This is a genomic window from Streptomyces sp. NPDC055013, assembly GCF_053608645.1.
The window spans coordinates 228,717-270,486 of the sequence record NZ_JBSGVW010000010.1; the positions used below are offsets into that span (position 1 = coordinate 228,717).

42 protein-coding genes and 1 pseudogene (1 of these 43 running past the window's edge) are annotated in these 41,770 nt (G+C 70.9%); 19 read left to right on the top strand and 24 right to left on the bottom strand.

Features of this window, described 5'->3' with window-relative positions; all coding sequences use genetic code 11:
* On the bottom strand, window positions 1-802 hold the 5' end (the start) of the coding sequence (glgX, locus tag ACWGDB_RS15975; RefSeq protein ID WP_453822990.1) for a glycogen debranching protein GlgX. Its footprint begins 1,346 nt before the window's first position; 802 of the gene's 2,148 nt are visible here — the first part of the coding sequence; its start codon is at window positions 800-802; its stop codon lies beyond the left edge, outside the window.
* Between the two features lie 180 nt (window positions 803-982).
* Here glgX and ACWGDB_RS15980 point away from each other — a divergent pair, with 180 nt between their 5' ends.
* The 4 genes from ACWGDB_RS15980 to ACWGDB_RS15995 all read left to right on the top strand — a co-directional run bounded on the left by ACWGDB_RS15980 (window position 983) and on the right by ACWGDB_RS15995 (window position 5,419).
* Entirely contained in the window at window positions 983-1,804 is an 822-nt protein-coding gene (locus ACWGDB_RS15980) for a Tat pathway signal sequence domain protein (protein ID WP_453822991.1), read from the top strand.
* 85 nt (window positions 1,805-1,889) lie between these two features.
* Window positions 1,890-3,206, top strand: coding sequence for a copper amine oxidase (locus tag ACWGDB_RS15985; RefSeq protein ID WP_453822992.1), 1,317 nt, complete (start codon window positions 1,890-1,892; stop codon window positions 3,204-3,206).
* Window positions 3,207-3,309: 103 nt separating this feature from the next.
* Window positions 3,310-4,551: an SAV2148 family HEPN domain-containing protein gene (locus ACWGDB_RS15990; RefSeq protein ID WP_383604935.1), complete on the top strand. Its 1,242-nt coding sequence runs from the start codon at window positions 3,310-3,312 to the stop codon at window positions 4,549-4,551.
* Between the two features lie 130 nt (window positions 4,552-4,681).
* Window positions 4,682-5,419, top strand: a complete 738-nt coding sequence (locus tag ACWGDB_RS15995; protein ID WP_453822993.1) for an exonuclease domain-containing protein — start codon at window positions 4,682-4,684, stop codon at window positions 5,417-5,419.
* 132 nt (window positions 5,420-5,551) lie between these two features.
* On the opposite strand, the gene ACWGDB_RS16000 is transcribed toward ACWGDB_RS15995, so the two are convergent.
* Together ACWGDB_RS16000 and ACWGDB_RS16005 are read right to left on the bottom strand one after the other, a co-directional pair.
* The gene (locus ACWGDB_RS16000) at window positions 5,552-6,061 is read right to left on the bottom strand and encodes a YbaK/EbsC family protein (RefSeq protein WP_453822994.1); all 510 of its coding nucleotides are present in this window, start codon (window positions 6,059-6,061) and stop codon (window positions 5,552-5,554) included.
* The gene (locus tag ACWGDB_RS16005; RefSeq protein ID WP_453822995.1) at window positions 6,025-7,002 is read right to left on the bottom strand and encodes a DMT family transporter; all 978 of its coding nucleotides are present in this window, start codon (window positions 7,000-7,002) and stop codon (window positions 6,025-6,027) included. Before ACWGDB_RS16005 ends, ACWGDB_RS16000 begins: the two co-directional genes overlap by 37 nt.
* A gap of 94 nt (window positions 7,003-7,096) precedes the next feature.
* Here ACWGDB_RS16005 and ACWGDB_RS16010 point away from each other — a divergent pair, with 94 nt between their 5' ends.
* A complete protein-coding gene (locus ACWGDB_RS16010) occupies window positions 7,097-8,011 on the top strand; it encodes a LysR family transcriptional regulator (RefSeq protein ID WP_453822996.1) in 915 nt (304 codons plus the stop codon).
* A 42-nt stretch (window positions 8,012-8,053) separates the two neighbouring features.
* Here the strand turns inward: ACWGDB_RS16010 and ACWGDB_RS16015 are convergent, their stop codons facing one another.
* Window positions 8,054-8,917, bottom strand: coding sequence for a phosphotransferase (locus ACWGDB_RS16015; protein WP_453822997.1), 864 nt, complete (start codon window positions 8,915-8,917; stop codon window positions 8,054-8,056).
* Between the two features lie 182 nt (window positions 8,918-9,099).
* Between ACWGDB_RS16015 and ACWGDB_RS16020 the strand changes: the two genes are divergently transcribed.
* From ACWGDB_RS16020 to ACWGDB_RS16050, 7 genes and pseudogenes are all read left to right on the top strand, one after another.
* On the top strand, window positions 9,100-10,038 hold the full coding sequence (locus ACWGDB_RS16020; RefSeq protein ID WP_453822998.1) for a carbohydrate ABC transporter permease: 939 nt from the start codon (window positions 9,100-9,102) through the stop codon (window positions 10,036-10,038).
* Window positions 10,035-10,868 (top strand): carbohydrate ABC transporter permease, encoded by an 834-nt coding sequence (locus tag ACWGDB_RS16025; protein ID WP_453822999.1) that lies wholly within the window; start codon window positions 10,035-10,037, stop codon window positions 10,866-10,868. Before ACWGDB_RS16020 ends, ACWGDB_RS16025 begins: the two co-directional genes overlap by 4 nt.
* Window positions 10,868-12,157, top strand: a complete 1,290-nt coding sequence (locus ACWGDB_RS16030; protein ID WP_453823000.1) for an ABC transporter substrate-binding protein — start codon at window positions 10,868-10,870, stop codon at window positions 12,155-12,157. Before ACWGDB_RS16025 ends, ACWGDB_RS16030 begins: the two co-directional genes overlap by 1 nt.
* Before the next feature lie 257 nt (window positions 12,158-12,414).
* Window positions 12,415-13,194, top strand: coding sequence for an ErmE/ErmH/ErmO/ErmR family 23S rRNA (adenine(2058)-N(6))-methyltransferase (gene erm / locus ACWGDB_RS16035; RefSeq protein ID WP_453823001.1), 780 nt, complete (start codon window positions 12,415-12,417; stop codon window positions 13,192-13,194).
* A pseudogene (gene mgt, locus ACWGDB_RS16040) lies at window positions 13,191-14,457 on the top strand (macrolide-inactivating glycosyltransferase). Before erm ends, mgt begins: the two are co-directional and overlap by 4 nt.
* 100 nt (window positions 14,458-14,557) lie before the next feature.
* Window positions 14,558-15,211, top strand: coding sequence for a GAP family protein (locus tag ACWGDB_RS16045; protein ID WP_453823002.1), 654 nt, complete (start codon window positions 14,558-14,560; stop codon window positions 15,209-15,211).
* A 133-nt stretch (window positions 15,212-15,344) separates the two neighbouring features.
* Window positions 15,345-15,839, top strand: coding sequence for a hemerythrin domain-containing protein (locus ACWGDB_RS16050; RefSeq protein WP_453823035.1), 495 nt, complete (start codon window positions 15,345-15,347; stop codon window positions 15,837-15,839).
* A 95-nt stretch (window positions 15,840-15,934) separates the two neighbouring features.
* Here ACWGDB_RS16050 and ACWGDB_RS16055 read toward each other — a convergent pair whose 3' ends face one another.
* Window positions 15,935-18,202, bottom strand: coding sequence for an MMPL family transporter (locus tag ACWGDB_RS16055; RefSeq protein ID WP_453823003.1), 2,268 nt, complete (start codon window positions 18,200-18,202; stop codon window positions 15,935-15,937).
* 324 nt (window positions 18,203-18,526) lie between these two features.
* Between ACWGDB_RS16055 and ACWGDB_RS16060 the strand changes: the two genes are divergently transcribed.
* Genes ACWGDB_RS16060 through ACWGDB_RS16070 form a run of 3 tightly spaced genes read left to right on the top strand, consistent with a single transcriptional unit; the run spans window position 18,527 to window position 20,482 of the window.
* Window positions 18,527-19,072, top strand: a complete 546-nt coding sequence (locus ACWGDB_RS16060) for a DUF1697 domain-containing protein (RefSeq protein ID WP_453823004.1) — start codon at window positions 18,527-18,529, stop codon at window positions 19,070-19,072.
* Window positions 19,065-19,436 carry a nuclear transport factor 2 family protein gene (locus tag ACWGDB_RS16065; protein WP_453823005.1) on the top strand — a complete coding sequence of 124 codons (372 nt, stop codon included), beginning with the start codon at window positions 19,065-19,067 and terminating at the stop codon, window positions 19,434-19,436. The genes ACWGDB_RS16060 and ACWGDB_RS16065 overlap by 8 nt, the downstream gene beginning before the upstream one ends.
* Before the next feature lie 2 nt (window positions 19,437-19,438).
* A complete protein-coding gene (locus ACWGDB_RS16070) occupies window positions 19,439-20,482 on the top strand; it encodes a ketopantoate reductase family protein (protein ID WP_453823006.1) in 1,044 nt (347 codons plus the stop codon).
* A gap of 7 nt (window positions 20,483-20,489) precedes the next feature.
* Here the strand turns inward: ACWGDB_RS16070 and ACWGDB_RS16075 are convergent, their stop codons facing one another.
* The 15 genes from ACWGDB_RS16075 to ACWGDB_RS16145 form a co-directional block, all read right to left on the bottom strand.
* Window positions 20,490-21,230 (bottom strand): sirohydrochlorin chelatase, encoded by a 741-nt coding sequence (locus ACWGDB_RS16075; RefSeq protein ID WP_453823007.1) that lies wholly within the window; start codon window positions 21,228-21,230, stop codon window positions 20,490-20,492.
* Between the two features lie 5 nt (window positions 21,231-21,235).
* Complete coding sequence (locus tag ACWGDB_RS16080) at window positions 21,236-22,126, bottom strand: ABC transporter permease (protein WP_453823008.1); 891 nt, start codon at window positions 22,124-22,126, stop codon at window positions 21,236-21,238.
* Complete coding sequence (locus tag ACWGDB_RS16085) at window positions 22,113-22,901, bottom strand: ABC transporter ATP-binding protein (RefSeq protein WP_453823009.1); 789 nt, start codon at window positions 22,899-22,901, stop codon at window positions 22,113-22,115. Before ACWGDB_RS16085 ends, ACWGDB_RS16080 begins: the two co-directional genes overlap by 14 nt.
* A gap of 36 nt (window positions 22,902-22,937) precedes the next feature.
* On the bottom strand, window positions 22,938-24,038 hold the full coding sequence (locus ACWGDB_RS16090; RefSeq protein ID WP_453823010.1) for an aliphatic sulfonate ABC transporter substrate-binding protein: 1,101 nt from the start codon (window positions 24,036-24,038) through the stop codon (window positions 22,938-22,940).
* Window positions 24,039-24,246: 208 nt separating this feature from the next.
* The gene (locus ACWGDB_RS16095) at window positions 24,247-25,581 is read right to left on the bottom strand and encodes a sulfate adenylyltransferase subunit 1 (RefSeq protein ID WP_453823011.1); all 1,335 of its coding nucleotides are present in this window, start codon (window positions 25,579-25,581) and stop codon (window positions 24,247-24,249) included.
* 2 nt (window positions 25,582-25,583) lie between these two features.
* A complete protein-coding gene (cysD, locus tag ACWGDB_RS16100) occupies window positions 25,584-26,531 on the bottom strand; it encodes a sulfate adenylyltransferase subunit CysD (RefSeq protein WP_383603968.1) in 948 nt (315 codons plus the stop codon).
* Window positions 26,528-27,064, bottom strand: coding sequence for an adenylyl-sulfate kinase (gene cysC / locus ACWGDB_RS16105; protein ID WP_453823012.1), 537 nt, complete (start codon window positions 27,062-27,064; stop codon window positions 26,528-26,530). The genes cysD and cysC overlap by 4 nt, the downstream gene beginning before the upstream one ends.
* Window positions 27,065-27,109: 45 nt before the next feature.
* Window positions 27,110-27,820 carry a phosphoadenylyl-sulfate reductase gene (locus ACWGDB_RS16110; protein ID WP_427839327.1) on the bottom strand — a complete coding sequence of 237 codons (711 nt, stop codon included), beginning with the start codon at window positions 27,818-27,820 and terminating at the stop codon, window positions 27,110-27,112.
* Window positions 27,817-27,996 (bottom strand): hypothetical protein, encoded by a 180-nt coding sequence (locus tag ACWGDB_RS16115; RefSeq protein ID WP_314205404.1) that lies wholly within the window; start codon window positions 27,994-27,996, stop codon window positions 27,817-27,819. Before ACWGDB_RS16115 ends, ACWGDB_RS16110 begins: the two co-directional genes overlap by 4 nt.
* Window positions 27,993-29,690 (bottom strand): nitrite/sulfite reductase, encoded by a 1,698-nt coding sequence (locus ACWGDB_RS16120; protein WP_383603959.1) that lies wholly within the window; start codon window positions 29,688-29,690, stop codon window positions 27,993-27,995. The genes ACWGDB_RS16115 and ACWGDB_RS16120 overlap by 4 nt, the downstream gene beginning before the upstream one ends.
* A gap of 128 nt (window positions 29,691-29,818) precedes the next feature.
* Window positions 29,819-29,902: a putative leader peptide gene (locus ACWGDB_RS16125; RefSeq protein WP_349817346.1), complete on the bottom strand. Its 84-nt coding sequence runs from the start codon at window positions 29,900-29,902 to the stop codon at window positions 29,819-29,821.
* 126 nt (window positions 29,903-30,028) lie between these two features.
* Entirely contained in the window at window positions 30,029-30,601 is a 573-nt protein-coding gene (locus ACWGDB_RS16130; protein ID WP_453823013.1) for a GNAT family N-acetyltransferase, read from the bottom strand.
* A 70-nt stretch (window positions 30,602-30,671) separates the two neighbouring features.
* Window positions 30,672-31,961 carry a hypothetical protein gene (locus ACWGDB_RS16135; protein ID WP_453823014.1) on the bottom strand — a complete coding sequence of 430 codons (1,290 nt, stop codon included), beginning with the start codon at window positions 31,959-31,961 and terminating at the stop codon, window positions 30,672-30,674.
* A 144-nt stretch (window positions 31,962-32,105) separates the two neighbouring features.
* Entirely contained in the window at window positions 32,106-33,395 is a 1,290-nt protein-coding gene (locus ACWGDB_RS16140) for a GAF domain-containing protein (protein ID WP_453823036.1), read from the bottom strand.
* A 361-nt stretch (window positions 33,396-33,756) separates the two neighbouring features.
* Window positions 33,757-35,391, bottom strand: a complete 1,635-nt coding sequence (locus tag ACWGDB_RS16145) for an acyl-CoA dehydrogenase family protein (protein ID WP_453823015.1) — start codon at window positions 35,389-35,391, stop codon at window positions 33,757-33,759.
* Between the two features lie 136 nt (window positions 35,392-35,527).
* Here ACWGDB_RS16145 and ACWGDB_RS16150 point away from each other — a divergent pair, with 136 nt between their 5' ends.
* A complete protein-coding gene (locus tag ACWGDB_RS16150) occupies window positions 35,528-36,670 on the top strand; it encodes a YihY/virulence factor BrkB family protein (RefSeq protein WP_383603951.1) in 1,143 nt (380 codons plus the stop codon).
* 17 nt (window positions 36,671-36,687) lie between these two features.
* Here ACWGDB_RS16150 and ACWGDB_RS16155 read toward each other — a convergent pair whose 3' ends face one another.
* Window positions 36,688-37,539, bottom strand: coding sequence for an NmrA family NAD(P)-binding protein (locus ACWGDB_RS16155; RefSeq protein ID WP_453823016.1), 852 nt, complete (start codon window positions 37,537-37,539; stop codon window positions 36,688-36,690).
* Between the two features lie 80 nt (window positions 37,540-37,619).
* On the opposite strand from ACWGDB_RS16155, the gene ACWGDB_RS16160 reads away from it, so the two are divergent.
* Window positions 37,620-38,561, top strand: a complete 942-nt coding sequence (locus ACWGDB_RS16160; RefSeq protein WP_453823017.1) for an AraC family transcriptional regulator — start codon at window positions 37,620-37,622, stop codon at window positions 38,559-38,561.
* 69 nt (window positions 38,562-38,630) lie between these two features.
* Entirely contained in the window at window positions 38,631-39,323 is a 693-nt protein-coding gene (locus ACWGDB_RS16165) for a helix-turn-helix domain-containing protein (protein WP_453823018.1), read from the top strand.
* Here ACWGDB_RS16165 and ACWGDB_RS16170 read toward each other — a convergent pair.
* The 3 genes from ACWGDB_RS16170 to ACWGDB_RS16180 form a co-directional block, all read right to left on the bottom strand.
* Window positions 39,300-39,707: a VOC family protein gene (locus ACWGDB_RS16170; RefSeq protein ID WP_453823019.1), complete on the bottom strand. Its 408-nt coding sequence runs from the start codon at window positions 39,705-39,707 to the stop codon at window positions 39,300-39,302. The genes ACWGDB_RS16165 and ACWGDB_RS16170 overlap by 24 nt on opposite strands.
* Before the next feature lie 52 nt (window positions 39,708-39,759).
* Window positions 39,760-40,392 (bottom strand): VOC family protein, encoded by a 633-nt coding sequence (locus tag ACWGDB_RS16175; RefSeq protein ID WP_453823020.1) that lies wholly within the window; start codon window positions 40,390-40,392, stop codon window positions 39,760-39,762.
* A 65-nt stretch (window positions 40,393-40,457) separates the two neighbouring features.
* Complete coding sequence (locus ACWGDB_RS16180; protein ID WP_453823021.1) at window positions 40,458-40,718, bottom strand: DUF5954 family protein; 261 nt, start codon at window positions 40,716-40,718, stop codon at window positions 40,458-40,460.
* 336 nt (window positions 40,719-41,054) lie between these two features.
* Here ACWGDB_RS16180 and ACWGDB_RS16185 point away from each other — a divergent pair, with 336 nt between their 5' ends.
* On the top strand, window positions 41,055-41,726 hold the full coding sequence (locus tag ACWGDB_RS16185) for a ThuA domain-containing protein (RefSeq protein ID WP_453823022.1): 672 nt from the start codon (window positions 41,055-41,057) through the stop codon (window positions 41,724-41,726).
* The last annotated feature ends 44 nt before the right edge of the window (window positions 41,727-41,770 follow it).

Genomic DNA, 41,770 nt, shown 5'->3' on the forward strand with positions numbered 1-41,770 from the left:
CCACGTCGAGGATGACCTCTATGCCGGCCTCGTGCAGCGCCCGCACCGCCGACTTGAACTCCAGGACCTGCTGGCCGCGGTCGCCCCAGGAGGCGTACGCGTTGTGCGGGGCGAAGAAGCCGATCGTGTTGTAGCCCCAGTAGTTGTTCAGGCCCATGTCGACCAGCCGGTGGTCGTTCACGAACTGGTGGACCGGCATCAGCTCCAGCGCCGTCACGCCCAGCTCGGTGAGGTGCTCGATGACGGCCGGGTGCGCGAGGGCGGCGTAGGTGCCGCGCAGTTCCTCGGGCAGCCCGGGGTGGCGCATGGTCAGGCCCTTCACATGGGCCTCGTAGATCACCGTGTGGTGGTACTCGGTGCGGGGCCGCCGGTCGTCGCCCCAGTCGAAGTACGGGTTCACCACGACCGACGACATCGTGTGCGGCGCCGAGTCCAGGTCGTTGCGCTTGTCGGGTTTGTCGAAGTGGTAGCCGTACACCTCCTCGCCCCAGCCGATCGAGCCGCTGACCGCCTTGGCGTACGGGTCGAGCAGCAGTTTCGCGGAGTTGCAGCGCAGACCGCGCTCGGGCGCGTAGGGCCCGTGCACCCGGAAGCCGTACCGCTGCCCCGGCATGACGCCCGGCACGTACGCGTGCCGTACGAAGGCGTCGCTCTCCCGCAGTTCCACCGCCGTCTCCGAGCCGTCGTCGTGCAGCAGACACAGCTCTACTCGGTCCGCGGCCTCGGTGAAGACCGCGAAGTTGGTGCCGGCGCCGTCGTAGGTGGCACCGAGTGGATATGCCTCTCCAGGCCAGACCTGCATGGACACGACTCTTTCAGCTCGGGCACGCCGTCGTGGGCGCCTTGACGTCGAGTCTCCCCAAAAGTGATGGAACCACCTATGACTTATGTCCCTCTTAGCGGTCGACCAGGCATACGCGTTATGCCGAACCAGTGGGGCCAACACGTACTCCCGGGGACGTACGGGGAGTAGGGGGAAGATGTGCGCAAGATAGTGCACCGCCATCTGGGCAAGGTGGTGGCGGGTGCGGCCATCGCGGTCGCGGGAACGGCCGTGATGGTCGGGATCACCCTGCCGGGGACGGCGGGGGCCGACGAAACGGGAGGAAGCAACAGCGGCCAGTCCGCCCAGCAGGCCGCCCAGGAGCAGGGCCAGGGCGCCGGCACGGTGCCGCCGGGCGTCGTCGAGGGGGCCGCGAGCGAGGGTGACAAGGGCACGGGCAACGACCCGCTGACCGACGACGAGATGGACCGGGCCGCGAAGCTCGCGGTCAACCCGCAGCTGCGCAGCGCCGGTGAGAACGTCGAGGGTGACCGCGGGCCGCAGCGGCTCGGCGTCGACCTCGCCGAGCCGGACGCCGACGAGCTGGACGACGCGAACGCGCCGCGCCGCGCCGAGGTCTCGTTCTACGACTACAAGGCCGACGCGCTCGTCACCAAGACCGTCAACCTCGACACCGGGAAGGTCGAGCAGACCACCACCGAGCACGGTGTCCAGCCGCCGCTGAGCCGTGCCGAGTACGCCGAGGCGGCCAAGATCCTGATCGCCGACCCGCTGGGCGCGGGCATGAAGGCGGACTACAAGGACGCCACCGGCAAGGAGCTCAGCTCCCCGGACCAACTGCTGCTCAACGGCGCCGTGTACCGGGCCGCTCCGGGCGCCCAGCCCGCCGTACTCGACCAGTGCGGCGAACACCGGTGCGTGCGGCTGTTCCCGAAGGTGAAGAACGGGCCCTGGATCGACGCCCGCTCCTTCGTGATCGACCTGAGCGCCCGCAAGGTCGCCAAGCTCGACATCGGCTGAACCACTCTCCGTTCAGCTTTCCAACTCGCGCGCCACAGGCGTGCATCTCACGTACTTGCACCTCCTGTAAGGGAGTCATTTCTTCATGCGTGTGAACAGAATGAGCCGTGCCCGCAAGGGCGCGGCCCTGGGCCTGTCCGTGGCCGCACTGGCCGCCGGCGCGACGACCGGCGCCGGACCCGCCTCCGCCCAGCCGAAGAACGCCCCGGCGCCCGCGGCCGACTGCAGTGCCGCCTACCGCATCGAGCAGAAGCTCACCGGCGGCACGACCTGGCGGATGTGCTGGCGCTACGACGGCAAGGCCGGGCTCGTCCTGGAGAAGATCTCCTACCAGCCCAAGGGCGAGGCCAATCCGATCAAGGTCCTCAACGACGCAAGGCTCGGGCAGATCCATGTCCCGTACGACGACGGCAGCGTCGAGTACGACGACCTGACGGGCTTCGGCTTCGCCCAGGGCCTGATGAACCTCGCGCCCAGCGAGTGCCCGGGCGGCACCATCAAGTCCGTCAAGGTCCCGGAGGCCTGGGACCCGGAGCACCCGAACGTCAACGGTCTGTGCACGACGACCCGCGCGCGTGGCCACGCCTACCGCATGCAGGGCGACACCGCCAACAAGGTCTACCAGGCGCAGAGCAAGGACCTGCTCGTCTACACGGTCAACCAGGTCGGCTGGTACGAGTACATGACCGAGTGGCGCTTCCAGGACGACGGCACGGTCACCATGAACGTCGGTGCCACCGGCAGCCTGTCGTACGACGACTACGACGCCGGAGACGGCCGCGGCTGGCCGATCGGCAAGGGCGACAGGGCCAAGGCCACCAGCCACAGCCACAACGTCTTCTGGCGGCTCGACTTCGGCCTGGACGGCTCCTCCAAGGGCAAGATCGAGCAGTACGATTCGGCCGTGACCGCGCCCGCCGCCGGTGACCGCGCCCCGAAGACCAAGACCACCCGCACCAAGGTCACCAAGGAACTCGCGGGCGACGCCAAGAACTACCGCTGGTGGCGCATGGTCAGCGCGACCGGCAAGAACAAGGACGGCCACGCGCGGTCGTACGAGATCGTCCCCGGTGCCAGCACCAAGTACCCGGGCCGCAGCTTCACCAAGCACGACATGTACTTCACCGAGTACAACAAGTGCGAGAAGTTCGCCACGAACAACCCGGGTTGCGGCAACACCCATCCCAAGTCCGTCGACAAGTGGGTCAGCGGTCAGAACCTCTCCCACCCGATCGTCTGGATGAATGTGGGCTTCCACCACATCGCCCGTGACGAGGACCAGCAGCCAATGCCGGTCCACTGGCAGGGGTTCTCCATCGTCCCGCGGGACGTGACGGCTATGAATCCGCTCACTCCGAGCGAGCTCGCCTGGCAGAACGGGCACTGGCAGCCTCGTAGTTGAGAAACGACCCTGTCCATCCGGCTGCACCGCCGACCGCTCCCGGAGTACCCTTCCTTGATCGTTGGGACGGGGAGTGCTCGGGGGAGCGGAAGGCGGTGCGCGGGTGGGCTCGGGAGGGCTGGAGTTGCCCCCTGGTGACGAGGGTCACGAGGGGAACTCCACAGACGTCCCGCCCGGCACGGTGTCGCTGGCCAGGCCGATGGAGACCAACTCCATCGGCCCGGAGCTGGACTGGGACACCGAGGCCTGGCGTGAGGTACGGACGCGCGCCCAGCGTGCCGGCCGGGCATACATCTGGCTGAACCTCGTCGAACAGCGGTTGCGCGCGGTCGTGGCCGCTGTGCTGCGCCCCATCTACGAACCCGTCCACGGACACGACGACTGGGTGGTGGCGGCGGCCGGACCCGCCGGGCAGGAGTGGGTCCAGCGCGCCGTCGCCGTACGCGAAGTCAGCCGTCGCAAGGGCTACTTGCTGGACCCGGCCGACGACAACGTCCTCAGCTTCCTCACCCTGCCGCAGCTGCGCGAGCTGATGGTGCAGCACTGGCCGTGCTTCGAGCCCTACATCGACGACCGCAGGGACGTCGAACTCGCCCTGGACGAACTCGAAGTGACCCGGAACGTCGTGTCGCGCAACCGGGCCCTGTCCGAGGCGGTCCTCAACCAGGCCGAACGGGCCTCCGCGCGGCTGCTGGAGATCCTCGGTTCGAGCGGTGACGTCCCGTCCGCGCGCCGGCTGCCGATCGACGCGGTCGAGGACCTGGTCGGCGACCGGTACGCCGACGTGGTCGCCGTGCACTCCGACCGGGTGCGGCTGCTTCGCCAGTTCCCGGCCGAGGACATCTTCGGCGGCGCGCGCAGGCTCGACGCCATCGGCATCGGCCTCAACCTTCTCGTGCAGAACTTCTCCGGACGGCGCCTGGTGCGGCTCGCCGAGTCCGGCTGCCGGGTGCGACTGCTCTTCCTGAACCCGGCCTCCAGCGCGGTCAAGCGGCGGGAACGCGAACTCGGCATCAAGCGCGGCGAGCTGAGCCGGGCGGTCGAGATGAACATCCTGCACATGCGCCGGGTGCGCTCCCGGCTGCGCGACCCGGGTGCCTTCGAGATCCAGGTCTTCGACGAGACGCCCCGCTTCACGGCCTACCTCGTGGACGGCGACGGCTCCGACGGCATCGCGGTCGTACAGACCTATCTGCGGCGGATGCGCGGTCTCGAGGCGCCGGTTCTGGTGCTGCGCAACGGCAGCAGAGTGGTCAAGTCGGACGAGATCGACGAAGGCGGGCTCTTCCCCACGTACCGCGAGGAGTTCGAGCTCATGTGGGCTGATTCGCGGCCAGTGTCCTGAACTGTCCCAGTGCGGACCAGTCGCGAAGGCCGTCCCGCCGCGGAAGCGGAATGCGGTCCCCTGATTGTCAGTGGCGCATGGGAGGGTGGAGACCACTGGGGGAAAGCACCACCAAGAAGGGGGACCGCCCATGGGCTGGCACCGTGAGCTGCTGATCGGCTTCGACCTGGAGACGACCGGGACAGATCCGCGCGAGGCGCGCATCGTCACCGCTGCCGTGATCGAGGTCAGGGACGGGCAGCCCCTGGGGCACAAGGAGTGGCTGGCCGATCCGGGCGTCGAGATCCCGGCGGACGCGGTCGCGGTCCACGGCATCAGCAACGAACGCGCGGCCGCCGAGGGCCGCCCGGCCGACCAGGTGGCCGACGCCATCGCGGACGTCCTGGTGACGTACTGGAAGACGGGCGTGCCGGTCGTCGCGTACAACGCGGCATTCGACCTGAGCCTGCTCTCCGCCGAACTGCGGCGGTACGGCCTGCCGTCGCTCAGCGACCGCCTGGGCGGTCCTGCCCCCGCCCCGGTCATCGACCCGTACACCATCGACCGCTGGGCCGACCGCTACCGCCGTGGCAAGCGCAACCTCGAAGCGGTCTGCCGGGAGTACGGCATCGCACTCGACTCCGCACACGACGCCTCGGCCGACGCCCTCGCCGCGGCCCGTCTGGCCGGCGCGATAGCCGTCCGCCACCCCAAGATCGCGTCCCTCGGCCCGGCGGAGCTGCACCTTCGTCAGATCGAGTGGTACGCCGAGTGGGCGGCGGACTTCCAGAACTTCCTGCGCCGCAAGGGCGACGCGACCGCGGTGGTCGACGGCACGTGGCCGCTGAGGGAAACGGCGGGGGAGCGGGTGGCGGGCGAGACGGTCTGAGGGCTGCAGGGCGCGGCGCGCGGGAGTGCCGGGCCGGAGCAGGACGGTCCCGGCTCCCGACGGCGTCCGGCACGCCGGCGCGGCCACTGGACCCGCAACAACCGACCGGCAGCGCCCACGCGACGGCCTCTGTCACTCGGACGCGGACGCCTGTGCAGCGATCCGCTCGACGCGCGGCTTGGCCAGCCGCTCGTAGTCCGCGCCGGAGATGAGGAGCGAGCGGTCCAGCCGGGCGGCGTTGAAGTACAGCTTCGGCTGGGCCACGACGTACGGGTCGGCGACGAGTTCGAGGTCGGGGTCGAAGCTGAACGGCAGGACGGTGCCGGGCACGGCACGGGCCAGCCGCTCCGCGGTCCGAGGGTCGCTGAAGCCGACGTAACGCGCTGCGAACAGCGCCCGGACGGCGTCCAGGTCCACCCGCCGGTCGCCCGGGACGACGGCGAGGACGTACCGGGTCGTGCGCCGGTCCACCTTGACCCGCAGCACGATGCACTTCGCGGCCTCGGAGGCCGGGTGACCGCGCAGGGCGCAGACCGCCTCGGTGGCGCCTTCCGGCTCGTGGTCGATGAGGCGGTGGTCGATGGAGGAGGCGTCGAGCAGGGCGATCAGGTGGTCGTAAGTGTCGTATGCGTACTCGGACATTCGGGGTCCTTGCTGAGGGCGTTGGCGGGGGCGTGGGATGCGGTGAGCGAGAGGTCCGGTGTGCCGCGGTGCGCCCGTTCCACAGCCTGGCCCCAGTAGGTGCCGGCCACCATGAGGGCCGCCCCGAGGCCGGTGAGCGGGGTGAGGTGGTCGCCGCCGAGGGCCACGCCCACCGCGACCGCCCAGACCGGCTCGGTGCCCAGCAGCAGACTGGCCCTGCTGGCGGAGGTGCGCTGCACGGCCCACGTCTGCGCCAGGAAGGCGAACACACTGCAGAACAGGGCGAGATAGACCAGCTGGGCCCAGGTCGCCGGGTCGGCGTGGGCCAGCGTCGGCAGGTCGAGGGCGGCGGCCGGCAGGAACAGGGCCGTGCCGACGAGGGTCTGCACCGTCGTCAGCTGCAGCGGGCGGATCGCGCGCCCGGTGGTGAAGCGGCCGACGAGCGCGACATGCCCGGCCCGGATGACGGCGGCACCGAGCATCAGCAGGTCGCCGAGTCGGGGCGCGTGGAAGCCGTTGCCGGACATCAGGAGCCCGACGGCCAGGATGCACACACCGGTCGCGGCGAAGAAGGGGAGGGGCAGTGAGCCGTGGCGGCCGCCGCGGTCGAGGAGCGGGGTGAGGACGATGGTCAGGCTGACGATGAGCCCGGCGTTGGCGGCGCTGGTGTGGGCGACGCCGTACGTCTCCACGAGCAGGACCGCGGCCTGCGTCACCCCCAGGGGCAGGCCGGCCCGCAGCTCGGCGCGCGTCCATCGGCGTGAGCCGCCCCGCCCGGACGCGACCAGGCCGAGACAGGCGACGGCGGACAGGCCGTAGCGGGCGAAGAGCACCAGCAGCACGGGGAGCGCGGCCGTGGCCGTCTGGGCGGAGAGATAGCTGGAGCCCCAGACGAGCGCGACCAGGAGGAGTACCGCATCGGTACGTCGGACATCGGACACCCGCCCACCGTGCAGGGAAACGTCCGTGAAGCCCAGTACCACTTTCTAAAAGGATCATTTAGCAGCTCTACATCGTCGTCCCTACACTGAGGCAATGGACGAACGGCAGCTGAGGATCCTGCGCGAGCTCGGCGAACTGGGCAGTGTCACGGCGGTCGCCGAGGCGCTCCTGGTGACGCCGTCCGCGATCTCCCAGCAGCTGCGGCTGCTGCAGCGGGCGATCCCGGTGCCGCTCACCGAGCGGCAGGGGCGGCGCCTGGTGCTCACCGATGCCGGGCAGGCGCTGGCGGGCGCGGCCGTCGAGGTGGAGACGGCGCTGGCACGCGCGAGGCGCACCGTCGACGAGTTCGTCGGGCGGCCGGACGGGGAAGTGTCGGTGGCGGCCTTCCACAGCGCGGGCGCCGCGTTCTTCCCGCTGTTGATCAGCGCGCTCACCGGTCCGGGCAAGCCGGTGCCGAGGCTCGCCGACGAGGACGTACCGCAGGAGGACTTTCCCCGGCTCACCCGGGAGTACGACATCGTCCTCGCCCACCGCCTGGACCACGCCCCGCCCTGGCCGGACACGGTGGCCGCGACGACCCTGCTGCGCGAGCCGCTGGACGTGGCCATGCCCGCCGGCCATCCGCTGGCCGCCAAGCCCCGTGTCACGCCGCGCGATGTGGCGGACGAGCCATGGATCACGGTGCACGACGGTTTCCCGGTCCTGGCGGTCATCGAAGCCATCGCCGCGTCGACCGGCCGGCGCCCCCATCTGGCCCACCGCATCAACGAGTTCACGGTGGTGGCCGAGGTGGTGGCAGCCGGCGGCGGCATCGCCCTGATGCCACGCTGGACGACGCGCCCCCACCCCGCACTCACCCTCAGACCCCTCAGCGGCGTCCAGTCCCGACGCCACATCGACGCCTTGTACCGCCCGGAGCGCACGGCCAGATCGGCGGTCCGCACGGTGCTGGCCGACCTCGGAAGTGCCGCGCGCCGGATTCGGAGCAGGGAAGCCTCGGCTCGGTGATGCCGGTACGGCATCACGGGCCGGACGGGCCGGGTTGCGGGGTCAGAACGGATACCACCGCACAGCTTCGTCCCCCTCCCGCAGCGACGCCACCCGCCGCTCGAACTCGGTCAGCGCCTTCGGATTGCTCGGCGCATGCTGCGAAACCCAGGCGCAGCTCGCCGTCTCCCGAGCTCCGCGCAGCACCGAGCTGCCTTCCCACTCCCGCACGTCCCAGCCGTAGGTCCCGACGAAGGAGTCGTAGGCCGGCGCGGGCAACCCGTACCGATCCCGCGAGAGCGCCATGACCACCAGGTCGTGCTCACGCAGATCGGCCGAGAAGGTCTCCAGGTCGACCAGTACCGGCCCGTCCGGGCCCACATGCACATTGCGCGGCAGTGCGTCCCCGTGGATCGGCCCGGGGGCCAGACGGGGCGTCAGCCCGGCCGCGGCCGCCGCGAACCCGTCCCGCCGCTCCCGCAAGTACGCCGCGTCCGCCGGATCGATCGCGTCGCCCGCCAGCCGCAGCCACCGCTCCACGCCACCCAGCAGCTCGCGGGGCGGCAGTTCGAAGGAGGGCGTGGGCAGGGCGTGCACGACCCGTAGCAGTTCGGCCAAATCCCTTGGCTCGGCGGGCCGTACCGGATCGGGGAGCCGATGCCACACGGTCACCGGGTGCCCCTCCACCAGCATCGCCTTGGGCTCGGCCGCCCGCACCGCCGGCACGCCCGTCTCCTCCAGCCACACCGCGATGTCCAGTTCGCGCCGCGCCCGGCCGAGGAGTTCGGCGTCGCGGCCCACCTTGACGACCAGTTCACCAGCGCCGAACACGGCGTTCTCGCCCAGGGCGAGCAGCCGCGCGTCCCGGGCCGGACCGGGCAGTACCGCTGCCGCACCCAGTACGTCCCGCGCCCGTGCCTCGTCCATCGTCCGCCTCCGTGTGGTCCTGCCTCGCCATGAACGGCGTCGGATTCCCGCCATCCACGGCTCAGTCTCGCATTTCCACAGGTCGGACCGCGTGCGCGCTGCCTTGACGGGAAAGAGCGCCTTCACGACCATGACGGGGCCCGTTCCGAGCAGCGCAAAGGGGCTGATGTGAGGCTGATCCCGTGACATCGGTGACCGAGGCGGAGAGGCCGGTGAGACGCACGCCGGGAGGCAGGCCGCGGCAGCGGCGCGTCACGGATCACGGCGCCTGGTTCCTCGTGCTCCCCGCGCTGATCCCCATCCTCGTCCTGAGCGTCGGACCGCTCCTCTACGGCATCCTGCTGTCCTTCACCGACGCCCAGTCCGGCCGGACCCAGGCCACCCAGTGGATCGGCGGTCTCAACTTCCGGGACCTGCTGCACGACACGCTGTTCTGGGACTCGTTCCGGATCGGCCTCGTCTGGGCCGTCGGCGTCACCGTGCCGCAGTTCCTGCTGGCGCTCGGCCTCGCACTCCTCCTCAACGAGAACCTGCGTCTGCGCTGGCTGGCCCGCGCCCTGGCGATCGTGCCGTGGGCCATGCCCGAGGTCGTCGTCGGCGTCATGTGGCGGCTGGTCTACAACCCCGACGCGGGCATCCTCAACGAGACCCTGCGCGACCTGGGCCTCGGCGACGGCCGTGACTGGCTCAGCGGGCTCGGCACCGCCCTGCCCGCCGTGATCGTCGTGGGCGTCTGGGCCGGGATGCCGACCACGACGGTCGCCCTGCTCGCCGGCCTGCAGAACACCCCGCGTGAACTGCACGAGGCGGCGGCCGTGGACGGCGCCGGCGCCTGGCGCCGCTTCCGCACGGTCACGTGGCCGGCCCTGCGACCCGTCGCCCTCTCCATCACGGCGCTCAACCTCATCTGGAACTTCAACTCCTTCGCCCTGGTCTACGTGCTGACCAGTGGCGGCCCCGGCGGCCGTACCCGGCTTCCCATGCTCTTCGCCTACGAGGAGGCCTTCCGCTACGGGCAGTTCGGCTACGCGGCGGCGATGGGATGCGTGATGGTCGCGCTGATCTCGATCGTCCTCGCCGTCTTCCTGGTCGGACGGCTCCGGGGAGGTGACGAGTCATGAGGACCAGCAGAACCGGCCGGGCCGGACAGTACGTCGCCCTGCTCGCCTACCTCCTCTTCCTCGCCTTCCCCTTCCTCTGGCTGATCTCCACCGCCTTCAAACCGCCACGCGAGCTGGGCAGCCTGCACCCCACCTGGATTCCGCAGGACCCCACCCTCGCCAACTTCCGCCAGGCCTTCGACGAACAGCCCCTCCTGGACGCCGCCCTCAACTCCCTGATCGCCGCGCTCGGCGCCGCCCTGATCGCCGTACTGATCGCGACCCCGATGGCCTACGTCATGGCACGCCGGCGCACCCCGCTCGCGCGAGCCGCGACCGGCTGGGTGATCGTCAGCCAGGCGTTCCCGCTCGTGCTGGTGATCATCCCGCTGTTCCTGGTGCTGAAGAACCTGCGGCTGATCAACTCGGTGCCGGGACTGATCATGGTGTACGTGGTGTGGGCGCTGCCGTTCGCGCTGTGGATGCTCGTCGGGTACGTGCGTGCGGTGCCGCCCGAGCTGGAGGAGGCGGCGTCGGTCGACGGGGCCGGGCGCTTGAGGACGCTGGTCTCGGTGACCGCTCCGCTGCTGGCACCCGGGATCGTGGCGACGGCGATGTTCGCGTTCGTCACGGCGTGGAACGAGTTCTTCTTCGCGCTCGTTCTGCTGAAGACCCCGGAGAAACAGACCCTTCCGGTCGTCCTCACGCACTTCATCGGCGCGGAGGGAGTCGCGGACCTCGGCCCGCTGGCCGCCGCCGCGTTCCTCGCGACGCTGCCCTCGCTGGTCGTGTTCGCGATCATCCAGCGGCGGATCACGGGCGGCATGCTCGCCGGGGCGGTGAAGAGCTGATGCGTACGAGACTGCTGCCGGCCCTGACCGCCGCCCTGGCCCTGCTGCTCGCGGGCTGCAGCGGCGACGACCGTGACCGCGCCGACGACGGACGCGTCACCCTGCGCTTCCAGTCCCTGGCCTGGCAGGAGGAGTCCGTCGAGGTCAACAAGGAGCTGGTGAAGGAGTGGAACGACACTCATCCCGACGTCAAGGTCGAGTACGTCCAGGGCAGTTGGGACAGCGTCCACGACCAGCTCCTCACCTCCTTCGAGGGCGGTGAGGCCCCGGACATCATCCACGACGCCTCGGACGACCTCGCCGACTTCGCGTACGGCGGCTACCTCGCCGACCTGACCGACCTGCTGCCGCAGCGGCTCAAGTCCGACATCCCGCAGCGCAGTTGGGACACGACGACCTTCGGGGACGGGATCTACGGTGTCCCCTTCCTCCAGGAACCACGCGTCCTCATCGCCAACGCGACATGGCTGAAGGAGTCCGGCGTACGGATTCCCACTCCCGAACACCCGTGGAGCTGGCCGGAGTTCCGGCGCATCACGGACCGGCTGAGCGGCGACGGCAAGTACGGGGTCGCCTGGCCGCTGAAGGAGCCCGTCTCCGCCAGCCTCAACCTGTCCCTCTCGGCGGGCGGACAGCTGTTCCACCGAGGCGCCGACGGCAAGGTGACCGTCCGCTTCGAGGCGGCCGACGAGGTCATGCCCGGCACGGTCCACGACCAGGTCAACACCGATCGCAGCGCCTCGCCGACCACCCTGGGCAGCGGCGGCTCGGACACCCTGCCCGGCTTCTTCGGCGGCCGGTACGCGATGGTCCCGCTCGGCTTCTCCTACCGCCAGCAGATCGTCCAGCAGGCGCCCAAGGGCTTCGACTGGCAGGTGCTGCCCGCCCCGGCAGGCGCCGACGGACTCACCCAGGGCGTCAGCCCGCAGACGTTGTCCATCGCCGAGGACAGCCCGCATCAGCGGGAGGCGGCCCGGTTCATCGACTTCCTGCTCCGCCCCGAGAACATGGTGCGACTGGCGCTCGGTGACTGGATGCTGCCCACCGGGTCCGCGGCGCTGAAGGACCCCGCCCTGCACACCACCGAGAACGACTGGGCCACCGGCACCGCCCTCGCCGAACACCTGCGCTCGGCACCCGCACAGTCCGTGCGCGGCTACCCGGAGTGGAAGGACAAGGTCGCCACGCCCGCCTTCCAGGAGTACTACAGCGGCGCCATCGACGGCGACGAGCTGCGCGAGCGTCTGGAGGACGACGGGAACCTCGTGCTCGCCCGCTACCAGCGCTGACGTAATTCGGTTGTCCGCGTCGCCCGGCCAGGCCTAACGTGCCGTCCGTGGCAGCGAACAACGCGATCATCATCACCGGTCTCGGCCGGGGCTACGCGCACTCCGTACGGATGCGCCGCGGCCCCGGAGCCCTGACCGGCCCGGGGAGCCACGCCCGCTGATCCGTCGCGGACCCGCATCTCCTTTCTCCTCCTGTCTTCCGGTCAGGGCCTTCGTCTGCCCTTTTCCCTCCCCACGGAAGACAAGGACCGCAGGCCATGGCCCGCCCCACCCGCGTATCCCGCGCGCTCTCCCAGAATTTCCTCGCCGACCGCGCCGCCGCCGGCCGTCTCGCCCGGTTCGCCGTACCGCATGGACGTGAAGCACCCCTGTTGCTCGAAGTCGGCGCCGGAAAGGGCGCGTTGACCGAGCAGCTCGCCCCGCGCTGCCGGCGCCTCCTCGCGTACGAGATCGACCCAAGGCTCGTCCCCGCCCTGCGCTCGCGCTTCTGGGACACGCCCCAAGTCCGCGTCATCGGCGAGGACTTCCTCACCGCACGACCCCCGCGCATCCCGTTCTCCGTCGCAGGGAACGTGCCCTTCTCCCGCACCGCCGCCATCGTCGACTGGTGCCTGCGGGCACCCGCCCTCACCGACGCCACGCTCCTCACCCAGCTCGAGTACGCCCGCAAACGCACGGGTGACTACGGCAGCTGGACCCTGCTGACGGTCCTGACCTGGCCCCGCTACGAGTGGCGTCTGCTGGGCCGGGTCGGCCGGCGCAGCTTCCGGCCCGTGCCCGGCGTGGACGCCGGGATCGTCCGGATCGAGCGGCGCCGCAAGCCGCTGCTCGACGCCGGGGCCTACGAGAGCTGGTGGCCACTGGTGGAGCTGGGCTTCTCCGGGCTCGGCGGCTCGCTGCACGCCTCGCTGCGCCGGGCCCACCCGAGGCGGCGGGTCGACGCGGCGTTCCGCAGGGCGGGCCTCGACACGACCGTGCTCGTCGGCGAGGTGCCGCCGGGGGCGTGGCTGAGGCTGCACGAGGTGCTGGCCCGGTGACGAAAGACTTGCACGAGACGTATCGTCTCGTTTATGGTCTTGCCCATGACCAGTCCCGCTCACATCGCCATGTTCTCCATCGCCGCCCACGGGCACGTGAACCCCAGCCTCGAAGTGATCCGCGAGCTCGTGGCACGCGGGCACCGGGTCACGTACGCGATTCCGCCGGCCTTCGCCGAGAAGGTGGCCGAGGCGGGCGCCGAGCCCAGGCTCTGGAACTCCACGCTGCCCGGCCCCGACGCCGATCCGGAGGCCTGGGGTTCCACCCTCCTGGACCACGTCGAGCCGTTCCTGAACGACGCGATCCAGGCACTGCCCCAGCAGATCGAGGCGTACGAGGGGGACCGGCCGGACCTCGTCCTGTACGACATCGCCGGGTACGGGGCCCGTGTCCTCGCCCACCGCTGGGGCGTGCCCGCGATCTCGCTGTCGCCGTGCATGGTCGCCTGGGAGGGGTACGAGCAGGAGGTCTCCGAACCGATGTGGGAGGAGCCGAAGAAGACGGAGCGCGGCCGCGCCTACTACGAGCGCTTCCACGCATGGCTGGAGGCGAACGGGATCACCCAGCACCCCGATCCGTTCGTCGGCCGCCCCGCGCGCTCCCTCGTCCTGATGCCCAAGGCCCTCCAGCCGAACGCCGACCGGGTGAACGAGGCCGTCCACACCTTCGTCGGCGCCTGCCAGGCCGACCGGACCGCCGAGGGCGACTGGCAGCGGCCGGCGGACGCCGAGAAGGTCGCGCTCGTCTCCCTCGGGTCGGCCTTCACCAAGCAGCCCGCCTTCTACCGCGAGTGCGTGAAGGCCTTCGGCGACCTGCCGGGCTGGCACCTGGTGCTGCAGATCGGCCGGCACGTCGATCCGGCCGACCTCGGTGACGTACCGTCGAACGTCGAAGTGCGTTCCTGGGTGCCGCAGTTGGCGATCCTCAAGCAGGCCGACCTGTTCGTCACCCATGCGGGCGCGGGCGGCAGCCAGGAGGGCCTGGCCACGGCTACCCCGATGATCGCCGTACCGCAGGCCGTGGACCAGTTCGGCAACGCCGACATCCTCCAGGCGCTCGGCGTTGCCCGGCACATCGCGACGGAGGATGCCACGGCCGAGGTCCTGCGCGAGACCGCCCTGTCCCTCGTGGACGACCCCGAGGTCGCCCGGCGTCTGAAGGACGTCCAGGCGGACGTGGCGGGGGAGGGCGGTACCAAGCAGGCTGCGGATCTGATCGAGGCGGAGCTGTTGGCCGTACGGGAGACCCGACGGAAGGGCTGAGTTCCTGTGGCCGAACCCTGGCCTGTCATGCCGGGGCGTCGAGCGGCCGCGCGGTAGACATGAGCGTGGGCGTGCGCGAGACGGTGACGAGGACTCGGCTGTGAACGAAGTGATGGGCGAGATGACGCCGCTCGCGCTGGGCATCGCTCTGTCCCCGTTCCCGATCGTTCCGGCGCTCTTCCTGCTGTTCACGCCTCGGCCCAGGGTGACCGGTGGAGCGTTCCTGGCCGGATGGGCGGCCGGGATCCTCGCGGTCGCGACGGTGTTCACCGTCCTTGCGGCCTTCATCGAGACCCGCGAGGAAACGCCGACCTGGGCGTCCTGGACCAAGGTGGGGCTCGGTGCGGTCCTCGTCCTGCTCGCCGTGCTTCAGTGGCGCTCCGGTGCCGAGAAAGGCACACCGGCCTGGATGCGGAGCCTCACGGACGCCACGCCGGCCAAGGCTCTGCGGCTGGGCCTGCTGCTGTCGGGGGCCAATCCGAAGACCGTCCTGCTGTCCGCCGCAGCCGGGCTGACCATCGGCTCCGCCGAACTGGCCTCGTCCCAAGCTGTCGCCGCCGTGGTGGTGTTCACCGCGATGGCAGCCTTCACCGTCGCGCTTCCCCTCCTGCTCCACGTCGTGTTGGGGGAGCGCGTCCTCACTGTGCTGGACAGGGCGAGGACGTGGCTGGAGACCTACAACAGCACCGTCACCGCCCTGGTCCTGGCCGTGATCGGCGTGCTCCTCGTCACGGAAGGTGCCGCCGGACTGTGACCGGCAACGCGCGGGGCTCCCGTGCGCGATTGACAGATCGTTTGTGCCGTTGGTAGGACCTTGGCAGCGTCGCGTGCACCCGGCGAAGAGACCGTCGAGGGCATGGAGGCGTCGAAGCCTTGGAACAGCCTTGGTGACATCCCACGGGCGCCTGACCGCGTTCGGCAACCAGTTGATCGAAGTACACCTCTGGCTCCGCGAGGAGCTCGCAGCACTGCGTCAGGACGTCGACGCCTATGTCGCAGGCGGCACGCGAGTCCGGGAGTTGCGAACCCACTGCCTGACCTTCTGCTCGGCCCTGGACCGGCACCACAACGGCGAGAACGATCTGGCGTTCGTCAAGGTCGCCGAGCAGTTCCCCGAACTGAGCCCCGTGCTGGAGGAGTTGCGGCGCGACCACCAGCTGGTGGACGACTCACTGCAACGGCTCGAGACGCTCGTCGGCGAACTGGACCGTGAGGCGGACCCCACCGAATTCCGACGCGAGCTGGACAGCCTCGCCGCGCTCATCGAGACACACTTCACGTACGAGGGAAAGCGGATCGTCTCGGCGCTCAATGCGCTGCACGTACCGAGTTGGGATCACACCCGGCCCGCGTTCCTGCTCACCCACGACGAGGAGCGCTGACCGGCCGCGGTCCGCATCAGCTCTCTCCGCAGCAGGGCCCGTCGACTCCCCCGGAGTCGACGGGCCCCACTCGTAGGCCAGGCAGGCCGGGCAGATCAGACGGGCACCCGCTCGCCCTCGTCGTCCCGGGCCGCGCTTCGTGTCACGATCTCCGGCGCCTCGTCGTGCGTGAGGTCCGGCAGGCGGTTCAGCCACTTCGGCAGGTACCAGTTGCGCTCGCCGAGGAGCGCCATGACCGCCGGGAGCAGGACACCCCGGATGATCGTCGCGTCGATGAGGACCGCGGCCGCGAGGCCGACGCCCATCTGCTTCATGGACTGCATGGACAGCGTGCCGAAGATCGCGAACACGGCGACCATGATGACCGCGGCGCTGGTGACGACACCGGCCGTGGTGACCACACCGTGCTGGATCGCGTCCTTCGTCGTACGGCCGCGCAGCCGCGCCTCGCGGATTCGCGAGACCACGAACACGTGGTAGTCCATCGACAGGCCGAACAGGATCACGAAGAGGAACAGCGGCAGCCAGGTGACGATGGCGCCGACGCCCTCCGCACCCACCAGCGACGCGCCCCAGCCGTGCTGGAAGACGCCGACGAGGATGCCGTACGCCGCGCCCACCGACAGCAGGTTCAGCACGATCGAGGTGATCGCGACCGTCAGCGAGCGGAAGGACAGCAGCATCAGCCCGAAGGCGAAGACCACGACGAACGCGAACACCGGGACGACCGCGCCGGCCAGCTGGTCGTTGAAGTCCTTCGAACCGGCGACCTGTCCGGTGATCGGCGCCTCGACGCCGTCGACCTTGCCGAGCGTGGCGGGCCGCACGGCGTCGCGCAGCTTGTCCAGGCTCGCGCCCGCCTTGTCGAGGTCGGAGCCGCCGACCAGCGGGACGTACACGAAGGCGACGTTCTGATCGTCGTGCAGCTTGATCTCGACCGGACCGCGCGAGGCACCCGAACTGATCGCCCGGTCACGGAAGTCGGCGAGCGCGGACTTCACCTCGGGAGCGTTGATGTCATCCGCCTTGACGACCACCTCGGCCGGCTCGGAACCGCCCGGGAAGGCCTCGTTGACGCGGTTGTACGTCTGCACGATCGGCAGCGAGTCGCCGAACTCCTGGTCCAGCGTGAGGTTCTGGGTCTTCATGCCGACCGCCGGCGCCGCGATGGCGAGCAGCGCACCCGCCGCGACGACGACCGAGATCACCGGCCGGGCGAGGACGCCCTTGAGTACGGCCGTCCAGAACCGGCTCTCGCGGTTGCCCCGCCCCCGGTTGCGGCGGAGCTTGCTCTGCGGGTGCAGGAAGGGGATCTTGCCCTTCTCGACCCGCTCGCCCAGCAGCGACAGCAGCGCCGGAAGCACCGTCACCGACCCGACCATGGCGACCGCCACGACCATCAGCGAGGCCAGGCCCATCGCCTCGAACTCGGCGAGACCGGTGAACAGCATGCCCGCCATCGCCACGCACACCGTGACACCGGAGACGATGATCGCGCGGCCGCTGGTGGCGGCGGCGACCCTCAGGGCGGTCTGCGCGTCCCGGCCTGCCTCGCGCTCCTCGCGCTCACGGCGCAGATAGAACAGGCAGTAGTCGACGCCGACGGCCAGACCGACCAGCAGCATCACCGAGTTCGCGGTGTCGCTCATCGGCATCACATGGCTGACGAGGCCCATCAGGCCCATCGTCGCCATGATCGCCGTGACCGCCAGCAGTACCGGCAGCAGGGCCGCCACCAGTGCGCCGAAGGCGATGAGCAGAATGCCGAGGGCCACCGGCACCGCGGAGTACTCGGCCTTCTGGAAGTCGTCCCCGAACGCGTCGTCGAACGTCTTCATCATGCTGGCGCCGCCGATCTCCTCGATCCGCAGCGACTCATGGTCCTTCTGGACGTCCTCGACCGCCTTCAGCACCGGCTCCACACGCTCACCCGCGGTGTCCGACTCGCCGCGGATGTCGAACTGCACGAGCGCGCTGCGTCCGTCCTTCGAGATCGTCTGCGTGTCGTACGGCGATGTCACATCGGTGACCTTGCCGGTGCCCTCGACGGCCTTGACGACCGCGGTGACGGCGTTCCGGAACTCGCTGTCGGTGGCCTTGAGCGAACCGCCCTTGGCCTGAATCAGGACGGTCTCACCGGCCGGCTCCTCGATCCCGGCGTCCTCGATGATCTTGGCGGCGGTGTGCGTCTCGCCCTTCAGCTGGTCGCTGTCCTTGACGTCGACCCGGCCGGCCGCCGAACCGAGGCCCATCGCCAGTACGACGAACAGCACCCAGATGCCGACGGCAGCCCATCGATGGCGGGCGCTCCAGCCGCCGGCGCGGGCGGCGAGGCCCCGCACGCGTGTGTCTCGGTTCCCCATGACGGGCTTGCCCCCTTGGTTGCGGTGGCGGCCCCCTGCCGCCCCTTTCGTTTCGAAGGTATGGGCCGGATAAAGCCATCTCCTCCTGCTGCTCGGTGAAAGGCAGAGGCCAGAACTCATCCCCCCGGCCCGGGAGCCCTCCCCACTGGGGAGGATGAGGGTCCCCTACAACTATCCGGCGGTGTCGGGGGTGACGATCAGGGCCGAAACCTTGTGCTCGATGCTGACCGGTGAGTAACTTACGGGTCCGGGCGGCCATCGTGCCCACCCCCACGGGGCACGACGGCCGCCTCGGCGCCGACCGGATCGCCTTAGGGTGGCCGGATGACGACGTATGCGGCGCTGCTGCGCGGAATCAACGTGGGCGGCAGCAGAAAAGTCCCGATGGCCGACCTGCGCACCCTGATGACCGGCCTCGGTCACGACGGCGTACGCACCTACCTCCAGAGCGGCCAGGCGGTCTTCGCCACCGACCACGGCGACGAGGAGTCCCTGGCCGTGGAACTCGCGTCGGCGATCGAGACGCACTTCGGCTTCCCCGTGGACGTGATCGTGCGCGACCACGCCTACCTCCGGGCGATCGCCGACAACTGCCCGTTCCCCGCAGCCGAGTTGGAAGGCAAGCAGCTCCACGTCACCTACTGCTCCGCCCTGGTCGACGCCGAGCGATTCGCGGAGATCGACCAGGCCGCCTACCTCCCGGAGGAGTTCCGCCTCGGCGACCGCGCGGTGTACCTGTACGCCCCGAATGGCCTGGGCCGCTCCAAGCTCGCCGAAATTCTGTCGCGGCCCCGGCTCAACAAGGGTTTGATCGCCACCAGCCGTAACTGGAACACAGTCGTCAAACTTGTGGAGATGACCGGTGACTGAGCACGAATCCGCCGTGAAGGCCGCCATCGAGGGCGAACTGAGGCTGCTGGACCCCGAAATCCGCCGCTCGCCCGAACTGCTCGGGTCGCTGCTGCACCCGGAGTTCCACGAGTTCGGTTCGTCGGGACGGCGCTGGGACCGGGCATCGACCACGGCCCGCCTGCCCGTGGACACCGATCCGCACCGGTACGTCGTCACCTCCGGGATACAGGGCGTCCGGCTGGCGCCCGACGTCGTCCACCTCACCTTCGACACGGAGTACAACGGCGGTCACGCACACCGCAGTTCCCTTTGGCGCCGAACCGACGACGGATGGCAGATGTACTTCCACCAGGGAACGCCGTTCAGCCCCGAGGGAGAGTGACCGTGCGCTACGTCATCATCGGAGCAGGCGCCGTCGGCGGCGTCATAGGCGGACGGCTCGCAGGCGCGGGGCACGAGGTCGTGCTGGTCGCTCGGGGTGCCCACGTCGAGGCCCTACGGGACCACGGCCTGCGCCTCAGGGTGCCCGAGGGGGAGCTGACCCGTCGTCTGCCGGTCGCCGACGGACCGGCCGCGCTGGGGGAGCTCCGCCCCGACGACGTCCTCGTCCTCGCCGTGAAGACACAGGACAGCGCCGCCGCACTGCAGACGTGGGGACCGGTTCCGGTCACGGGCGGCGGAACGGCGGCCGAGCGGCTGCCCCTGCTCTGCGCTCAGAACGGCGTCGAGAGCCAACGCCTCGCCCTGCGGATGTTCCGGCGGGTGTACGGCGTCTGCGTCTGGCTGCCGTCGACGTACGTCGAACCCGGCGTGGTCTCCGCGCCCGGCAGCCCCCTCACCGGCATCCTCCATCTCGGCCGCCACCCTCACGGCACCGATGAGACTGTCCGCCTCATCGCCGCCGACCTGGAGAAGTCGCACTTCGAGGCACCGGTCGTGGCGGACGTGGCGCGCTGGCAGTACGCCAAGCTGCTGTCCAACCTCGGCAATGCCCTGGAGGCGGTGACCGGCCCCGTCGACACCGAGGAGGCCGCGGCGCTGCTGCGGCGGGTGCGGGCCGAGGGCACGGCCGTGCTCGACGCCGCGGGGATCCCGTATGCGAGCGCCGAGGAACAGCAGGCCGCACGGGGCGACAAGGTCACCCTCGTCCCGCTCGACGGCGCCCCGCGCGGCGGCGGCTCCTCCTGGCAGTCCCTGACCCGGGGCACCGGCACCATCGAGGCCGACTACCTCAACGGGGAGATCGCCCTGCTGGGCCGCCTGCACGGCGTACCGACCCCGCTGAACGACCTCCTGCAACGCCTCGCCAACACCTTCGCGCGCGAGCGACGGGCGGCGGGGTCGATGCCGGTGGGGGAGCTGGTGCGGTTGGCCGACGAGGCGGCGGTCCAGGTACCGGGCGAGGACGAGGCCGAACCCTACGGCTGAGGCCGGCTCAGGCGCCCACGGCCGCAAGCACCGGCACCCGCGCGGCGTCGTACCGTTCCAGCAGCACCCGCGCCACTTCGGGCGCCGCGCCGAGCACGTCCGCCAGGACGTCCGCCCCGGCCGCGCCCCGCGCGATGCGGTCGGGCAGGAAGCCGGGGGCCAGGACGTACGGAGCCACGGCCACCCGCTCGCAGCCGAGTTCCCGCAGCTCGCGTACCGCGTCCGCGGTGCGGGGGAGAGATGCGGAGGCGAACGCAGGCCGCACGGCGCACCAACCGGTGTGCCGCCACTCCCGCGCGATTTCTGCGATCACTGCGATCGCCTCCGGGTCGGTGGACCCCGCCGAGGCCAGCACGACCCCGGTCGAGGACTTGTCGGCGGGCGTCAGACCCGCCTCGTACAGGCGCCGTTCCAACGCCGCCATGAGCAGCGGCGACGGGCCCAGCACCTCCGCCTGGCGGATCCGCAGCCGGCGCGGCGCGTCCCGCAGCACCGCGGGGATGTCGGCCTTCGCGTGGAACGCGCGCGTCAGCAGCAGCGGCAGGGCCACGACGTCACGGACGCCCTGAGCCGCCAGCGACTCCAGCACCCCCTGCACGGACGGGATGTTGAAGTCCAGGAAGCCGGTCTCCACCCGGACGTCCGGGCGCAGCGAGCGCACCCGCCGTACCAGGGCATGCACCGTCGCGGCGTGCCGCGGGTCGCGGCTGCCGTGGGCGATGACCAGAAGAACCGGCTTCGTGAACACAGGCGTCAGCTCCTTGGCAGCAGACCGCGGCTGCGCAGTACCGACCGCTCCAGCGGGCTGAAGATGAGCAGGTCGATGGCGATGCCGACGATCAGGATGAGGAGGATGGCGAAGAAGACCATGGACATGGAGCTGGTGTTGCGGCCGTTCTCCAGCAGCTGGCCCAGCCCCACACCGAGGTCGGGGGAGGAGGCGATGATCTCCGCGGCCATGAGAGACCGCCAGGAGAAGGCCCAGCCCTGCTTCAGGCCGGCCAGGTAACCGGGCAGCGCGGCCGGCATCACGATGTGCCAGGTGCCCTTGAGCCCGGTCGCGCCCAGGGTGCGGCCCGCGCGCAGGAACAGCGGCGGCACCTGGTCGACGCCCGACACCAGGCCGTTGGCGATGGAGGGGACCGCGCCGAGCAGGATCACCGCGAACATCATCTTGTCGTTCAGGCCCAGCCAGATCACCGCGGGCGGTACCCAGGCGACCGAGGGGAGGGACTGCAGACCGGACAGGATCGGCCCGATCGCGGCCCGCACGAACCGCACCCGTGCCACCACCAGACCGAGCGGCGTGCCGATCGCGAGGGCGAGCAGGAAGCCGAGCAGGCCGCGTGAGACGGACGTCCAGACGTACTCGTGGAGGGTGCCCTGAAGCCACGCCTCACGCAGCTCGGCCCACACGTCGGACGGTGAGGGCAGCTTGGTCGGGTCGTCCGCGACACCGGTGGAGATCAGCAGTTGCCAGACCACCAGCACCAGGGCGATGGCGGCGATGGGCGGCAGGACCTTCTGCGTCAGGGTCTTCCGGAACGGCGTCCGGCCCGTCTGGACCGTCTCCAGGGCGTCCAGGCCGGCTTCGAGTCCGGCGAGATCGTTGCCGTCCTTGACGGTCGTCTCAGTGCTGGCCATGACGGCGGATCTCCCCACGCAGTTCTTCGGTGATCTCGACGGACAGCTCGGCGACCGCGGTGTCCTCGATACGACGCGGGTGCGGGATGTCCACCGTCCACTCCCGGGCGATCCGGCCGGGCCGCGAGGACAGCAGCACCACCCGCTGGGCAAGGCGGACCGCCTCGCGCACGTTGTGCGTGACGAACAGGACGGAGACCTGCGTCTCGCGCCAGATGCGGGTCAGTTCGTCGTGCAGGACGTCACGGGTGATGGCGTCCAGCGCGGCGAACGGCTCGTCCATCAGCAGCAGCTTGCTGTCCTGGGCGAGCGCGCGGGCCAGGGCGACGCGCTGGCGCATACCGCCGGACAGCTCGTGCACCCGCTTGCCGTGCGCCCCCTTGAGGCGGACCAGCTCGAGGAGTTCCTCGGCGCGCTCGCGGCGCTCGTTCTTGGGTACGCCCCTGAGTTTGAGGGCGAGTTCGATGTTCTTGCCCGCGGTCAGCCACGGGAAGAGCGCGTGCTCCTGGAACATCAGCGCCGGGCGGCCGTCGGTCGTGATGCCGCCCGCGCTGGGCTCGTCCAGTCCGGCGACGAGGTTGAGCAGCGTCGACTTGCCGCAGCCGGATGCCCCGAGGAGGGTGACGAACTCGCCGGGTGCGACATCGAGCGTGATGTCGTCGAGGACGAGCTGCTGCCCGGCGGGGCCGGCGAAGGACTTCGAGACGTGCTCGATACGCGCGGCCTGCTCCACGGACGTAACCGTGTCGGCGGCCTTGGCGAGGGCGGTTGCCATGGTCGTCACCTCCTGTGAACTCATCGGGTGCGGTGGTTACTCGACGCCGAGGCCGGCGTCGTCGACTTCGGGCTCGCCCTCGGCCTTGAGGACCTTGTTCAGTGGGGCCAGGTCGTAGATGCCGGTCAGGGCCGGCTTCTGCAGCAGCCCCGCCTTGACCGCGTGTTCGGCCTCGGTGTTCAGCGTGGCCGCGAGCGGGTCGTCGGTGACCTGGATGGACTGCCATGCCGGGTCGAGCACGTCGGCGGGCAGTGGCTTGCCGGTGTCGGCCTCGAGCTGCGCGTTCGCCGCGGCCTTCGCCTTGTCCGGGTTCGCGTCGATCCACTTGTTCGTCTTCACCGAGGCGCGCAACACGGCCTCCACGGCCTTCGGGTGCTCCTTCAGGAAGCTCTGCGACACGATCACGTTCGTGATCACGAACTTCTTGTCGGGCCACAGGTCGGCCTCGTCGAGGAGCACCTTGCCGCCCTCGGCGACCAGCTTGGACGCGGTCGGCTCGGGCACCCACGCGCCGTCGACCGAGCCGGACTTGTAGGCGTCCGGCGTGATCTTGTTGTCGGTGCGGACGACCGAGACGTCACCCTGGCCGCTCTCCGCGTCGACCTTCCAGCCCTGCTCGGAGATCCAGTTGAGGAACGCCACGTCCTGGGTGTTGCCGAGCTGAGGCGTGGCGATCTTCTTGCCCTTGACGTCCTTCAGGGACTTGACCTTCTCCGGGTTGACCACGAGCTTCACCCCGCCCGAGGCCGACCCCGAGATGACCCGCAGGTTCTTCCCGCCCGACTTGATGTAGCCGTTGATCGCAGGGCTCGGGCCGATCCAGCCGATGTCGATGGAGCCGGAGTTCAGCGCCTCGATCTCCGAGGGACCGGCGTTGAACGTGGCGTACTCCGCCGTCGTGCCGCCCAGCTCCTTCTGGAACAGGTCCTCGTGCCGGCCCACCAACGCGGTGGCATGGGTGAGGTTCCCGAAGTAGCCGATCTTCACCGAGTCCAGGCCGTCGACCTTGGGTGCCCCCGCGATGGCCTGCTCGGTGTTCTCCTTGGCCTGCGAGCCGTAGCCGCAGGCCGCGAGGGCCAGCAGCGGCAGCGCGGCCAGGACGGCGAGGGTCCGTCGCAGGGCGGGGGTGGCAGGCACGGGAGGTGTTCCTCTCGGTGGCCCGGCGCTCACGCCCGATTCAGGTCGTGGCCGGGGAGTCGGCAGGTTCGTACGGAGCGGCGCGCATACGGTGCACGCAGGTCAGCGCACACATCGCGGCACTCCGCCCTGCCCGCTTCCGAGGGCGCCGCTGCCGACGCGGCCGCCCTCCTTCGCGAACGTGGAGAAGTAGTCGAGGGGCCTCATGTCAGAAGTCCCACCCGTCGTCTTCGGCCTCGTCCTTGACCGGCTCCGGCGAGGCGAACGACTCGCCGACCATGCCCGCGGTCAACGTCGTGCCGTCGTTGGGGTCGATCAGGATGAACGAGCCGGTGCGGCGGGAGTCGGCGTAGGAGTCGACGGGCAGGGGCTCGGCGGTGCGGATCTTGACGCGGCCGATGTCGTTGGCGACGAGCTGCCCGGGGTGCGGGTGCAGGGACAGGTCGTCGAGCGTGAGCCGGGACGGGATGTCCTTGACGATCGCCTTGACCGTGCGGGTGCCGTGCTTGAGTAGCACCCGGTGGCCGACGGTCAGCGCGGCGTCGGCGACATGGCAGACGGTGGCCTCGATGTCCTGCGTGGTCGCGGGCGCGTCCTTGGCCGGCACGATCAGGTCACCGCGTGAGATGTCGATGTCGTCCTCCAGCAGGAGGGTCACCGACTGGGTGGTCCAGGCGACGTCGACGGGCTCGCCCAGCAGGTCGATACCGGAGATCTTCGACGTACGGCCCGACGGCAGCACCGTCACCGACTCGCCGACCCGGAACGAACCGGCGGCGATCTGCCCGGCGTAGCCGCGGTAGTCGGGGTGCTCGGCGCTCTGCGGCCGGATCACGTACTGCACGGGCAGCCGCGCGTGGCAGTGGCTCAGATCGTGGCTGACCGGCACCGTCTCCAGGTGTTCCAGGAAGGTCGGGCCGCCGTACCAGTCCATGTTCGCGGACGGGTCCACCACGTTGTCGCCGGCCAGCGCCGAGATCGGGATCGCGGTGATCTCCGGGACACCCAGCTCGAGCGCGTACGCGGTGAACTCCTCGGCGATGGCGGCGAACACCGACTCCTGGTAGTCGACCAGGTCCATCTTGTTCACGGCGAGCACGACGTGCGGCACCCGCAGCAGCGCGGCGATCGCGGCGTGCCGGCGGGTCTGCTCGACGACACCGTTGCGGGCGTCGACCAGGATCACCGTCAGCTCCGCCGTGGAGGCGCCGGTGACCATGTTGCGGGTGTACTGCACGTGGCCGGGGGTGTCGGCGAGGATGAACCTGCGCCGGGGTGTGGCGAAGTAGCGGTAGGCCACGTCGATGGTGATGCCCTGCTCGCGCTCGGCGCGCAGGCCGTCGGTGAGCAGTGCGAGGTCGGGGGCGTCCTGGCCGCGGTTGCGGGAGGCGTGCTCCACGGCCTCCAGCTGGTCGGTCAGCACCGACTTGGAGTCGTGCAGCAGCCTGCCCACCAGCGTCGACTTGCCGTCGTCGACCGAACCGGCCGTGGCGAACCGCAGCAGGGTGGTGGCCGAGAGCTCCTCGGTCGTGATCGTGCTCATGCTTAGAAGTACCCCTCGCGCTTACGGTCTTCCATCGCGGCCTCGGACATCTTGTCGTCGGCGCGGGTGGCGCCGCGCTCGGTGAGCCGGGACGCGGCGATCTCGGTGATGACCTGCTCCAGGGTCACCGCGTCCGAATCCACGGCGCCCGTGCAGGACATGTCGCCGACGGTGCGGTAGCGGATGAGCCGCTTCTCGACGGTCTCGCCGTCCTTGGGCCCGCCCCACTCGCCGGCGGTCAGCCACATGCCGTTGCGGGCGAACACGTCGCGCTCGTGAGCGAAGTAGATGTCCGGCAGCTCGATGCCCTCGCGGGCGATGTACTGCCACACGTCCAGCTCGGTCCAGTTGGACAGCGGGAACACACGCACGTGCTCGCCGGGCGCGTGACGGCCGTTGTAGAGATTCCACAGCTCGGGCCGCTGGCGCCGCGGGTCCCACTGCGAGAACTCGTCCCGCAGCGAGAAGACGCGCTCCTTGGCCCGCGCCTTCTCCTCGTCCCTGCGCCCGCCGCCGAACACCGCGTCGAACCGCTCGCTCTGGATCTTCTCCGTCAGCGGCACCGTCTGCAGCGGGTTGCGGGTGCCGTCCGGGCGCTCCTTGAGGACTCCCCGGTCGATGTAGTCCTGCACCGACGCGACGTGCAGCCGCAGGTTGTGCTTCTCGACCGTGCGGTCGCGGTACTCGATGACCTCGGGGAAGTTGTGCCCGGTGTCCACATGCAGCAGCGTGAACGGGACCGCCGCGGGAGCGAAGGCCTTCAGCGCCAGGTGCAGCATGACGATGGAGTCCTTGCCGCCGGAGAACAGGATCACCGGCCGCTCGAACTCACCCGCCACCTCACGGAAGATGTGGACGGCCTCGGACTCCAGCGCGTCCAGGTGGGAGAGGGCGTACGGGGAGTCCGTACCGTCCTCGCCCCCCTTGACCGTGGCAACGGTCGTCGTCATGCCAGTCCCCTCTCGGTGAGCAGCGCGTGGACCGCGCCCGCGGATTCCTGGACGGTCTGGTTCTGGGACTCGATGCGCAGATCGGGCGACTCGGGTGCCTCGTACGGGTCGTCGACCCCGGTCAGGCCCGTCAGCTCGCCCGCGGCCTGCTTGGCGTACAGGCCCTTCACGTCGCGTACGGAGCACACGTCGACCGGCGTGGCCACATGCACCTCGAGGTACGGCGTCCCGTTCTCCTGGTGACGCTTGCGCACCGCCTCGCGGCTGTCGGCGTAGGGCGCGATCACCGGGACGAGCGCCATCACGCCGTTGCGCGCGAGCAGTTCGGCCAGAAAGCCGATGCGCTGCACGTTGGTGTGCCGGTCCTCGCGGCTGAAGCCGAGGCCCGCCGAGATGAACTCGCGGATCTCGTCGCCGTCGAGCACCTCGACGCGGTGGCCCTCCGCGCGGAGCCGGCCGGCCAGTTCGTAGGCGATGGTGGTCTTGCCGGCGCTCGGCAGACCCGTGAGCCAGACGGTGGCTCCGCTCGTCACGTGGTTCTCCCCATTCGCAGGAAACGTAGAAAGCTCAGTCATGGGTCAGCCGTGCAGCCCGCACTCGGTCTTGGTGTTGCCCGCCCAGCGGCCGGCGCGCGCGTCCTCGCCCTCGAGGACCCGGCGGGTGCAGGGGGCGCAGCCGACGGAGGCGTACCCGTCCATCAGCAGCGGGTTGGTCAGGACACCGTGTTCGGTGACATACGCGTCCACGTCGTCCTGGGTCCAGCGGGCGATCGGGGAGATCTTCACCTTCCGGCGCTTGTCGTCCCAGCCGACGACCGGGGTGTTCGCCCGGGTCGGCGACTCGTCGCGGCGCAGCCCGGTCGCCCAGGCGACATAGTCCTTCAGGCCTCGCTCCAGCGGCTCGACCTTGCGCAGCTTGCAGCACAGGTCGGGGTCGCGGTCGTGCAGCTTGGGCCCGTACTGCGCGTCCTGCTCGGCGACCGTCCGGCGCGGGGTGAGCGTGATGACGTTGACGTCCATCACGGCCTCGACCGCGTCGCGGGTGCCGATGGTCTCCTCGAAGTGGTAGCCGGTGTCCAGGAACACGACGTCGACGCCGGGCATCGCGCGGGAGGCGAGGTGGGCGACCACCGCGTCCTCCATCGACGAGGTCACACAGAAGCGCTTGCCGAAGGTGTCGACCGCCCACTGGAGGATCTCCAGCGCGGAAGCGTCCTCCAGATCACGGCCCGCCTGCTCGGCGAGCGCCTTGAGGTCCTCTGTCGTGCGCTCTTCCTGAATCGCGGTCATATCTCCTCTCCCCCTGCGTCGTTGTGCTGAAGGCCCCGGGCGAGCAGCCCGAGGAACTTCAACTGGAATGCGCGGTTGCACGCCGCGCATTCCCATGCGCCGTGGCCCTGCTCGCTCGGACGGAGGTCCTCGTCGCCGCAGTAGGGGCAGTAGAAGGGGGCGGCCCGCTCGCTCATGAGAGGGCCTCCTCGGACGCGCGGGTGACCCAGGTGGCGAAGCGCTCGCCGTCCTCGCGCTCGTCCTGGAAGCGCTTGAGGACACGCTCGACGTAGTCGGGCAGCTCGTCGGACGTGACCTTCAGGCCACGCACCTTGCGCCCGAACCCGGCCTGCAGACCGAGCGCGCCGCCCAGGTGCACCTGGTAGCCCTCGACCTGCTCGCCCTCGTCGTTCAGGACCAGCTGCCCCTTGAGACCGATGTCCGCGACCTGGATACGGGCGCAGGCGTTCGGGCAGCCGTTGAGGTTGATGGTGATCGGCTCGTCGAAGTCCGGGATCCGGCGCTCCAGCTCGTCGATCAGGGCGGCGCCGCGCGCCTTGGTCTCGACGATCGCGAGCTTGCAGTACTCGATGCCGGTGCAGGCCATGGTGCCGCGCCGGAACGCGGACGGCCTGGCCGTCAGGTCCAGCGCCTCCAGGGCCTCGACCAGCGGCTCGACCTGCGCCTCCTCGACGTCGAGGACGATCATCTTCTGCTCGACGGTGGTCCGCACCCGGCCCGAGCCGTGCGCCTCCGCCACCTCGGCGATCTTCGTCAGCGTGGCACCGTCGACGCGGCCGACGCGCGGCGCGAAACCGACGTAGAAACGGCCGTCCTGCTGTCGGTGCACCCCGACGTGGTCACGCCAGCGCTCCGTCGGCTCGGCCGGCGCGGGGCCGTCGACGAGCTTGCGCCCCAGGTACTCGTCCTCCAGGATCTGGCGGAACTTCTCCGGGCCCCAGTCGGCGACCAGGAACTTCAGACGTGCGCGCGTACGCAGACGCCGGTAGCCGTAGTCCCGGAAGATGCCGATCACGCCCGCCCACGCGTCCGGCACCTCCTCCAGCGGTACCCAGGCGCCGAGGCGGACGCCGATCTTCGGGTTGGTGGACAGGCCGCCGCCGACCCACAGGTCGAAGCCGGGGCCGTGCTCGGGGTGCTCGACACCGACGAACGCCACGTCGTTGATCTCGTGGACGACGTCGAGCAGCGGGGAGCCGGAGATCGCCGTCTTGAACTTGCGGGGCAGGTTGGAGAATTCCTTGCTGCCGATGTAGCGGTCGTGGATCTCGTCGATCGCCCAGGTGCCGTCGATGATCTCGTCCTCGGCGATACCGGCGACCGGCGAGCCGATGACGACACGCGGGCAGTCGCCGCAGGCCTCGGTGGTGGACAGACCGACGGCCTCCAGCCGGTCCCAGATCTCCGGCACGTCCTCGATGCGGATCCAGTGCAGCTGGATGTTCTGCCGGTCGGTGATGTCCGCGCTGCCGCGCGCGAACTCCTCCGAGATCTCACCGATCACCCGCAGCTGCTGCGTGGTGAGACGGCCGCCGTCGATCCTGACGCGCAGCATGAAGTACTTGTCGTCCAGCTCCTCCGGCTCCAGGATCGCGGTCTTGCCGCCGTCGATCCCGGGCTTGCGCTGGGTGTAGAGGCCCCACCAGCGCATACGTCCGCGCAGGTCGTTGGGGTCGATCGAGTCGAAGCCGCGCTTCGAGTAGATCGTCTCAATGCGTGTCCGCACATTGAGACCGTCATCGTCCTTCTTGAACTGTTCGTTGCCGTTGAGCGGGGTGAAATGTCCCGCGGCCCACTGGCCCTCACCGCGGTGACGGCTCACCTTGCGGCGGGGAGTCGCGGCGGCAGGCTTCTGCGGGGTGGCGGCCATGGTGGTTACGTCCTTCGGGACAGGCGGGAATGCGGCTCTGACCTGCGCGTACGGGCGCATGGGCATAGGAGCGCGTCGTTGCGCGGGAATGAAGCGAAAAGAGGGAGATGTCGGGCGCTGTGAGGCTGTCAGCGCACCGGACAGATGGCGCTGGACATGCGGCCGAGGTCGACGTGCCGCCGACTCACCAAGGCAATTCCAGTTCCAGACATGACGGAAGCGTGGCATGGCGATCTGGACACAGTCCAGCTTCGTCCGACATGCGGACACCCTTGTCCCGTAGAGTGAGACAAGGGTGTCGTCGGTCACATGGCCCGTATCGGCTGTTTCTGCCCAGCTCAGCCAGGGTACGCCCCGGGCCACGGTCCGGGCGTGGCCGCCTCGGTCTCCTCCTCGACCTTGGTGTCGAAGAGCGTGAAGCCGCGGCGCAGGTAGTTGTCCATGGCGTGCTCCCCGTCCTTGCTGCAGGTATGCAGCCACACCCGCTTCGTCCGGTCCAGCTCCGGCCGGCGTTCCGCCAGGTCCCAGGCGCGGGCCGCGCCGTACGCCAGCAGATGCCCACCGATCCGCCGCCCGCGGAAGGCCGGAATCAGGCCGAAGTAGACGATCTCCACGACCCCGTCGTCCTGCGCCTCCAGCTCCACGTACCCCGCCGGCGTCCCGCGGTCGTAGGCCACCCACGTCTCGACGCCCGGACGCTCCAGATGCTCCTGCCACTGCGCGTACGTCCAGCCGAGCCGGTCGATCCACCGGATGTCCCCGCCCACGGACGCGTACAGAAACCGGCTGAACTCGGGAGAGGGCACCTCGGCCCGCACGATCCGTACGTCCCCCTCCGGGGCGGCGGCCGGGAGGAGGTCGGCGGGTGAGTTCTGCTCCAGGGACCAGGTGGTCACGGGGATGTTGGTCATGGCGGCCAGGGAATCATCCGCGTGCAGGGTCTGTCGATCGGCGTCCACGCGGGCCGCCCGTGCCGGGTGGCTACCCCAGCGACTCGTCGATCGACTCCAGCGGCACCGCGAACAGCATCCGGCCCGACTGGGACCAGACGTCGCCCGTCGCCTCCCAGTAGGACAGGGGACCGGCCTGGGCGCCCCAGCACCGGGGGGCGCTCTCCGAGCCGCAGCGAGTTGCCTCCGCTCCCTCGGTGTCCTGGCGCCAGAGGCTGCCGTGGCGGTCCGTGGGGGCCGGCGCACGGCCCAGGTACCAGTCGGAGCGGTCCGCTGCGGACGCCCGGTGCGACAGGACCCCCTCGATGCCGGAGGCCTCCGTCCGGTACGCCTCGACCGTGCGCACGGCTCCGGTGGCATCGACGGCCGGCAGGCCGGGACGGGCCGGGTCCTTGCTGAAGTCGTAGCGCCACAGGCGGGCGGGCCGGTCGCTGTCGGCGGCGGTCCACTCGCTCGCGACCAGGCTGTCCGGTGCCGTGCTGCGGTCCAGGGAGATGCCGCCGAGGCGCGGGGCGGCGCTCCCGCCGGTCAGTCGGTACGAGCCGACGGCCGGCAGGACGAAGCGGTGGCCGTGGGCCGACCAGCCCTCGTCCACGCGGCCCACCGCGGTGCTGTCGACCGTGGTGCGCTGGACGCGGTTCATGTCGTACACGTACAGCCCGTCGGCGGCCGTGACCAGCAGCTTGTCCTGGTACCAGACCATCCCGGAGAGTCGGGAGCTCAGGGCGCGGTAGTCGCGCCCACCGTCCACCGGGACGACGAGGAGGACCGACGCGTACCGAAGGCGGGCCAGGTCGTTCGCGTCGACGAAGGCGACCCGGGCGAGACCCTGGTCGGCGGTGCCCTGACTCCAGCCGGAGAGCAGCACCCGGTTGTCGTTCCACCAGCCGTCGTCGTCGGCGTCCCCGGAGGTGGTGACCGCCCCCGCCCGCCAGGCCCGGGTGTCGGCGGCGTCCCAGCAGTACGCGCGTGAGGCCGTCGGCGCGACCGGCAACGCGGTGCGCCGGCCGGCCGTACAGCCGTCCTCGGGGCGCAGGCTGCGGTCGGCGGTTTCCAGGACGGCACGGACGCCGACCGGCTTGCCCATCCCGGCGGCGAGTTCGTCGAGGGTGGCCCGCGGCACCAACTGCTCCTGGAGGCGGAGCGCGCGGGTGTCGGCGGCCCTGGTGAGAGGCTCCAGCGCCCCGGGGTTGTCACCGACCGTCGCCTGCGAGGCACTGATCATCGTGGCGGCTGCGGTGAGCGCGAGGGCGGTGCCGGCGAGGAACGCGCGCACGGCACGGCCCTGCTTGCGTCTACGGTGTCTGCCGCGGTGCTTCATCAAACCTCCCGAGGCGGGCCAACTGCGGCCATTGGTCTGTGCGTTGACCAAAGGAGCAGGTGGGGCGGCCCGTACAGGGATGCTACGGCAGATGGGCACGCTTGCGGACTAAGACCCCGTAAATATGCGGAAGACACACGCCAGTCAGGGCAGATCGGCCGAGATCCGGCCGCGCACCACCGCGGGCGCCGTCGAATACGGCAGCAGATCGCGCGGGTCGTCGGGCAGCAGCACCTCGACCTCGGTGTCCTCGTGGAAGCGGTACGGCCGGTGCTCCAGAAAGCCCCCGAGGTAGCGCCGTACCCGCGACATCTCGGCCCGCACCGTCACCGTACGGCCCGGGTCGCCGAACACGTCCTCCGCCAGCCCCGCCGCGCTGCGGCCGGCCCGGTTCAGGGCCAGCAGATAGAGCAACTCGGCGTGCCGGGGACTCAGTTCATGGCTCCAGGAGCCCGCACTGCCGGACACCGTCACCGACCAGCGGCGCGGCTGCGTCAGGTCCAGCGCGATCCGCGTCGCCCCCGGCGGCACCGGCTCCTCGGAGGCCCGCAGCAGCCAGCCGCCCGCCAGCGGCTCCACCGAGCACAGGCCGAGCGGCGGCAGCCACCGTCGGCCCGGCGACAGGGACTTGGGGAGCGCGATCCTGTTCGCGTACGGCATCCCGCTCACCGCGGCGGTCCAGCCGTCCCGGTCCACCACCAGGGCCCGCCCGGGCAGCCGCGCCAGCACCGGCGCCGCCACCGCGCGCAACCGCTCCAGCGAGCTCAGATGCAGCTCCCGCAGCCGGGCCTCGGCGAGCTTGGCCACCGAGTCGACCCAGGCGAGCGTGGCCGGATGCATGGTCTCCAGGGGGCCGCTGACGTCCACCACGCCGATCAGCCGGCCGTCCCGCGGATCCGTGATCGGGGCGCCGGTGCAGGTCCAGGAGGTCTGGGAGCGCTGGAAGTGCTCGGAGGCGAAGACCTGCACGGGCCGGCGCACCACGGCGGGCGTGCCCACCCCGTTCGTCCCGACGACGCTCTCCCGCCAGTCGGCGCCGAGTTCGAACCCGAGGCTGTCGGCCTTGCGCAGCACGGAGGCGTTGCCCTCCCGCCACAGCACCCGGCCCTCGTCGTCGGCGACGACCATGATGTGGTGGGCGATGTCCGCGACGGCCAGCAGACCCTCGCGCAGCACCGGCAGGACATGCTTGAGCGCGGTGGTCTCCCGGCGCCGCTGGACCTCCTCGCGCGACAGCAGCCCGGACCGGGCGTCGTGGTCCGGATCGACACCGCTGCGCAGCATCCGGTCCCAGGACTGCTCGATCACCGGGCGCGGCGCGACGGGCGCGCGCTGTCCGGCGAGCGTGGCCGCGCGGACCTCGCTGAGGACCCGCGCGGCCCGCCCGGAGTCCACGACGGCCAGCTGTGTCACGTCCGTCGGCGAGAGCGCCAAGGGTCCCTCCCGGTTCGACTCGTCCACGTTTTGACTGTGTGTCTCATAGTGCCGCCCGACACACGCGGAGGGACACACTCCGCACACAGTCGCCAACAAGTTGCAACCCCTTGCAACCCTGGTGGACCGCTCTGGCCTGATTGAGACTTGAGCAACGCCGTCCCGAGCGGCGTTCGTGGCCTCGAACGGGCCAAGCGCAGGGGTGGTGCCGTGTCGGCGCAGCACCACCCCTGTCTCCGACGGTTGGGCCGTGTTCGCGACAGGGGGTGCGGCTTTCTGCGCGTCGGCGGCTGCGGGTTCGTAGTGGCTGGTCGCGCTCACGCGGCGGAGCCGCATATCTACACGGCCCCGCGCCCCTCGATCAGGCCTGCGGCCTGGACCGATCCACGATCGACGCCAGGTCCAGGGTGTGTGGCAGCGTGCCGAAGGCCACGCCGCCGTCGCCGCCCAGCCGCGAGGCGCAGAACGCGTCGGCGACCTCGGGTGGTGCGTGACGGACCAGTAGGGAGCCCTGCAGGACCAGCGCGAGCCGCTCCGTCAGGCGCCGCGCGCGGGCCTCGATGCCCTCCAGATCGGCCAGTTCGGTCAGCAGGCCCTTGATCGCCGCGTCCAGCCGGTGATCGGCGCCGCGCGCCTTGCCGACCTCCTGGAGATAGGCGTTGAACGCCGCGGGCTCCCGCTGCAACGCCCGCAGCACGTCCAGCGCCTGGACGTTGCCCGCCCCCTCCCAGACGGAGTTCAGCGGCGACTCCCGCACCAGCCGGGGCATCCCCGACTCCTCGACGTACCCGTTGCCGCCCAGGCACTCGGACGCCTCGACCGTCAGCGGCGTACACCGCTTGGTGACCCAGTACTTGGCGGTCGGCACCGCGATCCGCAGCAGCGCCCGCTCCTGCTCGCCGCCGTCGTCGTAGGCGGCCGCGAGCCGCAGTGCGAGGGTGGTCGCCGCCTCGGACTCGACGGCCAGGTCGGCCAGGACGTTGCGCATGAGCGGCTTGTCGACGAGTTTCCCGCCGAACGCCTCGCGGTGCGTGCAGTGGTGGATCGCCTGCGCGACCGCCTGCCGCATCAGCCCCGCCGAGCCCAGCACACAGTCGAGCCTGGTCGCGGCCACCATCTCGATGATGGTGCGCACCCCGCGCCCCTCCTCACCGACCCGGCGCGCCCACGTCCCGTCGAACTCGACCTCGCCGGAGGCGTTCGAGCGGTTGCCCAGCTTGTCCTTGAGCCGCTGGATGCGGAACACGTTGCGGGAGCCGTCCTCCAGCACACGCGGCACGAGAAGGCAGGTGAGGCCGCCCGGTGCCTGCGCCAGCACGAGGAACCCGTCCGACATGGGTGCCGAGCAGAACCACTTGTGCCCGGTCAGCTCGTACGACTCCCCGTCGGGGAGGGGACGTGCGGCCGTCGTGTTGGCCCGGACGTCGCTGCCGCCCTGCTTCTCCGTCATGCCCATCCCGAACAGGGCACCCGCCTTGAGCCGGGCCGGCCGCAGCTCACGGTCGTAGATCATGGACGTCAGCCGCGGTTCCCACACGGCGGCGAGCTCGGGGTCGGTGCGCAGCGCGGGCACCGCCGCATGGGTCATGGACAGCGGGCAGCAGTTGCCGGCCTCGATCTGCGTCCACAGCAGGAACGCGGCCGCCCGCCGCACATGCCCGCCCGGCCGCACCCAGGCCGCGGTCAGGCCCGCCGCGACGCCCTTGCCGAGCAGCCGGTGCCAGGACGGGTGGAAGTCGACCTCGTCGATGCGGTGGCCGTAGCGGTCGTGGGTGCGCAGCGTCGGCGGGTTCGCGTTGGCCAGCGCCCCCCACTCCTGTGCCTGCGCCGATCCGCAGGACCTGCCGAGCCCCGACAGCTCGCCCCGGACCTCGTCCAGCAGCTCAGGGGCGAGATGACGTTCGACGGCCGAGCTCAGGGCCCGATCGGTGGTGTAGGCGTCGTAGCCGACCAGGGGCGGGGGCTGGTTGGTCACGGTGTGCGAGCTGCCTGCCATGACTGTGAACCTACCCCTCCGTAGAACGCTGATATCCACCCTGACACGGCACCGGAGCGCAGGATCGGGCAGGTGGCGAGGGCGTGCACCCGGCGCCGCGGAGAGTGCGCCCCCGTACGGCGGATACCTTTAGGTCGTGCAGCCAGCAAGTGAATCCCCCCAGCGGCCCTCCGGCCGTCTCCATCGGGCACGTGCCCTCTACCGGAACGTGTCGAAGCGCAGGACCGCCTGGCTGCTGCTCAAGGACACCGTCAATTCCTGCATCGAGTACCGCATCCTGGGGCTCGCGGCCGAAGCGGCGTTCTTCACGCTGCTGTCCGTGCCGCCACTCCTCCTCAGCCTCATCGGCCTCCTCGGTTACGTCGACGACTGGACCGGCACCGACACCATCACCAGCCTGGAGACCAACATCCTGGAGGCCTCCCGCACCGTCCTGTCCGACAAGGGCGTGCGCCAGATCGCCCAGCCGATCCTGGACGACGTGATGAACGGCGGCCGCCCCGACGTGATCTCCGTCGGCTTCCTGTTCGCCCTGTGGTCGGGGTCGCGCGCGGTGAACGTCTTCATAGACACGATCACCGTGATGTACGGGCTCGACGGCGTGCGCGGCATCGTCAAGACCCGGCTGGTGGCGTTCCTGCTGTTCCTCGCGGCGCTGCTGATCGGCTCGGTGGCGCTGCCGCTGATGGTGGCGGGGCCGGACGCGGTGGTGCGGATCGTGCCGTGGTCGGAGACCTTGGTGCAGGTCCTGTACTGGCCGGTCGTGATCGTCCTGTCGATCGCGTTCCTGACGACGCTCTACCACGTGTCCGTGCCGGTCCGCTCACCCTGGATCGAGGACGTGCCCGGCGCGCTGGTCGCCCTCGGCATGTGGGTGCTGGGCAGCTTCCTGCTGCGCATTTACCTGACGAGCACCATCGAGGGGGCGTCGATCTACGGCTCACTGGCCGCCGCCGTCGCCGTCATGCTGTGGATCGGCGTGTCCGCGTTCGCCGTGCTCGTCGGGGCCGCGGTCAACGCCGCGATCGACCGGGTCTGGCCGGCCGCCGCGACGGCCGCGGCCCGCGCCGCGAACGAGCGGATGCGCGAGGCGCAGGTCGCCGAGTACGTGGCCCGTCACGCCGCGAGCCGGGAGCAGGATCCGGACGACCCGGACATGCCGTCGGAGTTCCCCGAGCGCTGGTCGCGTTTCCTGCCGCCGGAGGACCTGTCGTCGCGGCTGCGGACGCATGTGAAGAGCACACACACGCATCCGCCGCACAAGCCGGAGGACCGGTAGGCCCGAAGGGCGGGGCCTCAGGCCTTCCACGCCCCTGCCGCCGCGGCCTCCCGCACGAAGTCGGTGAAGTCGCGCGGCGCGCGGCCGAGCACCTCGCGGACGTCGTCCGTCACCTGGGCGTTGCGGCCGTCCATGAGGGTCTCGAAGACCTCGACCAGGAGCTCCACCTCCTCGGGCGGCACTCCGAAGCCCGCCAGGGCTTCGCCGTAGGCCGCCGTCGGGACCGGCGTGTACGTGATCGTGCCGCCCGTCGCCTCGGAAATCTCCGCGACCGCCTCCCGCCAGGACAGCAGCCGCGGCCCGGTCAGCTCCAGCGTCCGCCCCACAAACCGGTCGCCGGACGTCAGCACCGCCGTCACCACGTCCGCGATGTCGCGCACGTCGACGAACGGCTCCTGCACCTCGCCCGCCGGGAAGACCAGCTCCCCGTGGACCATCCCCTCCACCAGCGGCCCCTCGCTGAAGTTCTGCGCGAACCACGAGGCTCGTACGATCGTCCAGTCCGCGCCGGACGACCTCAGCGCCTCCTCGGTCGGCAGCGCCTGGTCCTCACCGCGCGCCGACAGCAGCACCAGCCGCCGTACGCCGAGGCCGACGGCCTCCCGCGCGAGCGCGCCGACGCCCTCCGCCGCCGCCGGGGAGCCGACGTCGGACGGGTACATCAGGTAGGCCGCGTCCGCGTCGCGCAGGGTCTCCGCCCACGTCGTCGGGTTCTCCCAGTCGAAGCCCTGCGCCCGGGAGGCGGCCCGTACCGTCAGCCCCGCCTCGCGCGCCGCTTCCGCCACCCGGCTCCCGGTACGACCCGAGGCACCGGTCACCACTACCGTCATCCGCTGCGTGTTCGCCTTGTCGGCTGCGTTTTCCGTCATGCCTCAAGTCAACTGGCGGGCGCCCCAACAGCCCATCGCTGAACGGCTCATTCCCATGCGCGGACGTCTACGCTGAGGCCATGGACGCTCTCGCCGGCCTACTGGAAGGCCCACGCGCGCGTGGCGCCTTCATGATCCGCGCGTGTTTCGAGCCGCCGTGGGCCGTCCGCGTCGAGGACCGCGCCCCGCTCACCGTCATGGTCATGGTCCGCGGCGACGCCTGGGTGATCCCGGACCAGGGGGAGCGGCTCCGGCTGCGCCCCGGAGACCTCGCCATCGCCCGCGGCCCGGACCCCTACGTCTGCGCCGACGACCCCGGCACCGCACCCCAGGCCCTGATCCTGCCGGGCGCCGAGTGCCGCTACCCCGACGGCCGCTCCCTCAACGGCTCGATGGACCTCGGCGTGCGCACCTGGGGCGACCGGCTCGACGGTTCGGCCGTGATGCTGATCGGCACCTATCTGTGGCAGGGCGAGGTCAGCGGGCGACTGCTGAACGCGCTGCCGCCGCTGCTGGCCCTCACCGCCGACGTGTGGGACTGCCCCCTCACGCCGTACCTCATGGAGGAGATCGTCCGCGACGAGCCCGGCCAGGAGGTAGTCCTCGACCGGCTGCTCGACCTGCTGGTCATCGCCGCGCTCCGGGCCTGGTTCTCCCGCCCGGAGGCGGCGGCACCCGCCTGGTACGCGGCGCTCGCCGACCCCGTGGTCGGCCGCGTGCTGCGGCTCGTCCAGGACGACCCCGCGCATCCCTGGACGGTCGCCACGCTGGCCACGAAGGCGGGGGTGTCACGGGCCGCGCTGGCCCGGCGCTTCACCGAGCTGGTGGGGGAGCCGCCGATGACGTACCTCACGGGGTGGCGGCTCGCGCTCGCGGCGGACGCGTTGCGTGACACCGACGACACGCTGGACGCGATTGCTCGGCGGGTCGGGTACGGGAGTGCGTTTGCGCTGTCCAGTGCGTTCAAGAGGGTCTACGGGCTGAGTCCGCAGGAGCATCGCGGCCGGGTCGTCGTGGGGTAGGGCACGCGGCAGAGCCGCAGACCGAGACAGCCCGCGCCCCCGAAGGCGTTGCGGCGTAGCCTCGCCTCTATGTACGCGGAGCGCGCGTCCCGGCTGCCTGGTGCCGTGGTGTGGACGAACACCCCCGGTGAGCCCCGTGCGGGGCGGGTTCTGCCCGACGGGTGCATGGATCTGCTCTGGAACGACGGGCGGCTGCTCGTCGCCGGGCCCGACACCCGTGCGTACGTCACCGGAGACGAGCCGACCGCTTGGGCGGGCGTGCGGTTCTACCCGGGGACCGCGCCCGGCTTTCTCGGGGTGCCCGCGCACGAAGTGCGTGACCGGCGAGTCGACCTCGCGGACCTGTGGCCGGCCTCGGAGGTACGGCGGCTGCGTGGCCGTATCGAGGCCTCGGCCGACCCGGTGACCGCGCTCGAGGACGTGGCGCTGGAGCGGGCCGCCGACGCGGAGCGGCCGGACCCGTTGCTACTGCACGTCGTCACCGCCCTCGACTCGGGCCGCCCCGTCTCCGCCACCGCCGACCAACTCGGCTACGGCGCCCGCCAGTTGCACCGTCGCTGCCTGGCCGCGTTCGGGTACGGCCCCAAGACGCTGGCGCGGATCCTGCGACTGCAACGCGCGCTCGAACTGGCTCGGGACGGCGTCGCCTTCGCGGAGACGGCCGTCCGGGCGGGGTACGCCGATCAGGCTCATCTGGCGCGGGACGTCAAGGAGTTGGCGGGCGTGCCGCTCGGTGAGCTACTCGGCCGGAGCGGCGGCTAGCGGCGCGAAGAGGTCGACGCCGTTGCCGTCCGGGTCGTGGACGGAGGCGTACCGCTGGCCCCAGAAGGCGTCCCACGGCTTGAGCTCGCCGTGGTAACCGGCGCCCACCAGGTCCTCGTACACCGCGTCGACCTCCGCCGGGTCGTCGCACCGCAGGGCGAGCGAGTGCCGCCCGCCGCCCGTGGGTGGCTGCCACTCCGGGAGGAAGGACCGCACCGTCTGCTCGGTGTCGAGCAGCAGCCGCAGCCCGCCCGGCAGTTCGGCCTCGGCGTGCGGCTCGCTCTCGGCGCCCGCGGGGAACGCGAACCCGAGGCGCCGGTAGTAGGTGACAGAGGCGGCCATGTCGGAGACGACCAGGCCGATGGCATCGAATCGTGGAGTCATGCGGCCACGGTAGGCACGCCGGAGCCGGCTGGTCTTGAAGGAATCGGACACCTCAGTCGAAGGTCACCGGCCCCAGAAGCGTGTCCACCGTGAAAGTGATCCCCACCGGGCCCGTCGTGAGGTCGAGGTCCGTGCCGAGGGCCGACAGCAGGGGCCGGATCTCGTCCGGCTCGGGGGCGCTCGCGGACAGGGACAGCAGGGGGGTGGTGGGCAGGTCCGAGGCGGTGGGGTGGACCGTGGCGCTCCAGTCGATGAGGAAGGGCACGAGGCCGGAGGGGTGGGCGTCGTCGCCGTCGGTGAGCCGCCATTCCAGGAGGGTGCCGTCGGGTCTGCGGCGGCTCATCGACTGCGCCGGGCCGGGATCGTAGCCCCGGCTCCGGGCGGCGGTGATGGCGGCGTCCAGGTCGGGCGGGCTGATCGCCCAGGTGACCGTGCGCGGGGCGGTGAGCCCGTCGACCTCGAAGGGGCGGGGCCCGCCGGGCGCGGACTGCTCGGGGTCCGGCCCGATGATCTCCAGGTAGCTCATGCCGCCCAGCGACACCAGGTAGTTGCGGGTGCCGAGCCCGACGTGCACGCCGCCCGGGGCGGGGGTCACGCCGGTGCGGCGGGCGAAGTCGGCGACCGTGGTGGACAGGTCGGGCGTCGCGAGGACGAGATGGTCAAGGAGCGCGGGAATGGCGTTCATCGCTGCCGAGGCTACGCAGAGCGGCGCGCGATAAGGAACACCTGTGCGCCGGCGGAAGGCAAGCGTCACGCGGCGTGGATGATCGTGCCGTCCTCCCACGGGGTCGGATGGATCTTCATGGGGTCGTACTCGTCCACGTCCGACTGCCGCGGGGGCCTCCGGCGTCCGTCGGGGCCCACTCGGATCAGGCGCCCGCCGCGGCAGATCCCGAACTCCCGTCCCGTCACCCGCGCCTCGTCGGCACGCTTCAGGCCCGGAACTCCTCGGCCGCCCTGCGTGTGCATGGCCCGCTCCGAGGCGTGGCGGACGTCGGCGGGGAAGCGCACGCCTCGGTACGCGAGGCCCCGCAACCCTGCCCGCAGGGCACCTCCATCGGCCGTCGTCCGCGGGGTCCGGGACGAGGACAAGGTTCAGGTCAGGGGAGCGGGTGTGGTCGGCGCGCGGGTCCCGGGTGCGTGGGGCCGGCTCCGGGGTCGCTCCAGCCGGTCGTGGTCGTCGCAGCGCGTGAACTCGTCCCCGCGCGCCCGACCCCCGGATCCGCCACGCCGACCCCGAGCACCGGCCCCACCAAGGGCGAGCCCCGGACAGTGCAGAGAGGCGCCGATCGCGTCGGCGTGAAGTGGCCCAACAGCCAGGCCCGTCGGGCCGTTAGGCTCGGCCGCATGTCCGTGCGACTGCTCGTCCACACCCGCACCACCGCCTACCGGCACGCGTCCATCCCGGCCGCCGTCGAGGCCCTACGCACCCTCGGTGACTTCGAGGTCGACCACACGGAGGACCCGGCAGCCTTCGAGCAACCCCTCGACGGTTACGCAGCGGTCGTCTTCCTCTCCACCAGCGGCGAGGTGATCACCCCCGCCGGCCGCGAGCGGCTCGCGGCGTACGTCGATGCGGGCGGCGGCTTCGTCGGAGTGCACGCGGCGGCCTGCACCGAGTACGACTGGCCGTACTACGGCGAGCTGTTGGGCGCCCGGTTCGACCGGCACCCCGAGTACCAGCCGGGCAAGGTGGTCGTCGAGGACCGCGAGCACCCGGCCACCCGTCACCTGCCCGCCGTATGGGACTTCGTCGACGAGTGGTACGACTTCCGCACCAACCCCCGAGGCACGGTGAGGGTGTTGGCCCGCGCCGACGAGTCGTCGTACGACGGTGGCGGCATGGGTGGGGACCATCCCCTGGTGTGGTGCCGTGCGCAGGGAGCCGGGCGCGTCTTCTACACGGCGCTCGGCCACGCCGTCGAGGCCTACGACGATCCCGGCTTCCGAGGCCATCTCCTCGGCGGGATCAACTGGGCGGCGAGGCCGGGCCCTGCGGGTCAAGCGGAGCGACGGTAGTCGGACCGCGGCTCGGGCCGACGCGGGCGGGCCCCGGCGCGTTC

Coding starts and splice junctions, on each gene's coding strand:
- ACWGDB_RS15985 (WP_453822992.1), top strand. CDS start 1,890: ATGCGTGTGAACAGAATGAGCCGTGCCCGCAAGGGCGCGGCCCTGGGC.
- ACWGDB_RS15995 (WP_453822993.1), top strand. CDS start 4,682: ATGGGCTGGCACCGTGAGCTGCTGATCGGCTTCGACCTGGAGACGACC.
- ACWGDB_RS16000 (WP_453822994.1), bottom strand. CDS start 6,061: ATGTCCGAGTACGCATACGACACTTACGACCACCTGATCGCCCTGCTC.
- ACWGDB_RS16010 (WP_453822996.1), top strand. CDS start 7,097: ATGGACGAACGGCAGCTGAGGATCCTGCGCGAGCTCGGCGAACTGGGC.
- ACWGDB_RS16015 (WP_453822997.1), bottom strand. CDS start 8,917: ATGGACGAGGCACGGGCGCGGGACGTACTGGGTGCGGCAGCGGTACTG.
- ACWGDB_RS16025 (WP_453822999.1), top strand. CDS start 10,035: ATGAGGACCAGCAGAACCGGCCGGGCCGGACAGTACGTCGCCCTGCTC.
- ACWGDB_RS16030 (WP_453823000.1), top strand. CDS start 10,868: ATGCGTACGAGACTGCTGCCGGCCCTGACCGCCGCCCTGGCCCTGCTG.
- erm (WP_453823001.1), top strand. CDS start 12,415: ATGGCCCGCCCCACCCGCGTATCCCGCGCGCTCTCCCAGAATTTCCTC.
- ACWGDB_RS16055 (WP_453823003.1), bottom strand. CDS start 18,202: ATGGGGAACCGAGACACACGCGTGCGGGGCCTCGCCGCCCGCGCCGGC.
- ACWGDB_RS16060 (WP_453823004.1), top strand. CDS start 18,527: ATGACGACGTATGCGGCGCTGCTGCGCGGAATCAACGTGGGCGGCAGC.
- ACWGDB_RS16080 (WP_453823008.1), bottom strand. CDS start 22,126: ATGGCCAGCACTGAGACGACCGTCAAGGACGGCAACGATCTCGCCGGA.
- ACWGDB_RS16085 (WP_453823009.1), bottom strand. CDS start 22,901: ATGGCAACCGCCCTCGCCAAGGCCGCCGACACGGTTACGTCCGTGGAG.
- ACWGDB_RS16095 (WP_453823011.1), bottom strand. CDS start 25,581: ATGAGCACGATCACGACCGAGGAGCTCTCGGCCACCACCCTGCTGCGG.
- cysD (WP_383603968.1), bottom strand. CDS start 26,531: ATGACGACGACCGTTGCCACGGTCAAGGGGGGCGAGGACGGTACGGAC.
- ACWGDB_RS16110 (WP_427839327.1), bottom strand. CDS start 27,820: ATGACCGCGATTCAGGAAGAGCGCACGACAGAGGACCTCAAGGCGCTC.
- ACWGDB_RS16115 (WP_314205404.1), bottom strand. CDS start 27,996: ATGAGCGAGCGGGCCGCCCCCTTCTACTGCCCCTACTGCGGCGACGAG.
- ACWGDB_RS16120 (WP_383603959.1), bottom strand. CDS start 29,690: ATGGCCGCCACCCCGCAGAAGCCTGCCGCCGCGACTCCCCGCCGCAAG.
- ACWGDB_RS16125 (WP_349817346.1), bottom strand. CDS start 29,902: ATGTCTGGAACTGGAATTGCCTTGGTGAGTCGGCGGCACGTCGACCTC.
- ACWGDB_RS16130 (WP_453823013.1), bottom strand. CDS start 30,601: ATGACCAACATCCCCGTGACCACCTGGTCCCTGGAGCAGAACTCACCC.
- ACWGDB_RS16135 (WP_453823014.1), bottom strand. CDS start 31,961: ATGAAGCACCGCGGCAGACACCGTAGACGCAAGCAGGGCCGTGCCGTG.
- ACWGDB_RS16145 (WP_453823015.1), bottom strand. CDS start 35,391: ATGGCAGGCAGCTCGCACACCGTGACCAACCAGCCCCCGCCCCTGGTC.
- ACWGDB_RS16155 (WP_453823016.1), bottom strand. CDS start 37,539: ATGACGGAAAACGCAGCCGACAAGGCGAACACGCAGCGGATGACGGTA.
- ACWGDB_RS16160 (WP_453823017.1), top strand. CDS start 37,620: ATGGACGCTCTCGCCGGCCTACTGGAAGGCCCACGCGCGCGTGGCGCC.
- ACWGDB_RS16165 (WP_453823018.1), top strand. CDS start 38,631: ATGTACGCGGAGCGCGCGTCCCGGCTGCCTGGTGCCGTGGTGTGGACG.
- ACWGDB_RS16170 (WP_453823019.1), bottom strand. CDS start 39,707: ATGACTCCACGATTCGATGCCATCGGCCTGGTCGTCTCCGACATGGCC.
- ACWGDB_RS16175 (WP_453823020.1), bottom strand. CDS start 40,392: ATGAACGCCATTCCCGCGCTCCTTGACCATCTCGTCCTCGCGACGCCC.
- ACWGDB_RS16185 (WP_453823022.1), top strand. CDS start 41,055: ATGTCCGTGCGACTGCTCGTCCACACCCGCACCACCGCCTACCGGCAC.